Genomic DNA, 57,671 nt, shown 5'->3' on the forward strand with positions numbered 1-57,671 from the left:
AACCAGCAGACAGAGACCAGCGCAAATGGATATGCACCAGCGTGCTCTTCGTCCCGCGCTCAGATGCCACACTGACAGAAATTCATAGTGTGTTTTTGGCAGTACAAAAAAATGTCCGGGTCCTGGCGGAAGATGGTGCAATCGCTACTTTAAGTGGCTGGGGGCAGTCCAGCGCCTATGCGCAAGGCAATATGAATATAGAAATCAATGCCAAAGACGCAGCCATTGCCAAGCTGGATATGCAGCCTCTCACAGGCAAATCAGAAATTGCCATGGGTACCATCGCATGGGATGAAGAACTGATCGAAGTCGCACCAGAGCAAGAAGCCACGACCAGGCAAGTTGCGATACCAAATGTTGCAAAAGCACCAGCCAGGATAGTCACCAATACCAGCAATACTGGCGCCAATAGCACCAGCGGTACCAGCGCCACCACCACAGCCATAGGCTCGGCCAGTCTGGTAACAATGGACAGGGCACAGCCACACGGCACCATACGGCTGTTCGCCCGGGATGAATGGGTGCTGGGTCGCATGGAACAACAAGCCCAGGCCGATATCCTGCTCAGCCACCGCACCAGCACCGCGTCAGAGAATGCCCGGCTAAGCCGCCGCATCAGCGCCCGCCATGCCGTCATCCGCAGAAAAGGTGAGGATGCAGAAATCATTGATGTATCACGCTATGGCACTTTGCTCGACGGTATCAGTATGGAGAAAGACCAGTCCTACACCTTGCGCACCGGCATGCACATCGAGTTTTGTGCCAGTGTCAGAGGCATAGTGAAACTGCAAGTGCTTGCTATACAGCCGCACGCCATCATTGTCGCTGAGGCAGATGCCAATCCTGGGGCTGAATTGTTGTACCTGCTGAAATCCGAAACCCGTCCCGCTGCACCAGATACCAGCGCAACGTCAGCATTGCCCTTGCTGTTTCATTTTCAGGGTAGTTTCTGGTACCGGGACGGTCGCACTTTGCAAGATACAAGGCTGAACGAGTTGGCCGACATCAAAGCAATGCCCCCGCTAGCGGCAGGCTTGCGTTATTTCGACGTGCCGTATAAGGAAATGGCATTTCATGTTTACCCGCAAATCCAATTTGCTTGGCAATCAACTACAGGAAAATGAGCTTAATCTTCAAATTTGCAGATCTTGCTGCATATTTTTGTCAGTGATCGTTTCATTCTTTCTATTTCATTTTTTTCGGCTTCATCCAGTTCTTTGATTTTGACCGGATCAGTTTCTTCTTTCTTTTTTGCCTGGATTTTCATCAATTTTTCCTTGAAGCTGTCTTCGGTAGCTTCTGGATCTTCGAATGGTAATGTAGTACAGCGCCTGTAACATTCCTTTGGCGTTGTAGCAGTTTGGGCACTGGCGTTCAATGTCGAGCCGATAGCTGCTAGCAAGAGAATTCGTACTATATTTTTCATTTATATTCCTTTGTATTGGTGAATCTCGAATCAATTGTGTGGGCTTTACATTTTCATTTCCAAACGCAATCCGATACGTCTGTAGGCAGCACTTTGCGTTGTCTGTTGCAAGAGCCCACCAGTGTTCAGATATTCATCGATACGTTTGCGGTCCGTGGGGAACAAATTTTCCAGATTTAGCGACAAACGAAGATCGGAATTGACCTTCCAGCTAGCACTGCTATTGACGGTAAACATACGTGATTGATATGTGCGTTGGGTAAGGTTATTCCGTACCCAGTCACCAGGAAGCCAGTTTGCGTCGAGATTCAACCTAAGTGGCCAGTCACTGGCGGTATAGCTGGCGCTCAGTTTGGCTAGCCAGGGTGTTTGACCAGCCAATCGATTATCCGGCCCAGGTATGTTACTTAATTCTGAATGTGCAAATCCCACATTGCCACTTACGTCAAGTTTGGGGGCATCCTTCCAAAAATCGCGTACGGTCAGGCGCGCAGTCAGGTTTATCCCTTGTATTTTTGCCTCGCCTAAGTTGGCCGGACGTATAACGTAGCGTGGCACACTCGCCCAAGCCAGGTTTTCAAGCGACATTTCACTACCAATTTTATGACTAATATTGCGCATGTAATAATCGACGGCTAGCTCACTGTTTTCACTTATGCCGTGCGTATAGGATAAATTTAATCCCAATGCACTTTCTGGTTGCAGGTTTGGATTGCCAGCACTATCAGCAGTGTCTGGGGTATTTGCAGTGCAGAGCGTATTGGCATCGCACGCAGCCAAAGAATTGATGCGCGGATGTAGCAGCAATTGATTGGTCGTGGGAGCTTGAAATGTCCGTGCAAGTGAAGCGCGCAATTGACGCTTGCTGTCGCCTGCAATTTTTTTCACTACATGTATGGAGGGAGCCCACATACGAAAGTTTGCTGTATTGTGAGTCGGACCTTCATCCAAGCGAATATCTTGCTGCTCTGTCGAAATACCAAAATTAAATGCCAGACTTTTATTCATGCGCCAGTCGTCTTGCATGAACAGGCGATAGCTGTATTTGTTTGTTGCGTTTGCATACCCCAACGCAGAAAGTGTAGTGTCTCTGCTGCCATTGATGAAATCTTCGTACGTGGTATCACCGGTGTTGTGTGTAATACTGGTACCAGCCTCGAAATCGTGACCTCCCTGGAATTCGGTTTTGTAGTTCAGATTCAGGAACTGATTGCTATTTTCCGCTCGCCTACCCTTGTTGCGAAGATTACTGAAAATTTGTGGTCCATTTTCAGACAACTGCAAGTTTGTATTCGAACTTGAGGTTGTAATATGATTCATGCTGAGTTTTAATTCGATACGACTGTCGCTTTCAGTCAGCCAACTCCATTGCAGAGGAAAAGAGTAACTCGACATCGTATCTTTGCCGTTTTCTTGTGCTGTAAATTTGCGCCCGTCAACCCATAGACGTTGTTCGTTTCCACGCTGTGCAACCGTTACCTGACCAAGGTCAGGGGAAAATTTAAGATTTTGACCTGAACCGAGTTTCCACGCGAATTCTCCGGCTCCAAGAACATATTCGGTGGTTGACGCGGAGGTACGTATTCCCTGCAACATCGCTTGTAGTGGTAACCCAGACATTGCCTGGGTAGTTTGATAGCTGTCATAACCCGGTTTGTCAGTACGATTTGCCGATAGTGACAAATTAAAACTCAATGGCGCATTGCCAGATGCTTGATTATTTAACCAGGACAAATTCGCTCCATACTGTCCAGCTATGCTGGAAACGCCAGCATTGAGCTGAGAAAAGCGCGTTGGATCTATTTTGCGCCGGATAATATTGATCGTTCCTGCAATACCAAAAGGTCCCGTTGCTGCCGTAGCAGATTTAATGATTTCAATTCTTTCGACGTGAACAAGATCTAGTTCAAAAGGATCTTTTCCCGAAGGTGGCATCCCATCGACAAGTACTTGTGTATAGCCGGGTAAGCTCATTAATCCTATACGGCCATCCTTGCCTATTGTAATTGCAGGTTCACGACGCAAAATTTCATCCACATTTTGCAAGCCACTTTCAGCAATGGTTTTTTTGCTGATAATGAGCTTGCCAGCAACAAATTCACGATTTTTTTCAATATCTGTTTGCCCACCGTTGATAATCACCTGCTGAGTAGATGTAGGAGGTTTTTGAGTTTCTTGTGCGTAAGTCAGAGAATTTACTAACAATAGAAAGCTGAAGCACTTTAATTTACGTTGCATGAGATCATTGCAAAAAATAAGCAGATTAGGTATTTGCAATTCAGGTGACGCTTAGAAAATGTCATCAAAAGAATATGCATTTGTTTGTGTGTTGCTCCACAACAATGATTTATGTAATGCAATATTTCTTACAGAAAAGTGAGGATATTCCTTAAATGCATGCGCAATTTAAAAATGGTTTCAATGCAGCCAAACTTGGCGAGTGGGAGGATTTTTTATTTGCTCTAGCTCTCAAGAGCTACAAGTACATTTTTTCACCAGCACGAAGTCGCTCAACACATTTCACATATTTTTTTGTAAGAAACCGCAGGTTTAGGGCCTGCGGTCCATTATGCCTAAGGTACGCAAATAATAATGCAACCTTTTAATGTGTAGGGTCCCCCTGCCATACAATCGACGATACATTGCATTGTTGGAGACAATTCAGGTTCATCCGTTGCAGCTGCATACCCTGAAGACAAACATGCTAAAAATACAAAAACTAACCCTAAACGACGTTTCATTGTATTACCTTTCTTATTAATATGGGTGCAACATTGCATCCATATCAATAATATACTAAATGCAATTTTTTATGCTTAATAAAAAGTTATTTTTTGAATTTTATCAAATAACTATCTTAGACATAAATCTGGGGATCTAATTCGGATATAACTACTCGTCTGGGTAGCTTGTGTGTTGTCAGATACTTCTACTGTTATATGTGTCCATATTGGATTCAATATTTGTTGGGCAACAAGTAAATAGAATATCGCAGCCCATTTTCCAAAGTACATGTGTCTAATACTCCGATCTGGACCTAAAACCCCCTTCTGTTCCAGTCTTTCAAATCCACCCTCGGTGCTACCATTTTTGCTCAGGTGCAAAATTCATGTCCCCGCGCCGAAGGAGTCTCGCATGTTCAGCCTGTTTGGTACTTCCAAGCTCAAATGTCCCCGCTGTGACCACAACAACATACAAAATGCTGTGTATTGCACGCATTGTGGATTGATGTTGAGCAGCCCCAGGCATGATGCCGTGCTGCGCCACAGCCGCTGGTTACCTACTGAGAATGAAGTCGCCCTGTTTTTCGGCGTGCGCCCACTGAGTAGCATCACCAGACAAAATCTGCATATCCCTGTCAGTGCGCGTGCCTATGTGCTGCAAGACAGTCAGATTATTGAATTGCATGCCGGTGACTATGTAGAACAGGATGTGTCCGGCCAACTGGCTGGTTTGCAGACAGAGCAGGCGGCAGAAATTTTGCTGACCCGCCTCAACCCCTTTGCCTTGCTATTCAGTTTCGATGATTTGCATACGGCAGAATTTCTGGCGATTGCTGCCAAGTTTGTCGTCAGCGTCAAGATTGCCGACGTGCCTGCATTTGCCAAACACTTCATGCATGCACCGGGCATCATCACCTGCCAGCAGTTGCAACAACTGCTGGAACCCATGGTGCGTCAGATTGCGGTGGAATTTTTGGGCGCGCAATCACTGCGTGAACTGCAAGACAATGTCCATCTGCGTCAACAGCTTGATGAACGTCTGCTGTCCACATTGAATCAATCTGTAGCGCAATACGGTTTTATCGCCACGCAAGCTGTTACCCGCGAGGTACGTCACGACAAACTGACAGATGACAGGGAAAAACTCAGCGAGAAAATCGGCACTCTGCATCTGGTCGTCGATGGTCAGCGCGCACAACTGGAACACAGCAAACGCCTGGATGCCATCTATACCAATAGCGAATGGCAAAAAATCGCCAAGCAGGAAGAACAAATCCGCCTGCGTTACCGGCGTGAAGAAATGCGCCAGCAATTTGGTAAAGACCTGGGCTGGCTGTATATGCAGGGTCAGTTGGAAAACGCCAAAAAACGCCTGGGCCGTGCCAAACTGCGGCAGGATGAAAACGAACGCCTGCAAACCATACGTGCCCGCGAGCTGGAATTGTATGGCCGAGTGATTGAAGCGACTACCCGCAAGCACGCGCTGGAACGCGGTGCGGCAGAAACCATCAAAGAGCTGGAACATAGTCTCAAACAAAAATCAGAACAGCGTCAGAATGAAGCCGACCAGTGGCTGCATATACGCACCCTGGCGCGCATCAAGATGCGTTCAGAATCAGAAATCACCCAGTTGCAAAGCAAAGAAGCTGCACAACTGATGCATCAGAAAATCCAGCATCAATTGCAAAAATTCCAGCTTGAACATGAAGTCGCACAAGCCAGCCTGATCGCCGATCAGGAGCAGCAAAAAGTCCAGACAGAATTATTACGTCACAAGCAAAACCAGTTGACCCGCCGTGAACAGGAACTGGAAGACGAAGAGCAAAAAAGCCGTCTCATCCTCATCAGCATAGAAGCCGAAGCCAGGGCGCGTGAATTCCAGCGCCTGCAAGCCTGGGAAGAAGAACTGCAGCAGCAACGCAAGCGTGCCCTGTTGCGTGAAGACAGCATCAGTGACGCCGATACCAAACTGCAACTGAGCCAGTTGCAAGAAAAGGTCAACAGCATCACACGCAACGACAGCCAGGCCGATGCCATGGCCCAGCATGAAAAATTGCTCAATACCCTGAAGGCACAGGCCCAGTTTGAACAACAATCGCAACAACAACGCCATCAGACCACGCTGGCAGATATAGATGCAGAAACCCTGCGGCAGCAACTTAAACACCAGGACGACGAACGCCGCTGGCAACGAGAATTGCAACAGGCAGAAGCAGAGCGTGTCGATAAGTTTGCCAGGTTGAATCTGGAACGCGAACAGCGCCAGGCACAACAGGCGCATGACGCGCTGCTGGCCCGCATTGCCATCGAACGTATGAGTGCGATTGCCAACTTCAGCGAAACCGGCAAGATCGCCACTGCCGATGCACCCAATGCAATTGCCCTGGCCGAGATTGTCAAAATCCAGGCACAAGCCAGTTTGACGGCAGAACAAATTCTCGCCATGCAGGCCGGCATGTCAGCGCACGCGGCCCAGGCCATGAGCGCCATGGCCAGCGCGCAGCAAGGCATGACCTGGGAGCAGGCTGTCAAGATGCTGCAAGAACGCATACAGGATGAACGCGAACAAAGGGAAACCGAACAGCAAAGACGCCACGAAATAGATCTGAGCATGGCGCAAAACGCCAACAATCGCGCTGCGCAAACTGGTCATGGTGGCCGCAAATGAAAATACTATTTTGATCAGTCAAAAAAGTAACAAACCGTACAACCACAATTGATTTCACCGTTTAATAAAAGTAGCCTCTATCAACACCATGCAAACGCCAATACAAAAAATCCGTGAATTGCGCGCATTGCTGGATGAAGGGCTGCTGACGGAAGACGAATTCAAACAACGCAAAGACGCCATACTCGATACCGAACTTGCCCCCGTCATCTCCAGACACGCAAATCAAGCTGGTCAGACAAGCAAGGCTGCACCAGAAAACACCCAGGGCACTGACCTCGGTTTTCTGGCAGGGCAAGAAGTGGGCGGATTGTCCAAACGTTATAGACTGGAACGCCTGTTAGGGCAGGGGGGCATGGGCCAGGTGTGGCAAGCCACTGACCTGGCAACCCAGGCAGAACTGGGCCATAGCGAAATGGTGGCGCTTAAAATCTTGCCGCCGCAACTGACGCAAAGCGCCATCCATGCGCGTCTGCTGGTGGAAGAAGCATCACTGGTACGCAGGCTCGCACATGAGCATATCGTCAGGGTGTATGACTGGGCCCGTGATCCAGCCACCAACAGCTATTTCATCATCATGGAATACCTGGATGGGCAAGATCTGGAAAATTATCTGACCAGGCACAGCCGCTGCACCTTAATACAAGTGCTGGAAATGCTCGGCCCCGTGGCCGATGCACTGCATTATGCGTGGGACAAACACAAACTCGTCCATCGTGATTTAAAACCCGGCAACCTGTTATTGACGCAGGCAGGTGATATCAAACTGCTGGATTTTGGCATTTCAGCCCGTTTGCGCAGCCACACTGAGGCCGGGCTGGTTTCCACCGGCATGACACCATCGCGTTCACCCTATGCAGGCACCGCTGGTTACCGCGCGCCAGAAGCGGGTAGCCATCAGCACAGCCCCGGCCTGGATGTCTATGCCGTTGCTGTCATGATCTACCAGATGCTGGAAGCGGCCATGCCCTTTGGCGACTACCGTCATCCGCAACAGCACCCCATACAACCTGCTGCACTCAATGCCGCACAATGGCAAGTCTTGCAAAGCGGCTTCGCCATCAAGCCAGACCAGCGCCCGGCCAGCGTGCGTGCATTGCTGAAAGCCCTGCAAGCGACCTTCAAACCAGGTGCCAGCACAATGCAGGCCAGGGCAGGCATCAGCAAGACAGAAATCAAGGAATCACCCATAGAAGCCGCTGCCCGCCAGCGTGCCGAACAAAGACGGCAACGCAAGGAACTGGAAAAGCAAAGACGCGAACACGCCAGTGCCGCCCTGCATGCACTTATCGCCAGGCAAAATCGCCTGCGCGCGATTGAAGATGCGCAAGTGCGGCACAAGGAAGAACAACTGCGTCAAAAGAAAGAACAGCAAGAACAAAGACGCCAGCAAGAAGAAGCCCTGCTCGCTGCTACGCAGGACGATGCGCCGACAGATGTCACCATTTCCTGGGAAGAAGCGCAACGCTATCTGGCAGCCATCAGTCGCAATGCCGGGTCAGACAATGGGCAGCCAGCGGCTTAGAACAGGTTCTTAGAGCCGGTCAAAATAAGGCCGTACTGCTCAGGGAAGCAGCACGGCCATCATCACTTCATCATTACCATCAACTACAGAGACCAGCCCGGCCTCTATCGATTAACGCTGGACCGCAGCAAAGATTGCATCTGCAACGGCTTTAGGCTGAGACAGCATAGGCACATGGCTGCTTGGCACAGTGGTGGTAACCGCATTGAGCTTCTTGGCGAAAGCAGCTTGCAGGCCCGGATCAATCATACGGTCTTTGCTGGCCACGATGTAATAGTTCGGCTTGTTTTTCCATGCGACGTAAGTCACCTGTTCACCGAATGCCTTGGCTGGGAACAAACCCTGTGTGGTTGCCAGCACGGCAGTTTTTTCCTTGGCCACATCTTGCGCGAAATTGGCAGCGAATGATTCAGGGGACAATTCAAGATTGCCATTGGCATCCGGTTTCAGTGTCGCCACGCCAGCTGGTACAGGGTAGTCTTTACCCAGGCTGCCCAGGGTTTCACCTTCGGATGGGGCAAACGCTGCGACGTACACAAGTGCCTTGATCTTGTCGCTGCTGCCAGCTTGCGTAATCACGGCTCCGCCCCATGAATGACCAACCAGCACCACTTTACCAGTCTGTGCATCGACAACGCGCTGTACCGCAGCCACGTCATCTGCCAATGAAGACAAAGGGTTTTGCACGGCGATGACTTTCACTCCTTTGGCTTGCAGCAGTGGCGTTACCTGGTTCCAGCTTGAACCATCGGCGAAAGCGCCGTGGACCAGGACAACGGTAGTGTCATTGGCAGATGCTGCCAATGACTGGCCTGGCAGGGCAATAGTGGCACCGGCAGCGGACAAGGCGGCAGACAGGATCAGGGCATTTTTGCTTGTGGTTTTCATTTTAATGACTTTCAAAAAGTGATAATAAGAAATTTATTGATTAGCGCGCTAAGTATTTGGATGGCTTTCCGATGCCTTTGCGCCTGACCATGGAATATATAATAGTGCGCTAATCATTAGTGTGCAAGTTAATTTCAATTATTTTTTATGACATCACGCGCCACGCAATATTCGCCCCACGTTATTTAACGATCGAGATTACGGCCCAGTTTGTTCAGTGCAGCCATAAGCTGATGAAATTCGGCCAGTTGCAAGTCGCAGGCAGCGGCAATCTGCTGACTGATGCGTACCCCGGCGGTGCGCAGCTTTTGGCCGGCATCGGTCAGGGTCAGTACACGATTGCGTTCGTCATTTGGGTCGCGGTCACGCAGGAGATAACCTTCTGCTTCCAGGCGCTTGGCTATCGGCGTGATGGAACCCGAATCCTGTCCAAGGCGTTCAGCCACATCACGTATGCCCAGACCTTCTTCTTCCCACAAGACGACCATCACCAGATATTGCGGATAAGTCAGATTCAGCTCGGCAAGCAGCGGTTTGTACAACTGCGTCATCTTGAGTGATGTCGAGTACAAGTTGAAACACAGATGGTCTGCCAGCAGCGGCGGTTGTTTGCGGGATGTCATGGGACTTAAACTTCTTAGGAGACTGTTAGCCTAGCGTACTTTGGTCACGACCGCAAATGACAGACTTGCATGTTGCATGCGCATGGTTAAGTCGCTGACGCCAGCAAATCCTGCAACTTTAGATGCAAGTCATCTTCCCATTCCACCTTCAACTGCTGTTTGGCCCGCAGATAGTGGTCGGTGAACAGGTCGAGGTACATTTCCAGCGCCTGCGCAGCGGCAGTGTCGCCAGCCAGGGCCAGGCATAGCGCAGCTACTTCAGATGTGCACAAATGATCATCACGTCGCGAGCGGCGCAGGCGATAGCGTGACAACTGTTCCGGCAGCAGGCTCAATACCGGGAATTGATTGAGGTAAGGGCTTTTCTTGAATATCTTGCGCGCTTCTGGCCAGGTGGCATCCAGCAGGATGAATAGCGGACGTTTGTTATCCGCACCGGTTGGTGTGGATGTCTGTGGCGCATCGGCAGGCAATAATTCGGTAATCACCCGCTCTGGTGCCACAAATTCACCCGGAAAAACCACATACGGCTGCCATTGTGGGTCAACCAGCACGGCCAGCAGCGCCGGGTTAACTTCGGTACGTGCCCAGGCAAACGCCATCGTATCCGGCACCACATCGGCTATCAGCCAGCCGGTGTTGCTGGGCTTTAGGGCTTCATGTTCCGCCATCAGCAGGCAGATCCCGGCGCGGCTGGACACGACAGGGCGCAGGGCGCACAGGCAATGGCTAAGGATCAGCCGGCAACCACTGCATCGCTCTCCCTTGGGGCCGCCCCGCGCAAGAAACGGCCGCGTGCTGCGAAGCAAACGGTCAGCGCGCAGGCGGGATACGGCATGGGGTGGGGAGGTGGGTTTCATCTAAGTGACAACATCAATGGTGATCAACAAACATACCTGGCAGCGTACATTGATGGGTAATGTGTGGTGGGCAAAGAACAGTGCCAAAGACACCGGGCAAGCCCGGTAGCAGAAATAATGGTGAAACAGTGACGGATGCAGCCCTGCACCCAGATAAATCAATCAGCGGTAAAACGCCTCGACCACGCCTTTGACCTTGATCATCAAAGGATTGCCTTTGCGGTCACGCGCCTTGCCGGCAGCAACGCTGACCCAGCCTTCGCTGATGCAATATTCTTCAACGTCGGTGCGTTCTTTGCCATTGAGCTTAATACCGACATCGTGTTCAAACACGGCGGCAACATGGTATGGGCTGCGCGGATCAACCGACAGGCGATCCGGTAATGGAGGGTATTGTGTAGTGTCGTTCATGGACACAATTATCCCTTAGAAGCGCGGGGGATTCAATGCCCTGTCATTTTCATGTAGATAAGATATTATTAATTGATAAGACTCATCCGTAATTATCCGTAATTATATAAGCGAGTACGAAGGTGAGTATTATTGCAATTTTGATTATTTATAGTCAAAATAAATTGAATCAATAAATTAAATTAAGTATACCTATCGTCTTTCCATCTCTACAATCGCTCAGGTAGTCAGTGCCACAGTTCATTCAGGGGCTGTTGCAAAAAGAAGTTGGTGATATGCCGATATGTCGCTATGCAGGATAACCAGCCTGATTTTGCAACAGCCTCTCCATCCAAGGAGATAACGATGTCAAACGAAGCAAAATGCCCATTTTCAGGAAGCGCCCGTACCGCAGTGGCAGCCAGCCACGCCAACGCAGACTGGTGGCCCAATCAGTTAAACCTCAAGATATTGCACCAGCATGCCCCCGCTTCCAACCCGCTGGGCGAGGCTTTCAATTACGCTGAAGCTTTCAAGACCCTGGACCTGGACGCCGTCATCAAAGACCTGCATGTCCTGATGACCGATTCGCAAGAATGGTGGCCAGCCGATTACGGTCACTACGGTCCTTTCTTCATCCGCATGGCCTGGCATAGCGCCGGTACCTATCGCACTGCCGATGGACGTGGCGGCGCAGGTGCAGGTGCCCAACGTTTTGCCCCGCTCAATAGCTGGCCCGACAATGGCAACCTGGACAAGGCACGTCGCCTGCTGTGGCCCATCAAGCAAAAATACGGCAACAAACTGTCCTGGGCAGATCTGATGATACTGACCGGTAACGTCGCACTTGACTCTATGGGCTTCAAGACTTTTGGCTTTGCCGGTGGCCGTGCCGATACCTGGGAACCAGGCGAAGACATCTACTGGGGCCCAGAAGGCAAATGGCTGGACGACCAGCGCTATACCGGCGACCGTAATCTGGAAAACCCCCTTGCCGCCGTGCAGATGGGTCTGATCTACGTCAACCCTGAAGGCCCCAACGGCAAGCCAGACCCTGCCGCATCGGCACGTGACATCCGCGAAACCTTTGCCCGCATGGCCATGAACGACGAAGAAACCGTCGCCTTGGTCGCTGGCGGTCACACCTTCGGTAAAGCCCATGGTGCAGGCGACCCATCACAGGTTGGTGCAGAACCAGAAGGTGCCAGCCTGGAAGAACAGGGCCTGGGCTGGACAAACAGCTTCGGCACAGGCAAAGGCGTGCACACCATCACCAGCGGTATCGAAGGTGCATGGACAGCCACCCCTATCACCTGGGACAACTCTTACTTCGAAACCCTGTTCGGCTACGAATGGGAACTCAACAAGAGCCCAGCCGGTGCCCACCAATGGACACCCAAAGACCCGGCCGCCAAAACCACCGTACCAGATGCACATGACCCATCCCTGCGCCATGCGCCGATGATGACGACAGCAGACATGGCCTTGCGTGTAGACCCGGCTTACGAAAAAATCTCGCGCCGCTTCCTGCAAAATCCGCAAGAGCTGGCCGATGCCTTTGCCCGTGCATGGTTCAAGCTGACCCACCGCGACATGGGGCCTATCACCCGCTACCTTGGTCCTTTGGTTCCCAAAGAAGAACTGATCTGGCAAGACCCTGTCCCCGCCGTCAACCATGCATTAGTGGACGACAATGACATTGCCAGTCTCAAGGAAAAACTGCTGGCGTCCGGTCTGTCGGTATCGCAACTGGTGAATACCGCCTGGGCATCGGCATCCACCTTCCGTGGCAGCGACAAACGCGGTGGTGCCAACGGTGCACGTATACGTCTGGCCCCGCAAAAAGATTGGGAAGCCAACCAGCCAGCCGAACTGGTCACTGTGCTGGCCAAACTCGAAGCCATACAGGCAGACTTCAATGCCAGTCAAGCCAGCAAAAAAATCTCGCTGGCTGATTTGATCGTACTGGGTGGTAGTGCAGGTATCGAAGCAGCAGCGAAAAAAGCGGGTCATGACATCAAGGTGCCTTTCACACCAGGACGCATGGACACAACCCAAGAGCAGACCGACGTTGATTCCTTTGAAGTGCTGGAACCAGCCGCTGATGGCTTCCGCAACTACCTGCGCAAAGGCCTGGAGGGAACAGCCGCTGCCCTGTTGATAGACAAGGCACAATTGCTGAACCTGGGCGCGCCTGAACTGACAGTCCTGATCGGTGGCCTGCGCGTATTGAATGCCAACGCCGGTAAAACCCAGTTGGGTGTATTCACCAAACGACCAGAAACCCTGAGCAATGATTTCTTCGTCAATTTGCTGGACATGAACACCAAATGGCAACAGTCAGGCATTGCAGGCGTACTGGAAGGCCGTGACCGTGTAAATGGCGATGTGAAATGGACAGCCAGCGTGGTTGACCTGATCTTTGGTTCAAATTCACAACTGCGCGCCATTGCAGAAATCTACGCAAGCAGTGATTCGCAACAGAAATTTGTGAATGATTTTGTAGCAGCCTGGACCAAGGTCATGAATGCAGACAGGTTTGATTTGGCGTGAGCTGAATTAAACATGCTACGAGTAAAACGTTCAAGTAGCTAATTCCCTCCCCTTCAAGGGGAGGGTTAGGGTGGGGATGGGTTTCCGTTGATTAACTTGCGATCAAATTGCACAAGAAACCCATCGCCATCCTGACCTTACCTTTGGCACGGGGCGAACTGTAGTTGTCCGTCCCAGCCAGTTTAAAAAATTAACTGATGTTCAATAACATCCCCGGCTTTGACTTCATATCAAGCAGTCTTACCTGCCACTCCAGCTACCCCTGTTCCCCGCAACGCATCCTTATCAAACCCCGCCAGCCGTTTGTAACGCAAAGAAATCGCCTCCAGCTCCGACCGTGGTATCACGTCTGTCACATCCGCAAAACCCTGCGGCGCTCGTTCTTCTGCCAGTTGCATCACCTGCTCCGGCCCGTTCATGCGGTTGCGTAATACGATGCCCGTGGTGCGTGGCAAACGCTCTGCTTCATACTCGCGCAGTGCATACAATATGGTCGCCTCGTTCGTCAGGCAATCCGTCAGGTAACGCGCATCAAGAATCGCCTGCGCGCTGCCGTTAGAACCTATCGGGTACATAGGGTGGGCAGCGTCGCCCATCAGTGTCACTCTTTCGAACGTCCAGCGTGGCAGCGGGTCGCGGTCTACCAGTGGGAATTCATACACTACCTCTGCCGCCTCTATCAGACCGGGGATATCAATCCAGCCCCATTTCCAGCTATCAAACGGTTTGCTGAAGGTCGATTTATCCACCTTGCGATTCCAGTCTGAGGTGGGCAGTTCACCACCGGGCACGCGCAGTTCGGCAATCCAGTTGATCAGCGACCGGCCTTGCGTGCGTAAGGGTTCCGAAATGGGGTAGGCAACAAATTTCTGGTCCTGATGCCCGGCCATGAACATGCTGCGTCCATCCATGTAAGGTTCGGCTTCCGTGGTTGCCCGCCATAACATGCGGCCAGAAAAGCGTGGCTGATCACCCTGTGGATACAAAAAGCGTCGAACCGCCGAATGAATGCCATCCGCACCAACCAACAAGTCCGACTCCACCAGCACCGCCGCTTTGTCTGACTGACGTGTGAAGGTAGAAATCACCTTGTCTGCCACTTGTTCAAACGAAGTGAAAGCATGTCCCTGATGAATGTGGTCAGCACCTAGCCGGTCCATCACATTTTGCAGCAAGCTCATCTGCAATTCACCACGATGTATGGAATATTGTGGCGAATCATAGCCAGCGGCACGACCGCGCGGTTCCTGCCAGATTTTTTGCCCCAGCTTGTTGAAATAAGACAGCGACGACGTTTCAATACCGCGTTCGGCCAGGCAAGCCTCCAGCCCCAGTTGGCAAAGTTGCTGGCTGGCATGCGGCAATAAATTAATACCCACGCCCAGCGGCTTGATTTCATTGACTGCTTCGTAGACCTCAACAGCGATCCCACGTTCATGCAACATCAGCGCAAGCGTCAGACCGCCTATGCCGGCACCGGCAATAACTACTTTCATGTCGTCCTCCGTAAATTATTTTGCCGCCGGCCATTTTTAAAACCTGCGTTATTGTTCTACTGTATAACAATTATTTAAGGTAACACAAGGTTTGTTGCAATTTTTTGGTTGCGTGGGTCTGGAACTCATTCCTATTTATGAAATGAGTTCTAGTGGACTGTAACAGTTGAAAACAGAGTGCCTTCCACTTGCGCGACGATCACGACTGCGTTGCAAATGCTCGCGATAGTTCACTATCGCTCCACTTTGCGCCTTGCCCTGATCGCCGGGCAAGCGTCTTTCACTTCTGTTTCAACTATTACAGTCCACTAGCAATGTGTCTTTGTGTAGTTTTGCTAATTTAATATAGCCAGCATGTACAATACTTCATAGAACAAATCATTCATAACGCCTGACCATGCCTAAACAAAGTCCAGCCACTTCCAAAGCGCAAGCCAAGCTCAAGGCTCCTGCAGCCAAGCGCCCGGCCAGCCAGGCGCAAGCCCCGGTCTTTAATGCTCGCATAGTGGGCATCAACTACGATATTCTGGAAGAACTCACAGGCTACGCCGTGCGTCGCGCCCAGCTATCCATCTATGCAGACTTTACCGCCAGCCTGGGGGCGTATGACATCACCCCGCAGCGTTTTTCTTCACTGGTGATCATCAGCAACAACCCCGGTATTTCACAAACCCGTCTTGCAGAAGTCATGGGTATTGCGCGATCAGGCGTGGTTGCCATCATTGATAATTTTGAACAGGCCGGCCTGCTGGAACGCCAAGACGCAGGCGACCGCAGAGCCTATAACCTGCACCTGACCAAAGAAGGCCAGCGGCAATTAGAGAAATACAAACAGGCAGTGAAAGAGCACGACGACAGGGTCAGCCAGCAATTGACGATAAAGGAAAGGCAGCAGTTGCGGGCATTGTTGGGCAAGTTGTGTATAGAGTCAAAATAAAGCAGCGGTCATTTGGTGGTGGTTGACCATATTTGGATGGTGCGCCGCGCGCACCGTCCAATTGCCAATAATCAATATATGCATGGTTTCATGCACCGCAGCATAGTTACATGCCTCAACAAAACGGTGCACGCAGCGCGTCCAACGAGACTGAACGAAGTTGAAATTCCCTCCCTTTCAAGGGGAGGGTTAGGGTGGGGATGGGGTTCGGTTGATCAATCCGCCATCAAATTAATTAAGAAACCCATCCCCATCCCAACCATTCCACTGCGCAGCTTGCATGCTGCTTGGAAATTTGTGGCACAAAGCAGCGCTTTGCGAATTCCCACAAATTTCCCCTTGAAGGGGAAGGAGCTGGCCTGCAGTCCAATTGCCAATATTCAATATATGCATGGTTTCGTGCACCGCAGCATAGTTACATGCCTCAAAAAAACGGTGCGCGCAGCGCACCCTACGAGATGCTCTCTTGCTGCAAAATTAAAGCGTCACATTGCTATGCGCGCGCCATTAATCGTCAACACAAAATCCAAAAAACACAAAACCCCGCTTGCATCGTACTCAAAATATTATTATATTGAATAACTGTTCTGCTTCATAACAATAAAAAATCGTAATAACGAAACACAACAACGAAACATAATAAGTACGTCACCAATTCCAAGCCCGGCCTGGCAAACAAGGCTAAATAAGCATTTGCAACACCAAGCAATATCAAGCACACCGGCATCTGCAATACCAACAATAATCAGGAGACAGCAATGCAATTCATCACCAAACCCACGCTATTGGCCCTGTTGATCAGCGCGACCATAGGCACGGCCCAGGCCGACATCACCATCGGTGTCAGCCTGCCATTAACCGGTCCTGCATCAGGGCTGGGCATCCCCACCAAGAACGGCATCACCCTGTGGCCCGACACCATCGGTGGCGAAAAGGTCAAACTCGTCATCCTTGATGATGCATCCGATACCACCCAATCCAGCAAGAACGCCCGCCGGCTCATCACCGACGACAAGGTAGACGTTATCGTCGGCTCCACCGCCACACCAGCTTCGGTGGCACTGGCAGAAGTCGCGTCTGAACTCAAGACTCCGCAAATCTCCACCTCACCAGTTGAAGTAGGCCCCGGAAAAGGCACCTGGACCTTCCGCGTTGCCCAATCAACCCCACTCATGGCCCATGCCGTGGCTGATCACATGAAAAAAGTGGGCGTCAAGACGTATGCCTATCTCGGTTATTCAGATGCCTATGGCGAAACCTGGTTGAAAGGAATCACCGCCGCCGCTGACAAGGCCGGCTTGCAATCTGTCGCCACAGAACGCTTCAATCGCCCCGACACCAGCGTCACCGCACAAACCCTGAAGTTGCTCGCCGCCAAACCTGACGCTATCCTCATCGGCGCATCCGGCAGTGGCGCCGCCATGCCGCACAAAGCCCTGATAGAACGCGGCTACAAAGGCAAAATCTACCAAACCCATGGGGCAGCCTCGCGTGATTTGATACGCCTGGGCGGCAAAGACGTAGAAGGCTCCTTCGTCGTCGCCGGTTTGGCCATCCTGCCAGAGCTGCTGCCAGAAGATCACCCATCCAAACGCCTGGCAACCGACTTCACCAACCGCTATGAAAAACAATTCGGCGAAGGCACCAGAAACCAGTTCGCCGCCCACGGCTACGACGCCTACCTGCTGCTGAACCGTGTCATCCCCATTGCGCTAAAGAAAGCCAAACCCGGCACGCCGGAATTCCGTACTGCGTTGAAGGATGCAATGGAATCCGAAATCGACATCCCCATCACCCAGGGTGTCTTGCATTACACAGCGAATGATCACTTTGGACTGGAAGAAAAAGCACGGGTGATGTTGACGATACAGAATGGGAACTGGAAGGCAGTTGGGCCTTGAGCTTTCAGCCTTGATGTGCTGAGGCAAGCTGGCTATTTTTAATTTTCAATATTAATTTTCAGTATTAATTTTCAATAAGGCGCGATTTTTATCGCGCCTTTGTCTTTCTGCATCAATAAAGTTCATAGTGACATCCATGGAATGACCAGCGCAGCCTTTCTGGACGTCACCATCATTTTGTAGGATCAGGCAAAAATCATCCAGCTTCCGGCAACAAGACCAGGCCCCTGGAACAGATACTGAGTACTCCAACCACACAGGAGAACTCTCATGACAAAGATCGCACTTATTACAGGCGCAAGCCGTGGCCTGGGCCGCAACACCGCACTGAATATCGCCCGCCGTGGTGCTGATGTCATCATCACCTACCAAAGCCGGGAGGAGGATGCCAGAGCGGTAGTGGCAGACATTCAGGCAATGGGTCGCAAGGCGGCCGCGTTTCAACTGGATGTCAGCGACACGACCGGCTTTGCGTCATTCGCTGCGCGCTTGCATACGGCATTGCAAGAAACCTGGCAGCGCGATACCTTTGATCATCTCGTCAATAACGCTGGCCATGGCGACATGGCGTTGATTACAGACACGACCGAGGCGCAGTTTGACAAGCTGGTGAATGTACACTTCAAGGGCGTGTTCTTCCTGACACAGACATTGTTACCCTTGCTTGCAGATGGTGGCCGCATCGTCAATCTGTCTACCGGGCTGACGCGTGTTTCTTATCCTGGCTTCGCTGCCTATGCTGCTGTGAAGGGCGCCATCGAGACACTGAGCGTGTACCTGGCCAAGGAACTGGGTAGCCGAGGTATTGCAGTCAACACCGTGGCACCGGGTGCGATTGAAACAGATTTTCTGGGTGGGGCCGTGCGTGATATGCCTGATCTGAACCAAAGCTTTGCCAGCATGACCGCGCTTGGTCGTGTGGGTATGCCAGACGACATCGGCCCCATGATTGCCAATTTGCTGAGCCAGGACAATCACTGGATCAATGCGCAGCGTATTGAAGTGTCTGGTGGCCAGGTTATTTGATCATGCTGGAGCGTACCGCATTCATCCAGATAGTGGGCGCAAGCGCCGTCAGATGATCCGATAAGCAAACAGCTCATGCCGCTGCATGAATCCTGCCACTTGCCGCCGCCATGTCTTTGGCTGGCGGCAAGCCAAACATGCGGCCGTATTCCCGTGTGAACTGGTGCACGCTTTCATAACCAACCGAGAATGCCGCATGGCTAGCATTCGCCCCCTGCGTCAGCATCAGGCGCCTGGCTTCTATCAGCCGTAATTGCTTCTGAAATTGCAGCGGCGTTAGCGAGGTCACAGCGCGGAAGTTTTGATGAAACGAAGACGGGCTCATGCCCGCGACGGCGGCCAACTGTCCGACTGGCAGGCGCCGGTTATATTCAGCCCGCAGCAGCGCGATGGCGCGTGCCACCCGTTGTACATGGCCATTGGGCAAGCCCAGGCGTCGGATTGAATCCCCATGTCGCCCGGCCAGCAACCAGTAATGAAACTCCCGCAAAAGCTGTGACTGCAGCACAGGTATCGACCCCGGACGTTCCAGCAAACGCATTAACCGAAGCGCAGCATCCGCAACTTCAGCATCGGTCTGCTCAAACCTGACTGGTGAATGGTCGGCTTCTTGCGTGCTGGTCATTTCGGTCGCAAGCTCAGCAATGATGGCAGGGTCAAGATCCAGAACCAGCGAAACATACGGCACCCCGGCACTGGCCTGCGTGATCTGGCTGGCAGTCGGCACATCCGCCATGATCAGCAACGAATCACCCGCAGCAAACGTATAAGACTGTTTGCCCATCGTCACATGCTTGGCCCCTTGCAGCACCAGACAGGCAAGCGGCTTCTGGATGGCATATCCCAACGCCGTGCGACTGGCAACCCGAATAGCCGTCAAGCCGGGGATGGGCGTCTGCGCAATACCATCCTGACCGGAATGCGCTTCCGTGTAACGGCGAACAGTATCGAGGAGTGAATCAGTCATCACCTGATTTTAGTCCAGCCGCTGCCACGCCGTAAACTGGCGTTGCAGGATCAGGCAAAATGTACGGAGGTTTGGGTAAAGAACAGATACGAACAGATACCAAAGCAGGGTCTGGCAATGACTCTGCACTTGCCATAGTGTTCAAATTTGCAAAAAGCCCATAAACTCTGGTGTTTAGCGTGTAAGTCTTTCGCTAACAAGAATGCTGGTAGCGGCCAGGCTCTACCACATTGTTGAACACAGCGCGCCGCAAATCATGGATGTTGACAGGAACCCTGATGATCAAAGTCACACAACTGCAATTTGAATATGGACACAAACGCGTCTATGACGATTTTTCGCTGACGCTTGCACAGCCAGGCCTGTTTGACCAAAATGGCAGTGGTAAATCAACGCTATTAAAGATATTGTCGGGTTTGTTGTTTACGCATGGGGGCAGTGTTGCGGTGCCGGGGTATCTCGCCATCCCCTGGGGCTGCGTGTTTAAACAATCTGTAGTGCAACGTGGCGAACGCTGGAGCCTACTTTTCACGCGTCCAGCCACTGAAGGTATGCGATGAAACGAGTACTACGCTGGTTTGCCTGGAGTCTATTGGGTCTGCTTGGCTTGATCGCTGTGTGCGGCGCATTGTTCACCTACTTCATTTATTCCCCAACACCTGTTCGCCCCGACTTGTCTGGCGCTGTGCAAAAAGGCAGCATACAAGCAGGTGGCATCAAGCGCACCTATATCAGCTATGTTCCACGTGACCTGCCCAAGGGCGCACCCCTGGTGCTGGTCATGCACGGCTCAGGCCAAAGCGCAGAAGACATACGCGTAGAAACAGGCTACGCCTTCGAACGCCTCGCCGATCAACACGGCTTCGCCATCACCTATCCCGACTCCTACAGCTTTGACTGGAACGATTGCGGCAAAGTCGGCGACTACCAGGTCAATGGCCGCGATATTGATGACGTCGGTTTCCTCAATACCCTGACCGACAAACTCATCATCGACCTCGGCACAGACAAAACCCGCGTATTCGCTACCGGCGTATCCGCAGGCGGCTTCATGTCATTGCGCCTGGCGCTGGAATCACCAACCCGCTTCCGCGCCGTGGCCGCAGTTTCAGCAAGCGTACAAGTGCCGCAAAACTTCCGCTGCAAACCAGCCGGCACCGGCACCTCCGTCATGGTCATGAACGGCACCAAAGACCCGCTGGTGCCATACAGCGGCGGCGAAGTGAACCTGCTGGGCCTGTTCTACAAATGCGGCGACGTACTCAACGCACGCGCATCCGCGCAATATTTTGCAGACTTGAACAAGATCACTGCCGCACCAACAACACGTGCAACCGCAATATCAGGTGTCGATGTAGAACAAGTAAGCTGGAAGCGTGATGCCAGAACCGAAGTCGAACTCGTCACCATCCACGGTGGTGGACATGGTTTACCACAACCCTACTACCGACGTGCGCGTCTGCTAGGCCCGTCGCCGATGGCACCAAATGGAGCGGAAATGATTTGGGAGTTTTTTAAGCGGCAACAACCCTAAAGGTCCTGCAGCCTGCCACACAAATTTGGTCAATGTGCATACGCAGGCGAAATTTAGTGAAGCTTTGGCGACATCGCATGAACTAGAACTCATTTCTATTGCTGAAATGAGTTCTGGACATCGGCCAACTATTCTTTGCCATCAAGGTAAGGTCAAGTCCAAGCCGAGCGTCCTGGCAAGGACAAAGGTGAAGATACCCAGGCCCAGAAGCGATAGCATGAAGATGACGCCCACTTTGCCGCTCGCGCGTAGCACCGCGTGCATCTCCTTCGCGTGGTCCTTTTCCTTCCTCCCTTGATCGTAATGCCACTTGATGGCGAAAAACATGCCCACGCCAAGTACGAGAGCCTTGAACGTAACTAAGACTATAGGAATCCATTCCATCATTTTGAGTATTTCCAGTTGTTACGTAAACTATCTATCGTGAAGCCCACTATCTTAAAACCTTGCTTTAGCAGCTTCGTTTTTTTGTTCGAACTATCCCCTCAGGCATCCTGCTTGAATCTTTCACTACATCTACTTATGAAACAAGAATGGCATCCAGCAGGGTGTTTGCCGAATGCAGATGAGTGAGGAGAGAACCTCAATGACTGCCATGCGCAGCATAGTGTTGCTGCACGTCTTGATGCATACTACTCCAAAGCAATTTCCATACATGAGGACAAATTGTCCCAGTTGAAAAACATACAACGCACCTCTTTGGGTAGCAGCAGGGAGCGCGGACGCTTGCAAGCGGCTCTGTAACGGCTGCCTCATCTGCTTGCGCGACGGCTAGAGTCGATCACCGCTGCTGTGGTTTAAAGCCCAGGAAACACTTTGCCCCATCCGGAAGTTCTCTCAATGCGGTCGCACATAGCTTTCTGCTTCAGTATCTATTTATCGTGAGATTCCGTGCGAAAGTGAACAGACAGAAAGCTACGTTAGCGATGTAGCACAACGCTCGCTTGAGGGTGGAAACCGCGCCGTGCTTTCCTTTATTTTTTGGTGAACGAGTCATACTTACAGTTTTGATTGGAACGATTGCGGCAAAATCGGCACCGTACCGGCCCATCGCCGATGGCATCGAATGGGGTGGAGATGATTTAGGATTTTTTTGCGCGGCAGGAGCCTTGAAAAGGATCTTGTTGGTCCAGAGGAACCTTGTATTCCTTACGCTGTATGGCTGATTGCCTTTGCATACACCTGCTATTCGGGACCGCGTAGCATGATACTTATGGGCTGCCAAGAGTACCATGCACCGTCGTCGTAGCAGTAAGTTCACCCAATCTGCCCGAATTGCTACTAGAATGCCAATTTTTGAAACATTGGCAGCGATTCAAGAGAAAAATTCTACTACAGGGGCCAAATTGGTCCAATTTCACCTGATAGACGAGCTATATACGAATTACGTCGTTCATGCCAAGTCGGATTTATGCCCCGTAAAGCAAGTATTTCTCCGTAATAGTCCTCAATTAAGCGGCTGATTAAAACTCCAAACAGCAGCATGGAATTAGCATATTCGTTTGGCCGTTCATATACAGGCCTACCGCCTGTTTTTGTTTGTGTTGACTCAACTTGATGTAAAAGGGCGTCAATGCTTAAAGCTTTTACACTTTCAAGTGAGTCAAATAGATCTGGAATTCTTTTTGCATCTACGCAACCATAGGCAAAACCGACTCGGTAATTTACTGCATTTCTAAGTTTTGACAACCATGACGTTTTGTCAAATCTATTCTGAAAGTTAAGCGCAGAAAAAATGCGCGTTTCCATGTTTGCAGGTTCATCTTTTGCTAAATTGAGCCGTTCTTGAATATCTAAAAAAAAAGTTTGCCAGAGGCCATCATGGAAGTTATTTGAGCCAAGCTTTCTGAGTTGAAGGGAGCTTTTCGCACCATAAACGTCTATCATGCTGATTTGAAATGTTCCGTTACCTGGGGCTTTATGTTCTTTTTTACCTAGTTTCTTTAATCTGTCAATTTCAGAAGTTGGAAGGAATGTAACCACACTTCCTATCATTCTCAACCAAGCGAGAGCTAAAAACAAACACCAATAATATGTTGTTACTAGCAACCAAGAATGACTCGGAAAATCTTTTTTTTGATACGCATTTGCTAGAATCATTCGATGCTCTAAGGCTTGATCGAGAAGAATACTTACCTCTCGTGCCAACATCGCACCATATTCCTTCGATGAACAGCTTATAAGAAATTCTTTTTTTGTCGAGCCAGTGACATGGTATCCGCCCTTTTCCCGCCATTCGAAAAACGTGAAGGAATTGCCTAATCTATTCTCGATGCCCTCACATATGACATCTAAGGCATCAGATTTTACGCCTTCCCATATAAAGCCTTTAGGTATAGTCATACCATTGAATCAGAAATGGATACACTTTTCTTTAACGTACTTTTTATAACTTCTAGATACGCAGATTTAGTCGGACGAGTTCGCTCAGCAATTCTTTCAAAATCTACTGATGCCAAAGGCAAAAGAATATCTTTAATCGAGCTCACCTTGGCATCGGAATGCTTTGCAATGGATGTTTGAATCACATCATCAAAAATCTCACAAATGCTTTCAAAAAAAGCTGCTCTGATGAATACTGATTTATCGTCAATTAGCTGGTGTAGTGCGCGTAGAAAATTTAAGAAAAGTTGATATTGAATTTTTCTTGAGGCGTTTACCCATGCATTCGATCGAATGACGGGTAACATAGATTTATTAAAAGATACCCTAGAAATTTTTCCCGACACTGATTTTGCTGGACTCAATAGTTTTCGAAGCGGCGACTCAATATCATTGTTCAATTCATCGAATAAGCCTCTTAGTATTTGTTCACTTGTGCTTTCAATTTCAGCAACTTGTTTGATATCTAGTAACAAGGCAGACGGCACGCCGACTTGAGTGGTGTTTATGTCGATAAATAATTTTGCTTCTTCCGCTCGAGTGAGCCCGATATAAACAGATACTGGTATTCGTAAGTCTTTACCATATTTTTCACGACATATTTCATATCCCCAAAGCCTATGCTGACCGTCTAGTACCAAGAACGATCCACTTGTAAGCTGATATTTTAAAATTTTGGATCGCGTGTTGTATTCTAAATTTGCTTCAGGTTGTGCTGAAAGAACTATGTTCGTAGGAATTGATCCGAGGCCATCAAATAAATACTTAGCAATATCTTCGGCGCGGTTCCTATTTAAATTTCGTTGAAAACCTGATTTTGGGTCTTCATTTCTACTCGCGACATAGCAAAATGGAAAAAGAGAGGACACAGGAATTGTAGTGAAAAAGAATCGCTGCCCATTTTGTTCAAGAGGTACCGCAGAATATGATACGTTCTTCGTGTCGGATTCTCTTGCATCGATAATGAGCTTGGCTTGTTCTACCCAAAAAGATTCGACAACGTCTAAATCTATCTCAGAGTGTTCGGCGAATGTGTTTAGAAATTGAACAAATAGAATCATATTCGCTACACTTCCGCGACTAGTTCTACCTGCTTCATTAGACAAAATGTCAGTGATATTGTAACGAGCAAGAATCGTTTGGATTAAGGCTTTGGTCAGTCGAACTACTTGAGTGCCAGAATTTGTTACAAGAGTCGTCGAGTCTAAGGGGAGTCCTTGTTCCTTGGCGAAATGCGTAACTGCCAGGGCAACACTGACTGAGCCTGCCGTTCGAAAATTCTTACTCTTCGCAAACTCACCTAATGCATCTTGTATTTCACGTGTCATTTTTCAACCTAGAAGTTTGGTTAGTTGTTCATGAATAGTAAATTTTCAAATAGAGTTCTAACTCATTCCAATAGCTTTGGCATTAAAGCTAAGAATCGGCTCAAATACTTTAGACGCTAAGTATCTAACCACAGGTACTGCAACACCATCACCAGCAATATGATATGCATCGTTGTAATTTTTAGGAAGAATGTAACTATCAGGAAGTCCCATCAGCCTAGATGCTTCTCTAGTAGAAAGTAATCGTGATCGAATTTCGCTTCCATGTACTACTAATAAAATTTGTCGGCTAGATCCACCGGAGGGGGTCCGTAGACATCCCGCAATGTTGTCAAAGCGAATCTCCGCTCGTTGATTTCTTATTCCATCCTTATCTTTTCTGGTTCTTCGATATATAGTTCCCACAACCCGATGGCCAAGTAATTTTGCTGCATCCACTTTCGCTAAATTGGTTTCACTCATTAAAGCTAAAAGTCTCTTCGTTTCTTGTTTGGTATGCCAGATAACTCCAGTGGGAGTGTCTTCTAGAATATCAATAAATTTTGTTTTGCTTTGTTCTGGCTCTGGTATATTCCACCATATCCATTTCTTTCTAGCTTCAAGAGAAAGCTTTTCATGGGCTTTTTGAAGCGTCTTTGGATGCCAAATGTCAATTGGTTTTGTTGCTGTAAGGTCGAGGGGAATTTGAATGTCATTTCGCACACCGATAATGAATATTCTTTTTCGAGATTGTGGCACGAATAATTTTGCATCTATAACTAGAACACCAAATTTATAGCCAGCTCCAGAAAAAGCAGAACCAATTGCAGAGAAATCTTTTCCATCGTGAGAGGTTAGAGTTCCAGCAACGTTCTCTAGTGCAATGATTGGAGGACTCCTCTGTTCTTCAATTAATCCCCTGATTAGCTTCCAAAATGGCCAAAAAGTCCCTGATCGAGTTTGAGTTTTTGCGTTTCTATTTCCAATTCCAACGTTGTTGCCTGCTAGTGACAAGTCTTGACATGGGAATGATGCCCAAATTAAGTCAACTTGTCCTGGCAATTGTTCAGTTTTTAAATCATTTACATCTGAAATTAAAAGCTCAGGTGCGCGTTGCCAATTTTCGCGATATACATTGCCTTTCATTTCGGAAATATCATTGGAAAAACCACAAACCCAAGCATCTCCAAGCCCCGCTCTTGCCATTCCCCCACCTGAGAAAAATTCGAAGAAAATTGGCTTGCGAGTTTTTGAAATGATTAAATTCCTTGTTACCTTTAAACTTTTTTTTTCTTCCATTACTTCTAGGCTAATCAAGTGGTCACTACTGAATAATATAAACGGCCATTCATTAAATATTGGTATTAAGTCAAACGTCAATATTCCCCGCCCTTAACGCATTCGATTCAATAAATGCCCTGCGTGGTTCCACGTCATCGCCCATCAGGGTGGTGAAGATCTGGTCGGCGGCAATCGCGTCTTCGATCTGTACTTTGAGCAGGCGGCGGACTGTGGGGTCCATGGTGGTTTCCCAGAGTTGGCTTGGGTTCATTTCGCCCAGACCTTTATAGCGTTGTTTGCTGACGCCGCGTTCGGCTTCGTCGCGCAGCCAGAGCATGGCCTGGTGGAAGTCTTGTACGGCGATTTCCTTGGCTTTTTCGCCTTCGCCACGGCGCATGAAGGCGCCTTCGGTCAGCAGGCCTTTGAAGGTGCTGGCGGCGTTTTCCAGTACTTTGTAGTCTGCGCCATCGACAAAGTCGGCGTCGATGCTGCTGACTTTGATGTTGCCGTGGTACAGGCGTTCTATACGCAGGCTGAATGCGCCTGACAGTTCGTCGCTGCGTACTACTGCCTTGACGGCATTGTCGCCAATGGCGGCGGTCAGGGCGGCGGCAGATGCTTCGGCGTTTTCTGGGGTGTCCAGTTTAAGCGTGACACCGGTCATGATGGCGGTGAGGGCGGCGCGGTCGATGACGCGGGTCAGGCGCATCATGATGGCGTTGGCCAGGTTGTACTGGCGTACCAGTTCACCCAGGGCTTCGCCGATGATGGGGGTTGCGCCTGTGCCTGGGGTGAGGGATGCACCGGTCAGGGCCACGGTCATCATGTAGGTGGCTTCTTCGGCATCATCTTTCAGGTAGCGTTCATCGCGGCCTGCCTTGACTTTGTACAGTGGTGGCTGGGCGATGTAGATGTGGCCGCGTTCTACCAGTTGTGGCATCTGGCGATAGAACAGGGTCAGCAGCAGGGTGCGGATGTGGGCACCGTCAACGTCGGCATCGGTCATGATGATGATGCGGTGGTAGCGCAGTTTGTCGGCATTGAATTCGTCCGGGCCTATGCTGGTGCCCAGGGTCGCGATCAGGGTGGTGATCTGTTCGCTGGACAGCATTTTTTCAAAGCGGGCTTTTTCTACGTTCAGTACTTTACCGCGCAGTGGCAAAATCGCCTGGAACTTGCGGTCGCGGCCTTGCTTGGCTGATCCACCCGCAGAGTCACCTTCGACGATGTACAGTTCACACAGGGCGGGGTCTTTTTCCTGGCAGTCCGCCAGTTTGGAAGACAGGCCCAGGCCGTCCATGACGCCTTTGCGGCGTGTCAGTTCACGGGCTTTGCGGGCGGCTTCACGGGCGCGTGCTGCTTCAACGATTTTGCCGCAAATAATTTTGGCGTCGTTGGGTTTTTCCATGAGGAAGTCGGTCAGGGTCTTGGCGACAATTTCTTCTACCGGGCCGCGCACTTCGCTGGAGACGAGTTTGTCTTTGGTCTGCGAGCTGAACTTTGGTTCTGGCACTTTGACGGACAAGACGCAGGTCAGGCCTTCGCGCATGTCGTCACCGCTGACTTCAACCTTGGCTTTTTTGGCGAATTCGTGTTCTTCAATGTACTTGTTGATGACGCGTGTCATCGCAGCGCGCAGGCCGGTCAAATGGGTGCCACCGTCACGCTGCGGGATGTTATTGGTAAAGCACAATACTTGTTCATTGTAGGCGTCGTTCCATTGCATGGAAACGTCCACAGTGATGGTGGTGTTCTGGTCAGACTGACGCTCACCAGTGGCCTGGAAAATGGTCGGGTTGAGTATGCTTTTGTTTTTGTTGATGTACTCAACAAAGCCACGGGTGCCACCTTCGAAGGCAAACAATTCTTCTTTGCCGGTGCGGTGATCGTTGAGCTTGATGCGTACGCCATTATTCAAAAAGGACAATTCGCGTATGCGTTTGGCCAGAATTTCATAATGGAATTCAACATGGGTGAAGATTTCTTCGTCAGCCCAGAAGTGCACTTCGGTGCCGCGCTTGTCGGTGTCGCCCACCACTTTAATCGGGGAGGTGACGACGCCATCAACGGTTTCCAGCTCGCGGTTTTGCGGTACGCCACGGACAAATTCCATGGTGTGCATTTTGCCGTCGCGACGGATGGTCAGCTTCAGTAATTTGGACAGGCCATTCACGCAGGACACACCCACGCCATGCAGACCGCCGGATACCTTGTAGGAGTTTTGATCGAACTTGCCGCCGGCATGCAGTTCGGTCATGACGATTTCTGCCGCGCTACGTTTTGGGTCGTGCTTGTCATCCCATTTAATGCCGGTAGGAATACCACGGCCATTGTCGGTAATGGAGATGGAGTTGTCGCTATGGATGGTGACGTTGATCTCGGTACAATGACCTGCCAGAGATTCATCAATGGAGTTATCCAGCACTTCAAATACCAGGTGATGCAGACCGGTGCCGTCCGAGGTGTCACCGATGTACATGCCGGGGCGTTTACGCACGGCTTCCAGGCCTTCCAGAATCTGGATCGAGGATGCGCCGTATTGATTTGGCTGCGCTGGAGTATTGTCTTGGGTGTTATCGGACATGGCTACCTTCTGAAATATTTACAACTGTTTCACTTCTGGATTACTGCTTGTTCAAAAACGAACTGCAAAAAACGGGTGGTGTTGCCTGGCAAACTGTGAATACGAATTAATTTGATAGATTCGAATTTGCCGACTTTTGCTCCTTCCCCTTCAAGGGGAAGGCTGGGATGGGGATGGGTTTCTCAAGCAATTTGCTTATGTGGTTAATCAACCGAAACCCATCCCCACCCTAGCCCTCCCCTTGAAGGGGGAGGGAATAAGATCAGGTTTGCGTTGGACTATATCCGCATCGGCATGACGACATATTTAAAGTCGGTGTTGTCGGGTATGGTGATCAGGGCGGATGAGTTGGAATCGCCCAGCGATACGCTGACTTGATCGCACTTCAGGTTGTTGAGCACATCCAGCAGATAGCTGACGTTGAAGCCGATATCCACGCTGTCGCCACCGTAGTCGATTTCGATTTCTTCTATCGCTTCTTCCTGGTCCGCATTGGTGGACAGGATCTGCATACTGCCTGGGGTAATGACGCAACGCACGCCCTTGAACTTGTCCGATGTCATGATCGCGGCACGCTGCAATGAACGCAGCAATTGCTCGCGGCCCAAAGTGAAGCTGTTTTTATAGCCTTTGGGGATGACGCGGTTAAAGTCAGGGAACTTGCCTTCGACCAGTTTGGAAATCAGTTCGATATCAGCAAAAGTCAGTTTGACCTGGTTGTTGGCGATGTCGATCTGGACCGGGTCTTCCTTGTCTTCCAGCAGGCGCTGCATCTCGATGATGGTCTTGCGCGGGATGATGACTTCGTGGCGCGGGAATTCTTGCTCTACTTCGACCTGGCAGAAAGCCAGACGGTGGCCATCGGTTGCCACGGCAATCACGTTCTTGCCATCGACGACCAGCAGCAAGCCATTCAGGTAATAACGAATGTCTTGTTGCGCCATCGAGAAATGCACCATGTTGAACAGGTGCTTCAGGGTTTTTTGTGGCAGGTTGACGCTGGCATTGAAATGCTCGGCCTGGGCCACGGTAGGGAATTCTTCCGCTGCCAGAGTCTGCAAAGAAAAGCGTGACTTGCCTGATTGCACAGTCATCTTTTTGTTTTCAAGCTTGAGGACGACATCATTGTCATCAGGCAGGGCGCGCAAAATATCCAGCAATTTGCGGGCGGCCACGGTGGTGGCAACGACATCGCCGCCAGAACCAATGGCTGCCTTGGTCGTGATCTGCACTTCGATGTCGGTCGACAGGAACGACACCTGTTCGCCATCTTTGCGAATGAGGATATTGGCCAGAATCGGCAATGTGTGCCGACGCTCGACAATACCACTCACAATTTGCAAAGGCCGGAGCAGGGTGTCCCGGTGGGTTTTAACCAATTGCATTTGAATATCCTCACTTATTATGTTGATAAGGGACCGGTGCCGGGTGGGCCAGCTTGTCCCATTGCCGGGCGCATACCTTTGTCACTAAGCCTCGCAATACCGACGTATTGCTGCGTTTAGCTTCGCGGTCTGCATCCCGGAAATGGAACAATCTGACCCACCCTTCATTTCTTTTAACTGCTTTTTTCATCTTTTACTGCTGTCTTGCTGATCGCCTCGTAGGGTGCGCCACGCGCACCGTCCGGGTTTTTGCTGCCTTGGTGCGCATGGCGCACACTACAAACTTGTTCGTCGTTCTGCGCATACGGCTCTTGCACAGATGGATCCCAGCCTGCGCTGGGATGACGTTAATACTTTTCTTGCGGTTTTAAACATCCCGCCACTTCAATTTGGTCCCTGCCTCAAAACCATCATTCCAGCGCAAAACCCTTGCCAACTCGTAGGGTGCGCTGTGCGCACCGCATTTATCCGGCTTAATAAGCTTGGTGCGCATGGCGCACCCTACAAACTTGCTCGTCGTTCTGCGTATATGACTCTTGCACAGATGGATCCCAGCCTGCGCTGGGATGACGTTAATATTTTTTCTTGTTGCTTTAAACATCCGATACGTCAATGCGACCCGTACCCTCAAAGTCGTCATTCCAGCGCAGGCTGGAATCCCGTGGCGTTTGATGCATACGTATATTTTTACTATACGGGTAAAACCCTTGCCAACCCGTAGGGTGCGCCATGCGCACCGTTCGAATTGGTTTTACAACGATGGTGCGCATGGCGCACCCTACAAATCTTGGCCCTGCTAATTATCAATCTAACTTGCCCATCCTACAACATCCCGGCCATTAACCCTTGAGCGTTTGCTCTAATACATGCAATTCATGATTGCATTCGGGGTTTTTGGTGCGGTCTGCGGTGATCTTGCGTACGGCGTGCAAGACCGTGGTGTGGTCGCGGCCGCCGAAGAGTTCGCCGATTTCCGGCAGGCTCTTTTGTGTCAGTTCCTTGGCCAGGTACATCGCGATCTGGCGTGGTCTGGCGATATTGGCCGGACGTTTCTTCGAATACATGTCGGCGACTTTGATGTTGAAGAAGTCAGCCACGGTTTTTTGTATATTCTCTACTGAAATCTGGCGGTTTTGTACCGACAGCAAGTCTTTTAATGCTTCCTTGACCACGTCAATGGTAATTTCTTTACCATGGAAGCGTGAATACGCCAGAATCTTGCGCAGTGCGCCTTCCAGCTCACGTACGTTGGAACGTAAATGCTTGGCCACAAAGAAAGCCACGTCGTCAGAGATATGCACGCCTTCTGAATGGGCTTTCTTGAGCAGAATCGCGACGCGCATTTCCAGCTCTGGCGGTTCAATCGCGACTGTCAGGCCAGAATCAAAGCGTGAAATCAGGCGATCATCCATGCCGGTGATTTCTTTTGGATAAGTATCACTGGTAATGATGATCTGTTTCTTGGCGGCGATCAAAGCTTCAAACGCATAAAAGAATTCTTCTTGCGTACGGCTCTTGCCACCAAAGAATTGAATATCATCGATCAGCAGCAAATCCAGCGAATGGTAATACCGTTTGAATTCATCAAAACCCTTGCGCTGGTAAGCGGTCACTACGTCGCGGACATACTGTTCAGCGTGGATGTAGCGGATTTTGGCATTCGGGTTATCAACCAGTATCTGGTTGCCGATGGCGTGGATCAAATGCGTTTTACCGAGGCCGACGCCGCCATACAAGAACAGTGGGTTATACGATACACCAGGGTTATTCGCCACCTGGATGGCGGCGGCGCGTGCCAGCTGGTTGGCCTTACCGGTGACGAAGCTGTCAAAGGTCAGGTCGGAATTGATGCGGCTTTGTTCACGGCGTGGCGATACGACTTCGGGCGCGGCGGGTTCGGACATCATTTCTGGCATGTTGCCCTGGGCATCAAGGTCTGCGTTCAAACCTTGCGGGCGTGGCGCGGGTGCCGCAGGTTTTTTACTGCCGCGCGGGTCCAGCACAAACTGCACTTCCACTTCATCGTCCCAGAACTGGTTAGCCAGTTCCGAGATGCGATTGGCGAACTGGGCCTTGACCCAGTCCAGCTTGAAACGGTTAGGCGCAGCGATGCGCAGCTTGCCGTCTTCAAAGTCGAGCGGAACCAGCGGTTTGATCCAGGCACTATATTGCTGTGGTGGAAGCTCTTGCTCAAGTTGGGACGAACAGGCCTGCCAGAAATTTTCCATGTATGACTTTAATTATTAAATGCAAATGCGCGGTGCCGAATTAACATTCTACCCAGGTGCAGTAGGCTAAAATTCTGCCAGTAATTCTGTCTGTGTCGCTGGGTGAGTTGTCTGAAAGACATAAAACGGTGCCGCGCTAATCCGCTATTTTAACCCCGCTTGACCGAGTTATCCACAGGTTTGGGTTTAAATTTATTCTTTGCATTGCACCAATAGATGTGCCCTGATTGATTAATTTTTGCGCTAAGTGATTGACACGCAAAGCAAAAATGGTGTCTAATTCAGGGTTCCCTACCCCTCTTTTATTGGTGTGGCTCTGATAAGCGGATTATCCGGCTATCTTGCTTCACTCCATGAGCAGCGGTTTTGGGGCAGTAAAGGCGAAAGGCCTGACGAAAATGTGCAAGCCGAAGTCGCACCCGAGACAGCCTTTATCCGTAATTCCGATTTTTTTTATTGCTCAAATAGCGAGACCAACATGAAACGTACTTACCAACCTTCCGTCGTTCGCCGCAAGCGCACCCACGGTTTCCGCGCACGCATGGCAACCCGCGGTGGCCGCGCTGTTCTGAACGCACGTCGCGCCAAAGGCCGTAAACGCCTGGCAGCTTGATTATCAGTTCATTGGTCTGCGCAGCTTTGCTGAATCCGCATGATCAATAATATAACTGAGCCAGTTCAGGCAGGTGCCGGCGGTGCAGATTTTGCCCGCGTCAGGCGCATCGTTAAAACGGATGAGTTTTCATCCGTTTTTCGTTTGCGCCCCGTACAAAAAACGGCACATTTTGTGTTGTATACCAGAACCAATGATTTGCCGCATGCCCGCCTGGGCGTGGTGGCCGCCAAGCGTTTTGCGCCACGAGCCGTGACGCGCAATACGATCAAGCGTGTTACCCGCGAGATTTTCCGGCAGGCAGCATTATTGAATGTGGATTGCATCGTGCGTTTGTCCCGACCTGTCAACAGCAAGGATGGCCCTGCCACAACTGCCCGGCTCAAGCGTGAGCTCAGGGCGGAAATCCTGCGTCTGTTTGCCGCACCGGCCTGCCAGCCACTTAAAGTCACTTAAGGCCGCCTGAGATGAAAACCCTGCTGCTCCTGTTGCTGAAGTTCTATAAACTGGCAATCAGTCCTATGCTGGGGCAGAATTGCCGTTTTTATCCCAGCTGTTCTGAGTATGCGGCAGAGGCGATCAAGATTCACGGTGCCGCCAGGGGCAGCTTGCTGGCAGGCAAACGCTTGTGCAAATGTCATCCCTGGCACCCCGGTGGTGTGGATCATGTGCCGCCCGCTAGTGAAAAAACGCAAACCGCCCCCACATCCGCCAAGTGCTGCCATGAAACTGGCCACACTGGTCATTCTTCCCCCCTTTCCTGACATACACAAATGGATATCAAACGTACCGTCCTGTGGGTAATTTTCGCATTCTCGTTGTTCCTTATCTGGGATAACTGGATGCGTCATAACGGCAAACCATCCCTGTTTTTCCCGACACCGACAGCGCAGACCAAAAATGCCAGCGCTTCTGCATCCGCCAATGGGGCTGTCCCGACCAGTTCTGCTTCAGCAACTGCTGCCAGTGTAGCTACTACGGCCACTGGCGAAGCTGCGCCTGTCATCAAGAGCGAACTCATCACCATCACTACCGATGTGGTCAAGGCTGATATTGATACCATCGGCGGCGAGCTGAAACATCTGGAATTGCTCAAGCATAAAGATGGCACTGATCACACCCGCAACATGGTTTTGTTTGATCACTCTGCCAAACGCACTTACCTGGCACAGACAGGTTTGCTCGGCGGTGCTTTCCCTAACCACAGGTCTGGTTTCGTTGCCAAACCTGGTGTCCGTACCCTGGGTGATGGCAACCAGGTGCAACTGGTGCTGGAATCTGAACAGTCTGGCATCAAGCTGACCAAGACCTATACTTTCAAAAAAGGCGATTACATCATCGATGTACGCCATGACGTGACCAATAACAGTGGCGCAGCCATCAGCCCTTCGCTGTACCTGCAACTGTTGCATGACGGCACCAAGCCTGAAAGCGGCGGCATGTTCTCTGGCAGCGGCGAGTTTTATGCCCCTGCCGTGTATACCGAAAGCGACAAGTTCCAGAAGCTGGATTTTGAAAAAATCGGTAAAGGTACTGACAGCCACGCCAAACAGTCTGACAATGGCTGGGTAGCGATGTTGCAGCATTTCTTTGTGTCCGCCTTCATCCCGCAAGAAAAAACCAAGCGTGAAATCTTCACCAAACAGGTTGATACCAATCTGTACGCAGTTGGCAATGTTCTGCCTATGGGTACGGTAGCGCCAGGTGCGACGGTGACGATGAATGCGCGTTTGTATTCCGGTCCGCAAGAATCGGCAAAGCTGGAATCGATCGCACCAGGCTTCGAGCTGGTCAAAGATTATGGTGTATTGACCATCATCGCCAAGCCTTTATTCTGGGTCATGGAGCAAATTCACAAGATGCTGGGTAACTGGGGCTGGACGATTGTGGTCTTCACCATCGCCATCAAACTGGCACTGTTCCCTCTGTCGGCTGCCGGTTATCGCAGCATGGCCAAGATGAAGGTTGTCACGCCGAAGATGCAGGCCGTGCGCGAGCGTTTCAAAAACGACCCGCAAAAAATGAATCAGGCCATGATGGAATTGTACAAAACCGAGAAAATCAATCCTCTCGGCGGCTGCTTCCCTATCCTGATCCAGATGCCGGTCTTTTTGGCACTGTACTGGGTCTTGCAGGCCAGCGTGGAAATGCGCGGTGCGCCGTGGGTGGGCTGGATCACCGATCTGACTTCTCCTGACCCATGGTATATCCTGCCTGTGGTGTATGCGATATCCATGTACATCACTACCAAGCTGAACCCGGCTCCGGCTGATCCTATGCAGGCGAAGATGATGATGTTCATGCCACTGGCATTCTCGGTCATGTTCTTCTTCTTCCCGTCAGGTCTGGTACTGTACTGGGTAGTGAACAACATCCTGTCGATTGGACAGCAGTGGGTCATCAATAACAAATTGATCCCGCCTGAGCATAAGGCTTAAGCGTAAAAATTGAGCAAATGAGAAAGCCCGCAAGTTTGCTTGCGGGCTTTTTTTATGGCGTAATTTGTTGATCAAACCCTTGGCGCATTTGTGTCTTAGCTTGTAGGTTGGGCCGGGCCTCGTTAGTCCGTAGCCCAACCTACAAGAACTAAGCCGCTTGCAAGCGGCGCGGTGTACAGATCGTGACTGTTTGAACTCCTTCCCCTTCAAGGGGAAGGTTGGGATGGGGTTCTTGTGTAATTTGATTGGGGATTGATCAACCGAAACCCATCCCCACCCTAACCCTCCCCTTGAAGGGGAGGGAACTTAAAAATGAGAAAGCGCGATCCTGTCGCATTTGCGTCACAGCGACACAAACTAATTCGCACTCTTAAAGTGCAAGCACAGATAGAATTTCAATATGATTTATGACCCCATCCCCATTGCTGCAATAGCCACCGCCCCTGGGCGCGGCGGTATCGGTGTCGTGCGTATTTCGGGCAAAGACCTTGCCTCTGTCGTCACGGCCCTGTTTGGCCATACCCAATTCAAGCCGCGTCATGCCAGCTATCTGCCGTTTACCCAGGCTGACGGTACCGTCATTGACCAGGGCATCGCCATTTATTTCAAGGCACCGCATTCTTATACCGGCGAAGACGTGCTGGAACTGCAAGGCCATGGCGGCCCTGTCGTCATGCAAATGCTGCTGGCACGCTGTCTGGAAGCAGGCAGGGACGCGGGTTTGCGTCTGGCAGAACCGGGCGAATTTACCCAGCGCGCCTTTTTGAATGACAAGCTGGATCTGGCGCAGGCAGAAGCCGTGTCTGATCTGATCGAAGCATCGACCGAAGCGGCAGCCAAGTCGGCGTCACAATCGCTGTCTGGTGCATTCTCCAAAGTCATCCATGCGCTGGTAGAAAAAGTCGTGCACCTGCGCATGCTGGTAGAAGCGACGCTGGATTTCCCTGAAGAAGAAATCGACTTTCTGGAAAAATCCAATGCCCGTGGTCAACTGGCAACCATACAGGCAGCACTGCAAAAAGTGTTTGAACAGGCAGCACAGGGTGCCTTGCTGCGTGCAGGGCTAAACGTGGTGCTGGCAGGCCAGCCAAATGTCGGTAAATCATCCTTGCTGAACGTGCTGGCCGGTGATGATGTCGCTATCGTCACCCCCATCGCCGGCACCACCCGCGACAAGGTGACCGAGACCATCCATATCGAAGGCATACCCCTCAACATCATCGACACTGCTGGTATACGGCATGAGCATGATGAAGTCGAAGAAGGTCAGATCGCCAATGCCATCGACACAGTAGAACGCATAGGCATAGAACGCACCTGGGCCGAAGTTGAAAAGGCCGACGTCATTCTGCATCTGCTCGATGCCAGTCGCGGCCCTACGCGTGCCGATGAAGCCATTGTCGCCCGTTTCCCTGAAGGCGTGCCAGTCATACGCATCTGGAACAAGATAGACCTGTCCGGCCATCATGCCAGCGTCGATGAAATGTCTGACGCCACGCACATCTACCTGTCAGCCCATGAACACACAGGCATCGATTTATTGCGCAAAGAACTGCTGCGCATCGCTGGCTGGGAACAGACTGGCGAATCGCTCTACCTGGCCCGTGAACGCCACCTGATCGCCCTCAAGCATGCGCATGAACATCTGCAAAACGCCGCAGAGTACGCCGCGCAAAACGACCAGTCACTGGATTTGTTTGCCGAAGAACTGCGCCTGACCCAGGACCGCCTGAACAGCATCACCGGAGAATTTACGTCAGATGATTTGCTGGGTGTGATTTTTTCGCGGTTTTGTATCGGGAAATAAAACGGCTACTCACTCTGACGTAATACATGTCCAGACCCACTGAAAAGACCCTGCCAGAATTTGTCCCGCGCTTCTGGCGCGATGACAGGCTGCCTTTTATTGAGGCGCGTTATCTGGCAGATGGTCGTCGGGTCAGTTATGACAGGCATGCACACAAGCTGTTTTCCATCGGTGCCATCATTGCCGGAGAGAGCAGTTTTATGCATGGTGATGATGACTACCGTGTCGCAGCGGGCAGCGTGGTTATCATCAATCCGGGTTGCGTGCATGCCTGTAATCCGCTGGAAGATTTACCCTGGGCTTACTGCATGCTGTATGTGGATGCTGAGTGGCTGGCGGATTTGCAGGGCATGTCGGTCCAGGCTTTTCAGGGGTATGCGACAGCGGTCAGTAACGACCAGGTATTGTTTGAAGGCTTACTCGACTTATATCAGATACTGATAGCCGATGATGCAGAACTCCTGCACAAGCAGGGCAGTGTCATCCAGTATTTTTCTGAAGTGCAAAAGCGCCTGCAGGCAGCGACGCCAGAATTGCCGGTGGAAAATGGCAGGCTGAAACTGGCGGCAGATTTCATTAATATGCATTGCACGCAAGACCTGAGTCTGGACGATATTTCTGCACAGGCCGGATTGTCTGCTTCTTACCTGTTCCGCGCATTTAAAAAACAATATGGCATGACGCCGCATGCCTATCTGATCAATCGTCGCGTGCAATTTGCGCAAGAGCGCTTGAAAAATGGTGCCACGATAGCCGAAGCTGCACTGGATGCCGGCTTCGCTGATCAGGCGCATTTCCAGCGCGTGTTTAAGCGTATGCTGGCGGCGACACCAGGTCAGTATCTGGCTTAAATACCCTGCATCAAGTCAGCATCAAATAAACCGCACTGATCAACAACATCACCGCCAGGCTGCGATTAAAAGCACGCATCAGGGCGAGTCGCCTGAATAGCTGGCGCAAGGTAGTGCCTGCATACGCCCAGGCGGCAATCGATGCATAGCGTATCAATTTAGAGAGTCAATGTTGGCTTAGCACCGAGTCGTTCAAAGATGTGCGCGAGCGCGCTGGCCTGCTCCGTCTGGCGTTAGTGCGCTTGCAAGACACCAGATAGCCGCAGTCTCTGGAAAGGAAGCCTTGTTTATTTCGCTAGAAGAATCGATAATTGACGCTGAATAATTAACTTCACGATCAAAAAATATGCGGAAACCCCACATCTTGTCTTCCATTTTTTTATTGGTAGGTTTGGCCACGTCTGCAGGCGCGACGGATAAACCAATGTCTTTGCCAGACAGGTTGGCCGCTCTACGCACGACGATCGCTATTGATCATGGAAAGATCGTTGGCCCAGGTGCGGCGGCACTGATGGAAGCTGGGCTGGAAAGTCAATTCGTGCTCATCGGCGAGAGTCACGGTATTGCTGAGGTTGCGAATTTTTCGGCGGCGTTTTTTGAGGCTTTGGCGAGCCAAGGGTTCACCGCGCTCACGATCGAAAATGGACCAACTGTTGCCGACGCATTGGCAAAAAAATTAAAGTCCAACAACGGAGTAGCGGGTATCGCAGCATTTGACAAGGCGTATCCTTTTGCTACCGCCTTTTACAATTGGCAAGCTGAGGCGGAATTGTTGGCGCGTGTCGCCAAAGCTGCTGGCCCATCGTTCCAGTTGTGGGGAGTGGATCAGGAATTTCTGGGATCGGCGAAATATTTGCTCGACCAAATGTCCGACGAACCGGTGAACGTCCTGGCGAAATCGAGCATTGAAACCTTGCGCCAGCAGGAGAGCGAGTGCTACAAAAAAGCGGTGGAGAGCGGCAATCCGGGCGAATTGCTGATGATGAAAGTTAAAGAAGACGATTTATATGCGTTGCAGAAACTGCTCACTGCGCCGAAGGAAAAGCGTGCTTTGACAATGCTGAATTTATTGATCGAAAGCCGCAATATATATGCCAAAAACATGACCCCCGGCCAAGGTTATTTGTCGAATATCCAACGCGCCAAGCTGATGAAACAGCTTGTGGCGGGCCATTTGGCGCAGGCACCGACTCAAAGAATGTTGTTGAAAGCAGGGGCGATTCATGTCTTCCGCGGTTATAACCCACTTGGCCCTGGTAGCCGAGAGATCGGCAATTATCTGGCTGAATATGCGGAAGGCCGCGGACAAAAAACACTGCATGTGCTGGTTGTGGCGGCCAAAGGCCAGCAGGCGCAATTTGCCGGAATCGGGCACGCATCGGTGCCCCGGGAAATCCAAAAGTACGATGGGAAATCAGCTATGGCCGGGGTATTGCCTTTTCTGACAGCGGCGGAAGAAAGCAAGGAGTGGTCGTTATTTGATGTTCGTTCCTTGCTGGGATCTGCAAAATCACTGGCGAATGGCAACAGCAATGTCCAGGGCATGATTCAAGGATTCGATTTCGTGCTGGTTATTCCGGAAGGGACTGCGTCTAAGGATCTGTGATGGCATCGCTCATAGGGCAGATGAGTACGCAAATTGCAGCCATCTTAAGATAAACGAAAGAACGCTCGAAAGCTTTATGTTCATGCGTCTCCCCATTGTCGCTACCTTGTAGCGCTGGCTCACGACCCACAGCGGCGAGTTTGTATCAAAACGAAAAAACACTGTGTTTTCAGGGAACGATACGATCGCGCCCATACTTCCGGTGGTGTCTGTCATGAAGCGGACAGGCACCTCACGTATTTGCCAATCCATGCCAAGTCGTTTCGCCGACGTATGCCATTTTTTCAAGAAGGTGTGCCATAGATAATTTTTCTTTTCAGTTAAGGTAACATAAGGGGACCCTGGCCGTTGTGGGAGAAACGAGGAATGCGATGAAACCAGATTGCGATCTGTGTGAGGATATTGACCGCGAATCAAGTCAGCATCAGATCAGCCTCAAGTAAGCATCAAATAAACCGCACTGATCAACAACATCACCGCCAGGCTGCGATTAAAAGCACGCATCAGGGCGGGTCGCCTGAATAGCTGGCGCAAGGCAGTGCCTGCATATGCCCAGGCGGCAATCGAAGCATAGCAAACGAAAAAATAGATGATGGTGAAATGCCATATCATGGTCGTATCACCATTCGCCGCATACGCACCCATGCCTGCGATGGATGCCAGCCAGGCTTTTGGGTTCAGCCATTGCATCAGCGCGCCATACCATGCAGATGGGCCTTTACCTTGTTCATCGATCTGTAATTGCCCATCGTCCACCGCCAGTTTATAAGCCAGGAACAGTAAAAAGGCGACTCCTGCCCATTGTATGATTTGCGTCAGTGCAGGCATGATATTCAATAATTCATGCAGACCCAGACCGGTCAGAAATAACAAGACCGTAAAACCTATGGTCGCGCCACTGACATGCGCAAGGCTGGCGCGAAAGCCATATTGCGTGCCTGAGCGCAGCGCCACGATATTGACAGGACCAGGTGAAATGGATGCAGCCAGTGCAAAGGCTGCCATGGACAGATAGAGGTTTAACATAAGCATAGCGGTATAAGTTGATCGGCAGACAGATTTATACCCGGCCACGCTTGCTGTGTATTGAAGAAAACTACCCTGCTCAGACCGAGCCGATCTGCCCGGTTGCAGATTTATGCAGCGATTGCCGCCAGCAAATGGGGGCGCAAATCATCCACCAGCCGCTTGCGGCTGCAACGCGGGTATTCTGCCGGTGAAAACAACATGGCTGCCTGGGCATACGCATCGACCAGCGGCAGCAAGTCTTTGGCTTCAGCGCTACTGTAGATAAGTTTGTTGCCATGGTCGGTCAGGGCTCCCAGTTTTTCTTGTAATATTTCTTTGCGTGCTATTGCTGCCGCAGATACCGGGTTGGCGACGCACAGACTGAACGTGCCCATTAAAAAATGTTGCCAGGCAAAATCGGCACGGGTTTGCAAGCCTGCGCTGATGGCCGTGCCATCGCTGGTAAAACTGTCCTGCACATGCCATAACGTGGCATTCAGTTCAGTGATGGCATCAGCAAATTCTTGCATGAAATTCTGCCGGAATACTTGCGCTGCCTGATCGCCATGTGCAGCAATCGCCGCTTGCGCTTTGTTGTACCACACGGTATTGGCTGGGTGAAAATACTCACCTGCATCTGTTCCGGCAGCATCCATTTCACCAAAAACAGCAGAGAAAATTCTGGCGTTTTTTGTCACCACATACGATGGGGCGGGCAATAGCTGGGCCTGTGTCAGGGTATCGATTTCTGTTGCTGTGCAATTGCAGGCTGCGGCAAATTGCGCCTTGTTCAGGTAGTGTTTTTTCAGGTAAAGATCAAGTGCGGACATGTTGTGCTTTCTATTGTTAACCATGGGCACTGCGACTGTCCGCAGGTGCCTGTTCTCTTTCATGCAGGCCGTAATCACGTACTACTGCGGCGATGCGCAGGCGGTAAGCGGCAAATACATGGCCACGTCCTTGCGTCTGCGCAACCCTGTGTTCTTCGGTATTGCGCCAGTTGGCGACCGCAGCTTCATCACGCCAGAAAGACAGCGATAAAATCTTGGCCGGATCAACCAGGCTCTGAAAACGTTCTATCGAGATGAATCCATCCATCTCCTTTAGCAAGGGGGCCAGCCCGGCGGCGATGTCCAGGTATTCCTGCTTGTTGTCTGCATGGGGGATGACTTCAAATATAACGGCGATCATGGTGTCTCCTGATTGTTATGGCGTATCTGATTGAGAGGTTCTGTTTTGACAGGTATGGCAGCGCGTGCCGGGATGGTCATCGCTGCCACGCCAGCTACCACGCAGGCCAAACCTGTCCAGATGGTAGATGTCATGTTTTCTTGCAAGACGACCACACCGATAAGGACACCAATCGGCACGCGCAGATAGGCCTGGGCAGTCGTGCCGACGGAGCCTAATGTCCGCATCAGACGAAAATAAATCACAAACGCTAACGCCGTCGAAAATACGGAAAGCCCAAGCAAGGCAAAGATCGATGCGCTGGAAGCTGTGATTGTCCAGGGATGGTCAACAAACAGACTTAAAGGAATCATGATGGCAGCGCCACAGATCAGCGATCCGGCAGCAGGCTGCATGGGGTCCAGTCCTTTAAAATTCTTGCCGTAGATGGAGGCACCCGCATAACAGATCGTGGCAAGGATGATGGCAAGTTGCGGCATCAATTGGTCGCCCAGACCATGCAAGACTTCCATGCCGATGATGAGACAGGTTCCTGCCAGTCCCATGACGATACCAAACAGCTTGCGCGCAGTGACGGATTCATGGCGGGTGATCATCCATGTTCCCAGAAACGTCAGAATAGGCGCGCCAGAATTCAGGATAGTGGCGAGACCGGCATTGACCGACTGTTCTGCCCATGCAATCAGTGTAAATGGCACGACGCTATTCAGTAGCGCCTGCACCATGAAACGGCGCCATACGACCGCGTCGCCTGACAGACGGATTCCGCGCCAGCGCATGATCATCAACAACAAAGCACTGGCAATCAAGGTGCGCGCCGCGATAAAGCTCATAGGTGGGATAGTCAACACACCAATTTTGATAAAGGTATAGGACGCCCCCCACAAGGTGGAAAGTGCGAGCAACAGCGCAAGTTCTGTAGCAGGATTGTTTTTCTTGTCTCCGACCATGCCGACCTCAGTCATGACAGACCCCTAAGATGATTGAATACCGGAATGCGACCATTCAGGGAAGGGCGATAAGTCCAGCTCAATCTGTTCCATTCAAGCACGGAGGTAGTTATCAGATGATGAAGACTGCTGGCGCTGATCTGTTCTGCAATTGCCTGGCCTGGGCAGGCATGGCGCGCATGGCCGAAGGTGAATACCTTGCGCTCAGGTCTGCCCAGTTGCAGGCTGTCTGCATCATGGTTGGCTGACGCATCACGATTGGCGGCTGCCAGCAAGACCACGATTACCTCACCGGCTTGCAAAGCCTGGCCTGCAATTTCGCATGTCTGTGTGACGAAGCGGCGGGTGTTTTGTACCGGGGCATCGTAGCGGGCTACTTCTGCAACGAGGTCTTTTATTCTCTGCGGCTGACTGGCTGACTCTTCACACAGCCTCAGCAACAGGCTTTGCCGTTGCTGCAAGGCGATGATGCTATTGCCCATCAGGCCCGCTGTTGCTTCATACGTCTGCGATAACAAGCCGATGAGGTTGGCCAGCAAGGCATCTGCATTGTTCCATCCTGCTTGTTGCGCCTCTGTCTGCAGGCGTGCCAGAAAGCTGTCCGGTTCAGTTGCACTGTCTTGCAGCAACTGGCAAAAACTGGTTTGCAAAGCGTTTGCTGCCGCATGGGCTGAGTCGATTTGCGACGGCGTGCTGAGCGGCGACAGGCAGCGTACAAAATCAGCCATCCAGGTGGCCAGCAATGCCAGCCCATCTTGCCTGAAACCCAGGATACTGCCCATGACATGGATGGGGAGGTCGAACAGGTATTGGCTTAAACCTTCGCCATCGCTCATTGCATATTGGCTGGCTAATGTCTTGGCGTGCTGTTGGGTATGCTGGGTGAGTAATGACAAATCCAGTTGGCGCAATGCGCCCTGCATGACCTGCTTGGGCTGGGTATGCGCCTGGCCTTCGTTCATGCGCATCAAATGAGCGAATATGTCCCCAGCCGAGCCACCGGCGATCGTGCGCGGCACCGCTTCGGCGGTCGGCCTGACCGCGCAGCTGGCTGATTCCAGCACTTGTTGTACCACGTCTGCCCGGCTGGCTATCCAGCATTTGAATTCAGCTTCATATGCCAGTGCCGGACCCTGGCGCAGGCTGGCGTAATACGGATAGGGGTCAGTATGGCTGGCGGCATTCAGGATGTTGATGGTGTTTGGCTGGTTCATGGCTAGGCTCTGTCTTGCATGGGTAGGTGATGCAGTATAGGGCTTGTTTGCATTGAACAATTCGTCTACCATCAAAGTATGAATGCAGATAATACTGATTATGCCGATACCCAGTTAGCCAGGCTGGCTGGCGCAATAGCCGAGCCGGCCCGCGCCCGCATGCTGTGCAACCTGATGGATGGGCGCGCCCGTACCAGTACCGAACTGGCAACGGTGGCCGAAGTCAGCCCATCCACCGCCAGTGTACATTTAAGCAAGTTGCTGGAACAGCATCTGGTGAATGTGGTGGCCCAGGGCAAGCATCGCTATTACCAGCTGGCCAGCCCTGAAGTGGCCAATGCGCTGGAATCCCTGCTATTGATTGCCGGTTTGCCACGGCCACGTTTTGTGCCAAACACGCCAGACCGTCTGCGCAAGGCACGCACCTGCTATGACCATATGGCGGGTGAAGTTGCGGTGGGTGTACATGATTATCTGTTGCAGCAAGCCTGGATCACACCAGTGAAAGGTGAAGAAACCGCCTATGAACTGACTGCCGAAGGTGTGCTGGCGCTGGAAAAACTGGGGCTGGATGTGGCTGCCACACGCAAGGCCAGGCGCAGATTTGCCTGTTCCTGCCTTGACTGGAGTGAGCGCACACCACATCTGGGTGGCGCGCTGGGTGCAGCCTTGCTGAATTTATTGCTTGGACATGCCTGGCTGGAACGTGATCTGGACAGCCGGGCACTGGCGCTGACCAGCAAGGGCAAACGTGAATTTCAAAAAGTGTTTGCCCTGAAAACCTGAATTTGTTCAGGTTTTGATCTTGGCCAGACGCGCGATGATGGCAGGCTTCAGCTTGCGGAAGTAGATCAGGTCAATGACCAAGACGGAACACAGTGAAATAGCAACAGTAAGCATAGCGCTGATCCAGATGGATTCAGGTGCAAATACCCTGTTAGCAAAATACACAGACATGAACATGGTCATGGCTATCATGAATTCACGCCAGAATGGTTTGCGCGTCTTTAATGTCGCCAGTTCTGCCTGGTAAATGAGTTCTGCATAGTGCTTGGGCGCAACATCTTTTAACTCAGGTACGGCCAGCAATAATACGTCGGTGCTGAATTTTTGCATGATTGGTATTCCTTTATCAGCCTGAAATCAGGCCATGGATAGATTATCTGCCTCAATATGCGTCAGGTCCACGGTCAAATTGTAAGACATTTACCGCGCATGATTGCTACAGATTGTGTCGGCCCAGATCTGTCATCTCGTGGTGAAAATACCTGTCTGTATGCGTGATAATTGGCTGCAATATGGCTGGTAATGTGGTTCGTCTAAGTTGCATCGTTGTTTTGTCGATAAAACCAAGTGCAAATCACATAAGCAATCGCAAAAATCTTATGGCTTTAGGAATAATAAGCGGGTATGCCTATGGTAAGGTAGATGCAAATTGTTTTCACTATTTGCATCATGTGTCAATTACTTGGAATGAACTGCAATACCCCGACTGATATTGTCTTCAGTTTTACAGGGTTTGCTACGCGTGGCGGCTTGACGGACGAGCACAAGGACGGCTGGGGTATCGCTTTCTTTGAAGGCAGCGCCGTGCGCCTGTTTGTCGATCACCAGTCGGCGGTTGATTCGCCCGTGGCCGAACTGATCAAGCGTTATCCGATCAAATCCAAAAACGTTATCGCCCATATCCGCAAGGCTACCCAGGGCCAGGTCAGCCTGGAAAACTGTCACCCTTTCGTCCGTGAATGCTGGGGGCGTTACTGGGTATTCGCCCACAATGGCGATCTTAAAGAATTTAACCCTGTGCTGGATGGCAGTTTTCAGCCAGTTGGCAATACCGACAGCGAGCGGGCCTTCTGCTACCTGCTGCAACGTATGCGTCGCCATTTTGGCGAACAATTGCCATCGGTGGAGCAGCTTGCATTGTTCATGCACGAGATCACGGCAGAAATTGCCAGCTTTGGCACCTTCAACATGATGCTGTCGAACGGCGAAGCCCTGTTCACCCACTGTTCGACCAAGCTTTACTACATCGTGCGCCAGCATCCCTTCAGTACTGCTGCCCTGACGGATGAAGATGTGGCCGTGGATTTTTCTCAAGTCACCACGCCTGCCGACAAGGTTGCCATCATCGTCACCGAACCGCTGACCACCAATGAACAATGGACCCAGTGTGAGTCGGGCCAGATGCTGGTCTTTGTGGATGGCGATGTATTGCCTCTGGCATTGCCTGCTGCATTGTCCCCGGTATTACCTGCGCCGCAGGCGGCGGCATGAACCAGCGCCTGATGGATCAACTGGATACCAATTTATTGCGTGTCCTGCATACTCTGCTGACCGAACGCAGCGTTACCCGTACCGCGATGAAGCTGGGGCAGTCGCAACCCGCCATCAGCAATATGCTGAAACGTCTGCGTGAAATCACCGGTGACGCCATCCTGGTACGCGGCAAGAATGGCATGACCGCTACCGAGCGTGGTGAAGAACTATTGCTGCTGGCACGCCAGGGTTTGAATGTGATGGAAAGCATCGCCAGCCCGGCCCCGGCCTTCATGCCGGCATCAACCCAGCGCATATTCCAACTGGGCGCACCCGATTACCTGAGCGCCTTGCTGATTCCGCTGATCATAGAAAAACTGCGTGAACAGGCACCGAACGCCGGCCTGACCGTGCATGCCCTGAACGCCGGTTTTGATTATGCCAATGCGCTGGAAACCGGTGAGCTCGATTGCGTCATCGGCAACTGGCCCGATCTGCCGCAACACCTGCATCTGGCGCAATTGTTTGAAGATGAAGTGGTGTGCATGGTACATCGCAAACACCCGGTCGTCAGCAAGGGGCTGTCGATCAAATATTATCTGGAAATGGCGCATCTGGCCCCGACACCCTACATGATGGGACATCGCAGTATCATCGACAGCGCGCTGGCAGAGCAGGGCCTGAAGCGCAGGATACAGATGACCATCCCGTATTTCGGCATGGTGCCCTATGTCCTGGCCCGCACTGACCTGATTTTCACCACCAGCCGCAGCTTCGCCGTGCAATGCGCCAAGGACTGGCCGATAGAAGTCCTGCCCATGCCCATCACCGTACCCAAGATGAAATTCTTCATGCTCTGGCACGAACGCGCACACGCAGCGGCGGAAGTACAGTGGTTAAGAAGGATAGTGGCGGAGGCTTCGGCCAAGGTGATGGTGTAAAGCATTCGCGCAGGTTCTATCTCGTGTTAACGAACCGTAGCCCGACAAAGCTGGGATTAACATAACTCCTTCCCCTTCAAGGGGAGATTTGTGGGAATTCGCAAAGCTTAGCTTTGTGCCACAAATATCTAAGCCGCTCGCAAGCGGCGCAGTGGAATGGTAGGGATGGGGTTATCTCGCAATTTGATTACAGGTTAATTAACTGAAACCCATCCCCACCCTAACCCTCCCCTTGAAAGGGAGGGAACTAAAACATAGCGTATGCTAAAGGTCTTCCTTACATCAACCCGGAACCTTGCCTTCCACACCCTCGACATAAAACTTCACATCATGCAGGAACTTGTCATCCGCGACGGCGTCCTTGCCCAGTACTTCCTTGCCGGTGTTGTCCTTGATCGGGCCTTTCCAGATTGGTGCTGTGCCGTCGATGACGCCCTGGCGTTTGTCGGCGATGAGTTTTTTCACTTCATCTGACAGGCTGGCGTTGAAGCTTTTCAGGTCTATCATGTTTTCTTTCAGGCCCCACCAGGTGGTGTCTGATTTCCATTTTCCTTCCAGTGCCTCACCGACGCGCTTGTTGTAATACACGCCCCAGTCGATGACGGATGCAGCCAGGTGGGCCTTGGCGCCGAACTTGCTCATGTCGCTGTCCCAGCCAAAGGCATACACGCCTTTTTCTTCGGCAGTCTGTACCACGGCGGCAGAATCCGTGTTTTGCATCAGCACATCCACACCCTGGCCGATGAGGGTGGTGGCGGCTTCACGTTCCTTGCCCGGGTCAAACCATTTGTTGACCCAGACTACCCTGGTCGTTGCTTTGGGATTGACTGAACGGGCGCCCAGCGTGAAAGAATTGATATTGCGCAGCACTTCAGGAATAGGGATGGACGCGACGACGCCCAGCTTGCCAGATTTGCTCATCTTGCCGGCGGCGATACCTGCAAGGTAGGCACCTTCGTAGGTACGTACATCATATTGCGCCATATTGTCGGCAGTTTTGTAGCCGGTGGCGTGTTCGAATTTGACATCCGGGAAGTCTTTCGCCACTTTCAGCATGGCTTCCATGTAGCCAAAGGTGGTGCCGAAGATAACCTTGTTGCCCTGGGTGGCCAGGTCGCGGATGACGCGTTCTGCATCGGCTGCGCTTTCTGGTACGTTTTCAACAAAGGTGGTTTTTACCTTGTCACCATATTTGGCTTCGACTGCCTTGCGGCCGACATCATGTGCAAATGTCCAGCCTGCATCTCCAACCGGGCCGACATAGATGAAGCCGACTTTCAGGGGTTCAGGTGCGGCAGGTACGGCGGCGGCACTGGCTGGCGCAGCCGATGCAGCGGAAGCAGGTTTGCTTTCTTCTTTCTGACCACAACCGGCAAGACCAAGTGTCCCAACTACCGCCAGAGACAGCGCGGCTGTCAGGGTTTTTCTGCGAGAAATTTTCATGGTGAGCTTCCTAGTATTGATGAAACGTGGATGACTATGTGAATAACAAAGTTACTTGAAACGAAAAATACTGCAATCAATTTATCCCATTGTCCGATTATCCGATTGCTCAATTATGCCTTCAGGCAGAACCGGGGCGGAAAGGTTTTCCCAGTGAGGCTGGCATGTTCAGGCGTATCCAGTCCGGATTACGCGAAATCAGTACCAGCACCACGATAGTTGCCAGATAAGGCAGCATGGACAGGATTTCTGAAGGAACAGCAATGCCTATCGCCTGAAAATGGAACTGCAATATCGTTACACTACCAAACAGTAAGGCACCGAGCAAGACGCGTGCCGGGCGCCAGGTGGCAAAGGTGGTCAGGGCCAGTGCAATCCAGCCACGTCCGGCGACCAGGCCTTCCACCCACATCGGTGTGTAGACCACGGACAGATACGCGCCCGCCACACCGCAGCAGGCCCCACTGAACAGCAGTGCTATATAACGGATTTTGCGTACCGGGTAACCCAGGGCATGCGCAGATTCTGGTGATTCGCCGACGGCGCGCAAGATCAGGCCAGCCCGGCTGCGGTATAAAAACCAGGCAATCGCCACACACAGTAGCAGGCTGAAATACACGATACCATGCTGGTCGAACAGGGCCTTGCCCAGAAACGGCATGTCAGACAGATACGGTATGCCATGCCCGCCACCAGGCAGAGACTGGCCGACAAAAGATTGCCCGATGAAGGCCGACAGGCCACCACCAAAGATGGAGAGTGCCAGCCCGGTGGCCACCTGGTTGGTAGCCAGCACCAGCGTCAGCCAGGCAAACAAAGTCGCCATCAGCATCCCGGCGACGGCACCGGCAACAAAGCCCAGCCACGGCATATGGGTCTGGTGGGCAACGGCAAAGCCGACTATGGCAGCCACCAGCATCATGCCTTCGGCACCAAGATTGAGCACACCTGCACGTTCATTGATCATCAGGCCCAGTGCCGCAATCAGCAGAGGGGTACCGGAATTGATGGAGGCGGCGATCAGCGCAGCAAAATTTTCCATGGTCGCTTATTTCTGCCAGCGAAGGCGGTAATTGATCAGGGTATCGCAGGCCAGCAGCAAAAACAGCAGCATGCCCTGGAACAGGCCGGTGATGGCGGACGGCAAACCAAGCCGCGATTGTGCCATCTCGCCGCCCAGATAAAACAGCGACAGCACCAGACCGCCAAAGATGGTGCCTATGGGATTCAGGCGACCGATGAAGGCGACGATGATGGCGGCAAAACCATAGCCGGGTGAAATTGAAGGCAAGACCTGGCCGATGGGGCCAGCCACTTCAAACGCGCCTGCCATGCCGGCGAAACCGCCAGAAATCAGCAGCGACAGCCACAAAGCCTTACGGCTGGAAAAACCGGCATAGCGGGCCGCCAGCGGTGCCAGCCCGCCCACGGTCAGGCGGTAGCCGGCAAAGCTGCGATACACAAAGACTGCCATCAGGCCACTGGCAATCAGCATGACGATAAAGCCGACATGCAGGCGACTGCCCTGGAACAGATGCGGCAATAAAAAATCGCTGGAAAACACCTTGGATTGCGGAAAATTCATGCCTCCCGGATCTTTCAGTGGGCCATTCACGGCATACATCAGCAGCAGTTGTGCAATGTAAGTCAGCATCAGCGACACCAGGATTTCATTTGCATTGAAACGGTCACGCAGCAGGGCGGTGATGCTGGACCACGCAGCACCACCGACTACCCCCGCACAAGTTGCCAGCAGCAAGACCATGCCGCCCGACAAACCTGGTGTGCCCGTATCAAAAAACAATATGGTGCTGCCAGCAGCCAGGCCACCGGCAATCAACTGGCCTTCGGCACCGATGTTCCAGACATTGGCGCGGTAACAGACGGAAAGACCCAGTGCGCACAGCACCAGCGGCGTGGTCTTCAGCAACAGTTCGGCAATGGCTGCCTTGCTGCGTATCGGTTCGATCAAAAATACCTGCAAGCCCGTTAAAGGGTTTTTACCCAGAGCCATGAACAGCAGGGCACCAAAGAAAATGGTCAGCAACAGTGCCAGTACCGGTGAAAAATAAGCCATGCTGCGCGAGCTGCCGGCGCGTAATTCCAGCTTAAGCATGTTCCCCTCCTTTGCGACGGCGGGTCTTGCCCAGCGATACGGTTTCGGCTGTTTCACCGTCTTCCCAAAGACCACTCATCCATAAGCCTATTTTTTCACGCGTGGCAGTGGGTGTGGCGATAGAGGGGGACAAACGTCCCTTGGCAATCACATGCATGCGGTTACACAGTTCAAACAGTTCATCCAGTTCTTCAGAAATGACCAGCACGGCGCAGCCAGCCTGTTTCAACTGGCGGATTTCTGCGTGGATCTGCGCTGCTGCACCCACATCCACGCCCCAGGTCGGCTGGGCGACGATAAAGACATCGGGCTGCCGGGTGATCTCGCGACCAACGATGAATTTTTGCAGATTGCCACCCGACAGGCTGCGCGCCAGCGCTGCCGGGCCAGATGCCTTGACGCGAAAGCGGCTGATGATATCTGCCGCTGCCTGCATGGTATGACGAAAATTGATCATGCCACGGCGTACGAATTGTCCATGCTGATGTGATAACAGCATATTGTTGGTGAGGCTCATTTCCGGCACGGCACCGCGGCCCAGTCTTTCTTCCGGCACCAGGCTCTGACCCAGGCTGCGTCGTGCTTCCGGCCCCAGGTTGCCGACCAGCTTGCCTTTCAACCGTATCATCCTGGCGTTGGCACGACGGTCCTCACCAGACAGGGCGGCCAGCAATTCTTGCTGGCCATTGCCGGATACCCCGGCGATGCCGACGATTTCACCGCCAAATACTTCCATGTCGATGTCATACAGTGCAGTCGCAAATGCATGGGCCTTGGGCAGGCTCAGGCCACTGAGTATCAGGCGTGATTCACCCAGTATGCATTCTGCGGTTTCTGTAGATGGTGGCAAGTCTTCACCTATCATCATGCGCGACAGGCTGGCAGCAGTTTCCTGTGCCGGATCGCAATGGCCGGTCACCTTGCCTGCGCGCATGACGGTGGCTGAATGACAGAGTTCGCGGATTTCATCGAGCTTGTGGCTGATGTACAGAATGCTGCATCCTTCGGCGGCAATCTGGCGCAGGGTCACAAACAGCTTTTGTACGGCTTGCGGCGTCAGCACCGAAGTTGGTTCGTCGAGTATCAATAATTGCGGTTTGGTCAGCAGGGCGCGCACGATTTCCACCCGCTGCCTTTCGCCGACTGACAGAGTGTGTACGTGGCGGTGCGGTTCCAGTTCCAGCCCATACCGGTCGCCGGTCTGGGCGATCTGTTCTGCCAGTTCCTGCATATTGATGCCCTTGTCCAGGCCGAGTGCAATGTTTTCGGCAACGGTCAGGGTATCGAACAGCGAAAAATGCTGGAAGACCATGGCAATGCCCAGCTTGCGCGCATCTTGCGGCGTAGCAATCCTGGTTTCTTCGCCATTCCAGCGCAGCGTACCGGCATCAGGTTTGACGGCACCGAAGATGATTTTCATCAGCGTTGACTTGCCTGCGCCATTTTCACCCAGCACCGCATGGATTTCACCCGGTGCCACCTGCAGATCAACCTGGTCATTGGCAATGACCGCAGGATAGCGTTTGGAGATGCCTTTCAGGTCGAGCCGGGGCAAGCTTGGCAGAGCAGCAGAATTCACTTTATCCTTTCGAAGCAAAGGCGAATAGTCAAGAGTAGAGAGTAAGCCTGTCGTTCAACATCATGTGAACATCATATGAACAGCATGGCTATCATTTGCATGACATTATAAGTGTGTCAACCGTACAAATTCAAAATCTCTGCGCCATTTACTGAACCAGCGTTGCGCGGTGATTTCGTGCAATCAGGTCACATGAGAAAAATTTCAGCTGGCCGAATGCGCAGTTTGTTTCCAAGCATCAGCCATGCCAGCCTGGTGTGGTCCGGCAATGAATGCCTGGTGCGTATAGAATGAAGCAGTTTAAAGCCCAGGCCTGATTTTCCATGCAACAGACCTTCCATGATGAAGCACGAATGTGGCGCAGCCCGCTCCTGCCGGATGCCGAATTGCTGACAGCAGAATATTTTGCCCAGGAATTTGCACCACACTGGCATGAAGGCTTTGCGATTCCTGTCATCCAGTCCGGTGCACAAACCTATCGTTACCGTGGTGCACGCTGTCTGGCGGCTGTAGGTTGTATTGCCGCCATCAACCCTGGTGAAGTGCATACCGGCGAACGGGCGACCGATCATGGCTGGGCTTACCGTGCCTTTTACCCATCGGTTGCCTGGATGCAGCAGTTATCGGCAGATATGGCTGGTACGCCCATGGGCATTCCGTGGTTGCCAGATGGGGTGATTGACGATGCCGAAGTGGCTGGTCATCTGGCAGTCGCCCATCGCCTGCTGGAAACGGCGGCTGACCCGCTGGCTGCCGAAAATGCACTGACCGCCGGTTTTGCCTTGCTGCTGTCGCGCTATGCCCGTACCCGGCCAGTCGTGCAATCCATTTCACCAGATGCCACCCGCGTGGAATTGATGAAGGCCAGGCTCAGTGAAAACCTGGACCAACCCATGAGCCTGAGCGATCTGGCGCGTGAAGTCGGTCTTTCCCCCTTTTATGCAGCACGCCTGTTTTCCCGTAGCATAGGGATGCCGCCCCACGCCTGGCGCAATCAGCTTAGGTTGAACCGTGCCCAGGGCTTATTGCGGCAAGGCTTGTCCGTGACGGATATTGCCAGCATGACCGGCTTTGCCGACCAAAGCCATTTCAACCGGCATTTTAAACGCGCTTTTGGCGTGGCACCGGGGCGCTGGCGGCTTTGAAAGCGCAAGATCGTACAAGCGCAAAATCTTTTGAAGGTGCATGATTTCACGTCCATGGTCATAAGCTTAGATAAGGATGTACTTCATGCCACGTTCTTCCCGACTCAGCCAATTTACAGCTGGCGTCCGCGATACCGTACCCATGCTGGTAGGCGCAGCTCCTTTTGGCATGATATTCGGCGCCTTGGTTGCCACGGCGCAATTGAGTGTCTGGCAGGGGCAGTTGATGTCGCTTACAGTCTTTGCCGGTTCCAGCCAGTTCATTGCCGTTGGCTTGATTGCCGGGCATGCCAGCATGTTGGTCATCTGGCTGGCGACCCTGATCGTGAATCTGCGCCATATGCTGTATGCGGCTTCACTGATGCCCTATGTACGCCATTTGCCACGCCGCTGGCGCTGGACTCTGGGATTTTTGCTGACGGATGAAACCTTTGCCGTGGTGGATCGCTATTACCGTGAACATCCCCATGCTAAAGACGGTCACTGGTACTTTTTTGGCTCGGGCCTGTCCATGTATGCCAACTGGCAGTGCTGGACGCTGATTGGCCTGTTGTTTGGTGCCATCTTTCCAAAATTGCAGACGCTGGGGCTTGATTTTGCCATGGTGGCAACTTTCATTGCCATTGTGGTACCACAGTTATACCGGCGACCGCATTTGCTGGCAGCCATTGTGGCAGGCAGCACAGCCTACGCATTCCAGAGTTTGCCTTATAAACTTGGTTTATTGCTTGCTGTCGTGGCAGGTGTGGGGACTGGCATGGTGTCGTCCAGATTCAGTACAAATAAGCAAAAAGAAGTGGAGCCAGCGTGAATGTCACTTTAACCATATTGGGCATGGCCGTTATTACTTTCCTGGTCAAGGCCCTGATCTTCATGCTGGGTGACCGCGTGATGTTTTCTGCCAATGTGCGCAAGGCGCTGGACTTTGTGCCTGTCACCGTGCTGACTGCCATCATTGTCCCCATGATACTGTCGCCGCACGGGCAAGAGCTGGAACTGAGCTGGCGCAACCCGCAACTGGTGGCTGCCTCTATCGCAGCCATGGTCTGCGCCGCAACACGGCATCAACTGGCCACCATCATCGTTGGCTTGCTGGTATTTTTCAGTTGGCAATACATGCTTGGCTGATGAAAGTTTTTTGTTCAAGGCCATGTTCACGGGCTGGCAAGGTTTGATACGAGCTTTGATACAAGGTTTGATCCGTACGTGCTGCGTAGTAAGATAGCTGTTTTTTGATGTCCGCACAGTTCAGGCTATGACTTACGATTTCAGCAAGGTAAATGCAGCAATGCAAAAGTATGTGGACAGGGAAATCCTGGCCGGTGTGTCGACTGCCGTTCTGGTCGGGCGTGAACTGGTGCACCAGCATTGCACTGGCTGGGCAGACCGCGAAAGCCAGACGGCCATGCGCGATGACCATTTGTTTCGCGTGTTTTCCAATACCAAGCTGATTACTTCGATGGCAGTATTGCTCTTGATGGAAGAGGGCAAACTGGAGCTGGATCAGCCCGCCGAAGAGTTTTTGCCGCAACTGGCACAGCGCCAGGTATTGAAACCCGGTGCCACCAGTCTGGATGACACCGAACCGGCCCACAGCAAGATCACCGTCAGGCAATTGCTGAACCATACCTCCGGACTCAGTTATGGCCTGCTGGATCACGGCACGCTGATGTACAAGACCTACAATGAAAAACGGGTACTGAATGCCTTCACCAGCCTGGCAGACATGATGGATGTGCTGGCCGGGCTGCCGTTGAGCTTTCATCCAGGTACCGCCTGGGAATATTCCATCGCCACCGATGTGCTGGCACGGCTGGTGGAAGTGGTCAGTGGCATGAGTTTTGACCGCTTCCTGCAATTGCGCATACTCAATCCCCTGGCCATGCATGACACCAGTTTTGTCGTGCCCGAACACAAACACGATCGGCTGGCGTCTTACTATGCCGGTACTGACCCGCAAAATATCCTGCAACGTGGTTTGCGCAAGCTCGACAAGTCACCTTATCCGGGTGCCTTTGTCACGCCTGTGGCGCGCCTGTCTGGCGGTGGGGGACTGGTATCCAGCATCCAGGACATGCTGGCCCTGATGCGCAGTTTCATGCCGGATGGCGATACTTTGCTGCAAGCCTCGACCATCAGGCTGATGATGCAGAATCAGTTGCCAGCAGGGACAGGGATTGCTTTTCCCGGTGTCGGTGCCGTGCCGGGCAAGGGATTTGGTCTGGGAGGCGCAGTGACGCTACAGCCTTCTTCAATCGACTCGCCAGCCGCAACTGGTGAGTTTGAATGGGGCGGCATTGCCGGTACACACTGGTGGATATCGCCACGCCACAATATTGCCGGTGTGCTCATGACGCAAAGGCTGATGAGTTTCTGGCACCCATTTTCATTTGATTTCAAACGCCTGACGTATGAGGCGCTGGGCAAGGTGTAAAACACGGCTAAAAAACGCAGGGCGGGCATTCATCATGCCGACATGATGTTGCGCTAAGCTGGACGGCAAGAACGATATGAATCATGGGAGAGAAAATAATGAACTTCAATATGACGCAAAGACTGCACATGATTGCCAGTCTGGCAGCGGCCAGCCTGCTGGCTGCGTGTAGCACCGTGCCCACGCAAAACGAACAGGCTGGCAAATTGCAGGCTGCATGGGTGGTACTGGGTGAAAATGGTCAGGCGATTGCCCGTGCCGTCACGACCGATACTACTTGCCCGGCCCTGATACAGGATGGCATGGCACAGCCCATGCAGATACGTGCCGCTGCTGCGACCCTGCCAGTGCGCAAGACTGCCAGTAAGCCGGAAGAGAGCAAGGCATCTGCTTTCCCCGTGTTGACCTGTGATGCGGCTTTGCCAGCAAACACCAAAACCGCCAGTATCGCTGGTCGTGATTTGCCTTTGCCGAAACAGGTGACACAAAAAATTGTGGTGATCGGTGATACGGGTTGTCGTTTGAAATCGAATGACAATTACTTCCAGTCCTGCAATGACAGTGAAAAATGGGCTTTCCGCCAGATGGTGGAAACCGCTGCACGCTTCAAGCCTGACCTGGTGGTGCATGTCGGTGACTACCATTATCGCGAAAATCCCTGCCCGGAAGGTAATAAGGAATGTGCCGGCAGCCCCTGGGGTTACGGTTGGGATGCCTGGCAGGCGGATTTCTTTTCCCCTGCAACGGCATTGCTGAAAACCGCACCCTGGATAGTCGTGCGTGGCAATCATGAATCCTGTGCACGTGCCGGGCAGGGCTGGTGGCGTCTGATGGATCCGCGCCCTTTACAGGCAGGCCGTGACTGCATCGCCGAACAGAATGACCTGGGTGGCGATTACAGTGCCCCCTATGCCGTACCTTTGGGACGTGTCGGTAGCGAGCAGGCACAATTCATCGTCTTTGATTCTGCCAAAGTACCCAATAAGCCGCTGGCAAAAACCGATGCCGCTTATCAGTTGTATATGGAACAATTCAAGGCAGTCAACAAGCTGGCAGACAGCGCCGACTTCAATCTCTTTATCGATCATCATCCAGTACTGGGTTTTGCTGCCGAATCGAAAAAAGGAGGTGAAATGAAAATTTATCCAGGCAATCTTGCCATGCAAGACATCATGCAAACACTGAACAGTACCCGCCTGTTTCCATCCAGGGTGCAGGCTACACTGGCTGGCCACGTGCATTTGTTTGAAGCACTGACCTTCAGCAGCGATCATCCGGTGCAGTTTGTATCAGGTAATGGTGGTTCGTCGCTTGATACAGCCTTGTCAACTCCGCTGGAAGCCAATGCCACACCGTATACCGAAGCCAGGCTTGATCATTTCAGCAATTCCA

53 protein-coding genes (2 of these 53 cut by a window edge) are annotated in these 57,671 nt (G+C 51.8%); 26 read left to right on the forward strand and 27 right to left on the reverse strand.

Annotated elements, in window-relative coordinates:
- Positions 1-1,124 carry the 3' portion of an FHA domain-containing protein gene (locus tag H8L32_RS04575; protein ID WP_186945978.1) on the forward strand. Its footprint begins 433 nt before the window's first position, so only the last 1,124 of its 1,557 coding nucleotides appear in the window; the start codon falls outside the window, past its left edge; the stop codon is at positions 1,122-1,124.
- Between the two features lie 2 nt (positions 1,125-1,126).
- Here H8L32_RS04575 and H8L32_RS04580 read toward each other — a convergent pair whose 3' ends face one another.
- The 3 genes from H8L32_RS04580 to H8L32_RS04590 all read right to left on the reverse strand — a co-directional run bounded on the left by H8L32_RS04580 (position 1,127) and on the right by H8L32_RS04590 (position 4,167).
- Complete coding sequence (locus H8L32_RS04580) at positions 1,127-1,426, reverse strand: hypothetical protein (protein WP_186945979.1); 300 nt, start codon at positions 1,424-1,426, stop codon at positions 1,127-1,129.
- A 45-nt stretch (positions 1,427-1,471) separates the two neighbouring features.
- Positions 1,472-3,664: a TonB-dependent receptor gene (locus tag H8L32_RS04585; protein WP_186945980.1), complete on the reverse strand. Its 2,193-nt coding sequence runs from the start codon at positions 3,662-3,664 to the stop codon at positions 1,472-1,474.
- Positions 3,665-3,999: 335 nt separating this feature from the next.
- Positions 4,000-4,167, reverse strand: coding sequence for a hypothetical protein (locus H8L32_RS04590; protein WP_186945981.1), 168 nt, complete (start codon positions 4,165-4,167; stop codon positions 4,000-4,002).
- A gap of 394 nt (positions 4,168-4,561) precedes the next feature.
- On the opposite strand from H8L32_RS04590, the gene H8L32_RS04595 reads away from it, so the two are divergent.
- Positions 4,562-6,817: a hypothetical protein gene (locus tag H8L32_RS04595; protein WP_186945982.1), complete on the forward strand. Its 2,256-nt coding sequence runs from the start codon at positions 4,562-4,564 to the stop codon at positions 6,815-6,817.
- A gap of 88 nt (positions 6,818-6,905) precedes the next feature.
- Positions 6,906-8,342, forward strand: a complete 1,437-nt coding sequence (locus tag H8L32_RS04600; protein ID WP_186945983.1) for a protein kinase domain-containing protein — start codon at positions 6,906-6,908, stop codon at positions 8,340-8,342.
- 111 nt (positions 8,343-8,453) lie between these two features.
- Here H8L32_RS04600 and H8L32_RS04605 read toward each other — a convergent pair whose 3' ends face one another.
- The 4 genes from H8L32_RS04605 to H8L32_RS04620 all read right to left on the reverse strand — a co-directional run bounded on the left by H8L32_RS04605 (position 8,454) and on the right by H8L32_RS04620 (position 11,124).
- Positions 8,454-9,230, reverse strand: a complete 777-nt coding sequence (locus H8L32_RS04605; protein ID WP_186945984.1) for an alpha/beta fold hydrolase — start codon at positions 9,228-9,230, stop codon at positions 8,454-8,456.
- A 185-nt stretch (positions 9,231-9,415) separates the two neighbouring features.
- Positions 9,416-9,853: a MarR family winged helix-turn-helix transcriptional regulator gene (locus tag H8L32_RS04610; RefSeq protein WP_186945985.1), complete on the reverse strand. Its 438-nt coding sequence runs from the start codon at positions 9,851-9,853 to the stop codon at positions 9,416-9,418.
- Positions 9,854-9,939: 86 nt separating this feature from the next.
- The gene (locus H8L32_RS04615) at positions 9,940-10,713 is read right to left on the reverse strand and encodes a tRNA-uridine aminocarboxypropyltransferase (protein WP_186945986.1); all 774 of its coding nucleotides are present in this window, start codon (positions 10,711-10,713) and stop codon (positions 9,940-9,942) included.
- Between the two features lie 162 nt (positions 10,714-10,875).
- Positions 10,876-11,124, reverse strand: a complete 249-nt coding sequence (locus H8L32_RS04620) for a DUF3297 family protein (protein WP_186945987.1) — start codon at positions 11,122-11,124, stop codon at positions 10,876-10,878.
- 345 nt (positions 11,125-11,469) lie between these two features.
- On the opposite strand from H8L32_RS04620, the gene katG reads away from it, so the two are divergent.
- Complete coding sequence (katG, locus tag H8L32_RS04625) at positions 11,470-13,656, forward strand: catalase/peroxidase HPI (RefSeq protein WP_186945988.1); 2,187 nt, start codon at positions 11,470-11,472, stop codon at positions 13,654-13,656.
- A 230-nt stretch (positions 13,657-13,886) separates the two neighbouring features.
- Here the strand turns inward: katG and H8L32_RS04630 are convergent, their stop codons facing one another.
- Positions 13,887-15,152, reverse strand: coding sequence for a flavin-dependent oxidoreductase (locus H8L32_RS04630; RefSeq protein WP_186945989.1), 1,266 nt, complete (start codon positions 15,150-15,152; stop codon positions 13,887-13,889).
- Between the two features lie 397 nt (positions 15,153-15,549).
- Between H8L32_RS04630 and H8L32_RS04635 the strand changes: the two genes are divergently transcribed.
- The 4 genes from H8L32_RS04635 (at position 15,550) to H8L32_RS04650 (ending at position 19,016) form a co-directional block, all read left to right on the forward strand.
- Complete coding sequence (locus H8L32_RS04635; RefSeq protein ID WP_186945990.1) at positions 15,550-16,089, forward strand: MarR family winged helix-turn-helix transcriptional regulator; 540 nt, start codon at positions 15,550-15,552, stop codon at positions 16,087-16,089.
- Between the two features lie 12 nt (positions 16,090-16,101).
- Complete coding sequence (locus tag H8L32_RS04640; protein ID WP_186945991.1) at positions 16,102-16,671, forward strand: hypothetical protein; 570 nt, start codon at positions 16,102-16,104, stop codon at positions 16,669-16,671.
- Between the two features lie 176 nt (positions 16,672-16,847).
- Positions 16,848-17,990 carry an ABC transporter substrate-binding protein gene (locus H8L32_RS04645; protein ID WP_186945992.1) on the forward strand — a complete coding sequence of 381 codons (1,143 nt, stop codon included), beginning with the start codon at positions 16,848-16,850 and terminating at the stop codon, positions 17,988-17,990.
- A 270-nt stretch (positions 17,991-18,260) separates the two neighbouring features.
- Positions 18,261-19,016: an SDR family oxidoreductase gene (locus H8L32_RS04650; protein ID WP_186945993.1), complete on the forward strand. Its 756-nt coding sequence runs from the start codon at positions 18,261-18,263 to the stop codon at positions 19,014-19,016.
- A gap of 73 nt (positions 19,017-19,089) precedes the next feature.
- Here H8L32_RS04650 and H8L32_RS04655 read toward each other — a convergent pair whose 3' ends face one another.
- The gene (locus H8L32_RS04655) at positions 19,090-19,983 is read right to left on the reverse strand and encodes an AraC family transcriptional regulator (RefSeq protein WP_186945994.1); all 894 of its coding nucleotides are present in this window, start codon (positions 19,981-19,983) and stop codon (positions 19,090-19,092) included.
- Positions 19,984-20,261: 278 nt separating this feature from the next.
- Between H8L32_RS04655 and H8L32_RS04660 the strand changes: the two genes are divergently transcribed.
- Together H8L32_RS04660 and H8L32_RS04665 are read left to right on the forward strand one after the other, a co-directional pair.
- The gene (locus H8L32_RS04660; protein ID WP_186945995.1) at positions 20,262-20,543 is read left to right on the forward strand and encodes an ATP-binding cassette domain-containing protein; all 282 of its coding nucleotides are present in this window, start codon (positions 20,262-20,264) and stop codon (positions 20,541-20,543) included.
- Entirely contained in the window at positions 20,540-21,517 is a 978-nt protein-coding gene (locus H8L32_RS04665) for an alpha/beta hydrolase family esterase (protein WP_186945996.1), read from the forward strand. Before H8L32_RS04660 ends, H8L32_RS04665 begins: the two co-directional genes overlap by 4 nt.
- A 141-nt stretch (positions 21,518-21,658) precedes the next feature.
- Here H8L32_RS04665 and H8L32_RS04670 read toward each other — a convergent pair whose 3' ends face one another.
- From H8L32_RS04670 to dnaN, 6 genes are all read right to left on the reverse strand, one after another.
- Positions 21,659-21,904, reverse strand: coding sequence for a hypothetical protein (locus H8L32_RS04670; protein ID WP_186945997.1), 246 nt, complete (start codon positions 21,902-21,904; stop codon positions 21,659-21,661).
- A gap of 945 nt (positions 21,905-22,849) precedes the next feature.
- Entirely contained in the window at positions 22,850-23,860 is a 1,011-nt protein-coding gene (locus tag H8L32_RS04675; RefSeq protein WP_186945998.1) for a hypothetical protein, read from the reverse strand.
- On the reverse strand, positions 23,857-25,227 hold the full coding sequence (locus H8L32_RS04680) for a DUF4928 family protein (RefSeq protein WP_186945999.1): 1,371 nt from the start codon (positions 25,225-25,227) through the stop codon (positions 23,857-23,859). The genes H8L32_RS04675 and H8L32_RS04680 overlap by 4 nt, the downstream gene beginning before the upstream one ends.
- Positions 25,228-25,284: 57 nt before the next feature.
- The gene (locus tag H8L32_RS04685; RefSeq protein WP_186946000.1) at positions 25,285-26,505 is read right to left on the reverse strand and encodes a DNA cytosine methyltransferase; all 1,221 of its coding nucleotides are present in this window, start codon (positions 26,503-26,505) and stop codon (positions 25,285-25,287) included.
- A 70-nt stretch (positions 26,506-26,575) separates the two neighbouring features.
- The gene (gene gyrB, locus H8L32_RS04690; RefSeq protein WP_186946001.1) at positions 26,576-29,071 is read right to left on the reverse strand and encodes a DNA topoisomerase (ATP-hydrolyzing) subunit B; all 2,496 of its coding nucleotides are present in this window, start codon (positions 29,069-29,071) and stop codon (positions 26,576-26,578) included.
- Between the two features lie 278 nt (positions 29,072-29,349).
- Entirely contained in the window at positions 29,350-30,456 is a 1,107-nt protein-coding gene (gene dnaN, locus H8L32_RS04695) for a DNA polymerase III subunit beta (RefSeq protein ID WP_186946002.1), read from the reverse strand.
- Between the two features lie 319 nt (positions 30,457-30,775).
- On the opposite strand from dnaN, the gene H8L32_RS04700 reads away from it, so the two are divergent.
- A complete protein-coding gene (locus tag H8L32_RS04700) occupies positions 30,776-31,177 on the forward strand; it encodes a hypothetical protein (RefSeq protein WP_186946003.1) in 402 nt (133 codons plus the stop codon).
- A gap of 118 nt (positions 31,178-31,295) precedes the next feature.
- Here H8L32_RS04700 and dnaA read toward each other — a convergent pair whose 3' ends face one another.
- Complete coding sequence (gene dnaA / locus H8L32_RS04705; RefSeq protein WP_186946004.1) at positions 31,296-32,684, reverse strand: chromosomal replication initiator protein DnaA; 1,389 nt, start codon at positions 32,682-32,684, stop codon at positions 31,296-31,298.
- 478 nt (positions 32,685-33,162) lie between these two features.
- Between dnaA and rpmH the strand changes: the two genes are divergently transcribed.
- The 6 genes from rpmH to H8L32_RS04735 all read left to right on the forward strand — a co-directional run bounded on the left by rpmH (position 33,163) and on the right by H8L32_RS04735 (position 38,393).
- The gene (gene rpmH / locus H8L32_RS04710) at positions 33,163-33,297 is read left to right on the forward strand and encodes a 50S ribosomal protein L34 (protein WP_061535510.1); all 135 of its coding nucleotides are present in this window, start codon (positions 33,163-33,165) and stop codon (positions 33,295-33,297) included.
- A 39-nt stretch (positions 33,298-33,336) separates the two neighbouring features.
- Entirely contained in the window at positions 33,337-33,753 is a 417-nt protein-coding gene (rnpA, locus tag H8L32_RS04715) for a ribonuclease P protein component (RefSeq protein WP_186946005.1), read from the forward strand.
- Between the two features lie 11 nt (positions 33,754-33,764).
- Positions 33,765-34,061, forward strand: a complete 297-nt coding sequence (gene yidD, locus H8L32_RS04720) for a membrane protein insertion efficiency factor YidD (protein ID WP_186946006.1) — start codon at positions 33,765-33,767, stop codon at positions 34,059-34,061.
- A 9-nt stretch (positions 34,062-34,070) separates the two neighbouring features.
- The gene (gene yidC / locus H8L32_RS04725; RefSeq protein WP_186946007.1) at positions 34,071-35,735 is read left to right on the forward strand and encodes a membrane protein insertase YidC; all 1,665 of its coding nucleotides are present in this window, start codon (positions 34,071-34,073) and stop codon (positions 35,733-35,735) included.
- Positions 35,736-36,135: 400 nt separating this feature from the next.
- Positions 36,136-37,542: a tRNA uridine-5-carboxymethylaminomethyl(34) synthesis GTPase MnmE gene (mnmE, locus tag H8L32_RS04730; RefSeq protein WP_186946008.1), complete on the forward strand. Its 1,407-nt coding sequence runs from the start codon at positions 36,136-36,138 to the stop codon at positions 37,540-37,542.
- A gap of 26 nt (positions 37,543-37,568) precedes the next feature.
- A complete protein-coding gene (locus H8L32_RS04735) occupies positions 37,569-38,393 on the forward strand; it encodes a helix-turn-helix transcriptional regulator (protein WP_186946009.1) in 825 nt (274 codons plus the stop codon).
- A 10-nt stretch (positions 38,394-38,403) separates the two neighbouring features.
- Here the strand turns inward: H8L32_RS04735 and H8L32_RS04740 are convergent, their stop codons facing one another.
- Entirely contained in the window at positions 38,404-38,550 is a 147-nt protein-coding gene (locus H8L32_RS04740) for a hypothetical protein (protein ID WP_186946010.1), read from the reverse strand.
- A gap of 207 nt (positions 38,551-38,757) precedes the next feature.
- Between H8L32_RS04740 and H8L32_RS04745 the strand changes: the two genes are divergently transcribed.
- Positions 38,758-39,999: a hypothetical protein gene (locus H8L32_RS04745; RefSeq protein ID WP_186946011.1), complete on the forward strand. Its 1,242-nt coding sequence runs from the start codon at positions 38,758-38,760 to the stop codon at positions 39,997-39,999.
- A gap of 435 nt (positions 40,000-40,434) precedes the next feature.
- Here the strand turns inward: H8L32_RS04745 and H8L32_RS04750 are convergent, their stop codons facing one another.
- The 5 genes from H8L32_RS04750 to H8L32_RS04770 all read right to left on the reverse strand — a co-directional run bounded on the left by H8L32_RS04750 (position 40,435) and on the right by H8L32_RS04770 (position 44,362).
- Positions 40,435-41,031, reverse strand: a complete 597-nt coding sequence (locus H8L32_RS04750; RefSeq protein ID WP_222619195.1) for a LysE family translocator — start codon at positions 41,029-41,031, stop codon at positions 40,435-40,437.
- A gap of 104 nt (positions 41,032-41,135) precedes the next feature.
- Complete coding sequence (locus tag H8L32_RS04755; protein ID WP_186946013.1) at positions 41,136-41,837, reverse strand: DUF6058 family natural product biosynthesis protein; 702 nt, start codon at positions 41,835-41,837, stop codon at positions 41,136-41,138.
- 16 nt (positions 41,838-41,853) lie between these two features.
- Positions 41,854-42,198, reverse strand: coding sequence for an antibiotic biosynthesis monooxygenase family protein (locus H8L32_RS04760; RefSeq protein ID WP_186946014.1), 345 nt, complete (start codon positions 42,196-42,198; stop codon positions 41,854-41,856).
- On the reverse strand, positions 42,195-43,163 hold the full coding sequence (locus H8L32_RS04765; protein WP_230412058.1) for a DMT family transporter: 969 nt from the start codon (positions 43,161-43,163) through the stop codon (positions 42,195-42,197). Before H8L32_RS04765 ends, H8L32_RS04760 begins: the two co-directional genes overlap by 4 nt.
- A complete protein-coding gene (locus H8L32_RS04770; RefSeq protein ID WP_186946015.1) occupies positions 43,160-44,362 on the reverse strand; it encodes a cytochrome P450 in 1,203 nt (400 codons plus the stop codon). The genes H8L32_RS04765 and H8L32_RS04770 overlap by 4 nt, the downstream gene beginning before the upstream one ends.
- A gap of 78 nt (positions 44,363-44,440) precedes the next feature.
- Between H8L32_RS04770 and H8L32_RS04775 the strand changes: the two genes are divergently transcribed.
- The gene (locus H8L32_RS04775; RefSeq protein ID WP_186946016.1) at positions 44,441-45,148 is read left to right on the forward strand and encodes an ArsR/SmtB family transcription factor; all 708 of its coding nucleotides are present in this window, start codon (positions 44,441-44,443) and stop codon (positions 45,146-45,148) included.
- A gap of 6 nt (positions 45,149-45,154) precedes the next feature.
- On the opposite strand, the gene H8L32_RS04780 is transcribed toward H8L32_RS04775, so the two are convergent.
- Positions 45,155-45,478: a hypothetical protein gene (locus tag H8L32_RS04780; RefSeq protein WP_186946017.1), complete on the reverse strand. Its 324-nt coding sequence runs from the start codon at positions 45,476-45,478 to the stop codon at positions 45,155-45,157.
- A 339-nt stretch (positions 45,479-45,817) separates the two neighbouring features.
- Between H8L32_RS04780 and H8L32_RS04785 the strand changes: the two genes are divergently transcribed.
- Together H8L32_RS04785 and H8L32_RS04790 are read left to right on the forward strand one after the other, a co-directional pair.
- Positions 45,818-46,639 (forward strand): class II glutamine amidotransferase, encoded by an 822-nt coding sequence (locus H8L32_RS04785; RefSeq protein ID WP_186946018.1) that lies wholly within the window; start codon positions 45,818-45,820, stop codon positions 46,637-46,639.
- Entirely contained in the window at positions 46,636-47,562 is a 927-nt protein-coding gene (locus H8L32_RS04790; protein WP_186946019.1) for a LysR family transcriptional regulator, read from the forward strand. Before H8L32_RS04785 ends, H8L32_RS04790 begins: the two co-directional genes overlap by 4 nt.
- Positions 47,563-47,844: 282 nt before the next feature.
- On the opposite strand, the gene H8L32_RS04795 is transcribed toward H8L32_RS04790, so the two are convergent.
- The 4 genes from H8L32_RS04795 to H8L32_RS04810 form a co-directional block, all read right to left on the reverse strand.
- Positions 47,845-49,005: a BMP family ABC transporter substrate-binding protein gene (locus tag H8L32_RS04795; protein WP_186946020.1), complete on the reverse strand. Its 1,161-nt coding sequence runs from the start codon at positions 49,003-49,005 to the stop codon at positions 47,845-47,847.
- A gap of 121 nt (positions 49,006-49,126) precedes the next feature.
- Entirely contained in the window at positions 49,127-50,047 is a 921-nt protein-coding gene (locus H8L32_RS04800) for an ABC transporter permease (protein WP_186946021.1), read from the reverse strand.
- 6 nt (positions 50,048-50,053) lie between these two features.
- Positions 50,054-51,121: an ABC transporter permease gene (locus tag H8L32_RS04805; protein ID WP_186946022.1), complete on the reverse strand. Its 1,068-nt coding sequence runs from the start codon at positions 51,119-51,121 to the stop codon at positions 50,054-50,056.
- The gene (locus H8L32_RS04810; RefSeq protein WP_408058809.1) at positions 51,114-52,700 is read right to left on the reverse strand and encodes an ABC transporter ATP-binding protein; all 1,587 of its coding nucleotides are present in this window, start codon (positions 52,698-52,700) and stop codon (positions 51,114-51,116) included. The genes H8L32_RS04805 and H8L32_RS04810 overlap by 8 nt, the downstream gene beginning before the upstream one ends.
- Before the next feature lie 323 nt (positions 52,701-53,023).
- Here H8L32_RS04810 and H8L32_RS04815 point away from each other — a divergent pair, with 323 nt between their 5' ends.
- From H8L32_RS04815 to H8L32_RS04835, 5 genes are all read left to right on the forward strand, one after another.
- On the forward strand, positions 53,024-53,845 hold the full coding sequence (locus tag H8L32_RS04815) for an AraC family transcriptional regulator (protein WP_186946023.1): 822 nt from the start codon (positions 53,024-53,026) through the stop codon (positions 53,843-53,845).
- An 85-nt stretch (positions 53,846-53,930) separates the two neighbouring features.
- The gene (locus H8L32_RS04820; protein ID WP_186946024.1) at positions 53,931-54,656 is read left to right on the forward strand and encodes an AzlC family ABC transporter permease; all 726 of its coding nucleotides are present in this window, start codon (positions 53,931-53,933) and stop codon (positions 54,654-54,656) included.
- On the forward strand, positions 54,653-54,973 hold the full coding sequence (locus H8L32_RS04825) for an AzlD domain-containing protein (RefSeq protein ID WP_186946025.1): 321 nt from the start codon (positions 54,653-54,655) through the stop codon (positions 54,971-54,973). The genes H8L32_RS04820 and H8L32_RS04825 overlap by 4 nt, the downstream gene beginning before the upstream one ends.
- A 160-nt stretch (positions 54,974-55,133) precedes the next feature.
- Positions 55,134-56,279, forward strand: a complete 1,146-nt coding sequence (locus H8L32_RS04830) for a serine hydrolase domain-containing protein (protein WP_186946026.1) — start codon at positions 55,134-55,136, stop codon at positions 56,277-56,279.
- A 98-nt stretch (positions 56,280-56,377) separates the two neighbouring features.
- On the forward strand, positions 56,378-57,671 hold the 5' portion of the coding sequence (locus tag H8L32_RS04835) for a metallophosphoesterase family protein (RefSeq protein ID WP_186946027.1). It continues 134 nt past the right edge of the window; only the first 1,294 of its 1,428 coding nucleotides appear in the window; its start codon is at positions 56,378-56,380; its stop codon lies beyond the right edge, outside the window.

This window comes from Undibacterium hunanense, from assembly GCF_014284335.1.
Lineage (GTDB): Bacteria > Pseudomonadota > Gammaproteobacteria > Burkholderiales > Burkholderiaceae_D > Undibacterium > Undibacterium hunanense.

Excerpts from the sequence above, each read along its gene's own strand:
- H8L32_RS04755 (WP_186946013.1), bottom strand. The coding sequence starts at position 41,837 with ATGTCCGCACTTGATCTTTACCTGAAAAAACACTACCTGAACAAGGCG.
- H8L32_RS04635 (WP_186945990.1), top strand. The coding sequence starts at position 15,550 with ATGCCTAAACAAAGTCCAGCCACTTCCAAAGCGCAAGCCAAGCTCAAG.
- dnaA (WP_186946004.1), bottom strand. The coding sequence starts at position 32,684 with ATGGAAAATTTCTGGCAGGCCTGTTCGTCCCAACTTGAGCAAGAGCTT.
- H8L32_RS04630 (WP_186945989.1), bottom strand. The coding sequence starts at position 15,152 with ATGAAAGTAGTTATTGCCGGTGCCGGCATAGGCGGTCTGACGCTTGCG.
- gyrB (WP_186946001.1), bottom strand. The coding sequence starts at position 29,071 with ATGTCCGATAACACCCAAGACAATACTCCAGCGCAGCCAAATCAATAC.
- H8L32_RS04665 (WP_186945996.1), top strand. The coding sequence starts at position 20,540 with ATGAAACGAGTACTACGCTGGTTTGCCTGGAGTCTATTGGGTCTGCTT.
- H8L32_RS04605 (WP_186945984.1), bottom strand. The coding sequence starts at position 9,230 with ATGAAAACCACAAGCAAAAATGCCCTGATCCTGTCTGCCGCCTTGTCC.
- H8L32_RS04805 (WP_186946022.1), bottom strand. The coding sequence starts at position 51,121 with ATGCTTAAGCTGGAATTACGCGCCGGCAGCTCGCGCAGCATGGCTTAT.
- H8L32_RS04750 (WP_222619195.1), bottom strand. The coding sequence starts at position 41,031 with ATGCTTATGTTAAACCTCTATCTGTCCATGGCAGCCTTTGCACTGGCT.
- H8L32_RS04775 (WP_186946016.1), top strand. The coding sequence starts at position 44,441 with ATGAATGCAGATAATACTGATTATGCCGATACCCAGTTAGCCAGGCTG.
- H8L32_RS04735 (WP_186946009.1), top strand. The coding sequence starts at position 37,569 with ATGTCCAGACCCACTGAAAAGACCCTGCCAGAATTTGTCCCGCGCTTC.
- H8L32_RS04620 (WP_186945987.1), bottom strand. The coding sequence starts at position 11,124 with ATGAACGACACTACACAATACCCTCCATTACCGGATCGCCTGTCGGTT.
- H8L32_RS04830 (WP_186946026.1), top strand. The coding sequence starts at position 55,134 with ATGCAAAAGTATGTGGACAGGGAAATCCTGGCCGGTGTGTCGACTGCC.
- H8L32_RS04610 (WP_186945985.1), bottom strand. The coding sequence starts at position 9,853 with ATGACATCCCGCAAACAACCGCCGCTGCTGGCAGACCATCTGTGTTTC.
- H8L32_RS04650 (WP_186945993.1), top strand. The coding sequence starts at position 18,261 with ATGACAAAGATCGCACTTATTACAGGCGCAAGCCGTGGCCTGGGCCGC.
- H8L32_RS04780 (WP_186946017.1), bottom strand. The coding sequence starts at position 45,478 with ATGCAAAAATTCAGCACCGACGTATTATTGCTGGCCGTACCTGAGTTA.
- dnaN (WP_186946002.1), bottom strand. The coding sequence starts at position 30,456 with ATGCAATTGGTTAAAACCCACCGGGACACCCTGCTCCGGCCTTTGCAA.
- rnpA (WP_186946005.1), top strand. The coding sequence starts at position 33,337 with ATGATCAATAATATAACTGAGCCAGTTCAGGCAGGTGCCGGCGGTGCA.
- H8L32_RS04820 (WP_186946024.1), top strand. The coding sequence starts at position 53,931 with ATGCCACGTTCTTCCCGACTCAGCCAATTTACAGCTGGCGTCCGCGAT.
- H8L32_RS04765 (WP_230412058.1), bottom strand. The coding sequence starts at position 43,163 with ATGACTGAGGTCGGCATGGTCGGAGACAAGAAAAACAATCCTGCTACA.
- katG (WP_186945988.1), top strand. The coding sequence starts at position 11,470 with ATGTCAAACGAAGCAAAATGCCCATTTTCAGGAAGCGCCCGTACCGCA.
- H8L32_RS04645 (WP_186945992.1), top strand. The coding sequence starts at position 16,848 with ATGCAATTCATCACCAAACCCACGCTATTGGCCCTGTTGATCAGCGCG.
- H8L32_RS04800 (WP_186946021.1), bottom strand. The coding sequence starts at position 50,047 with ATGGAAAATTTTGCTGCGCTGATCGCCGCCTCCATCAATTCCGGTACC.
- H8L32_RS04655 (WP_186945994.1), bottom strand. The coding sequence starts at position 19,983 with ATGACTGATTCACTCCTCGATACTGTTCGCCGTTACACGGAAGCGCAT.
- H8L32_RS04580 (WP_186945979.1), bottom strand. The coding sequence starts at position 1,426 with ATGAAAAATATAGTACGAATTCTCTTGCTAGCAGCTATCGGCTCGACA.
- H8L32_RS04700 (WP_186946003.1), top strand. The coding sequence starts at position 30,776 with ATGGATCCCAGCCTGCGCTGGGATGACGTTAATACTTTTCTTGCGGTT.
- yidD (WP_186946006.1), top strand. The coding sequence starts at position 33,765 with ATGAAAACCCTGCTGCTCCTGTTGCTGAAGTTCTATAAACTGGCAATC.
- H8L32_RS04785 (WP_186946018.1), top strand. The coding sequence starts at position 45,818 with ATGTGTCAATTACTTGGAATGAACTGCAATACCCCGACTGATATTGTC.
- H8L32_RS04670 (WP_186945997.1), bottom strand. The coding sequence starts at position 21,904 with ATGATGGAATGGATTCCTATAGTCTTAGTTACGTTCAAGGCTCTCGTA.
- yidC (WP_186946007.1), top strand. The coding sequence starts at position 34,071 with ATGGATATCAAACGTACCGTCCTGTGGGTAATTTTCGCATTCTCGTTG.
- H8L32_RS04680 (WP_186945999.1), bottom strand. The coding sequence starts at position 25,227 with ATGACACGTGAAATACAAGATGCATTAGGTGAGTTTGCGAAGAGTAAG.
- H8L32_RS04615 (WP_186945986.1), bottom strand. The coding sequence starts at position 10,713 with ATGAAACCCACCTCCCCACCCCATGCCGTATCCCGCCTGCGCGCTGAC.
- H8L32_RS04675 (WP_186945998.1), bottom strand. The coding sequence starts at position 23,860 with ATGACTATACCTAAAGGCTTTATATGGGAAGGCGTAAAATCTGATGCC.
- H8L32_RS04660 (WP_186945995.1), top strand. The coding sequence starts at position 20,262 with ATGATCAAAGTCACACAACTGCAATTTGAATATGGACACAAACGCGTC.
- H8L32_RS04770 (WP_186946015.1), bottom strand. The coding sequence starts at position 44,362 with ATGAACCAGCCAAACACCATCAACATCCTGAATGCCGCCAGCCATACT.
- H8L32_RS04595 (WP_186945982.1), top strand. The coding sequence starts at position 4,562 with ATGTTCAGCCTGTTTGGTACTTCCAAGCTCAAATGTCCCCGCTGTGAC.
- H8L32_RS04760 (WP_186946014.1), bottom strand. The coding sequence starts at position 42,198 with ATGATCGCCGTTATATTTGAAGTCATCCCCCATGCAGACAACAAGCAG.
- H8L32_RS04790 (WP_186946019.1), top strand. The coding sequence starts at position 46,636 with ATGAACCAGCGCCTGATGGATCAACTGGATACCAATTTATTGCGTGTC.
- rpmH (WP_061535510.1), top strand. The coding sequence starts at position 33,163 with ATGAAACGTACTTACCAACCTTCCGTCGTTCGCCGCAAGCGCACCCAC.
- mnmE (WP_186946008.1), top strand. The coding sequence starts at position 36,136 with ATGATTTATGACCCCATCCCCATTGCTGCAATAGCCACCGCCCCTGGG.
- H8L32_RS04590 (WP_186945981.1), bottom strand. The coding sequence starts at position 4,167 with ATGAAACGTCGTTTAGGGTTAGTTTTTGTATTTTTAGCATGTTTGTCT.
- H8L32_RS04685 (WP_186946000.1), bottom strand. The coding sequence starts at position 26,505 with ATGGAAGAAAAAAAAAGTTTAAAGGTAACAAGGAATTTAATCATTTCA.
- H8L32_RS04795 (WP_186946020.1), bottom strand. The coding sequence starts at position 49,005 with ATGAAAATTTCTCGCAGAAAAACCCTGACAGCCGCGCTGTCTCTGGCG.
- H8L32_RS04585 (WP_186945980.1), bottom strand. The coding sequence starts at position 3,664 with ATGCAACGTAAATTAAAGTGCTTCAGCTTTCTATTGTTAGTAAATTCT.
- H8L32_RS04815 (WP_186946023.1), top strand. The coding sequence starts at position 53,024 with ATGCAACAGACCTTCCATGATGAAGCACGAATGTGGCGCAGCCCGCTC.
- H8L32_RS04600 (WP_186945983.1), top strand. The coding sequence starts at position 6,906 with ATGCAAACGCCAATACAAAAAATCCGTGAATTGCGCGCATTGCTGGAT.